Annotated in this window: 52 protein-coding genes and 2 tRNA genes (2 of these 54 cut by a window edge); 43 read left to right on the forward strand and 11 right to left on the reverse strand. The window is 69.3% G+C overall.

All coding sequences use genetic code 11. The features are described 5' to 3' along the window. Positions 1-239, forward strand: partial view of a glycosyltransferase family 4 protein gene (locus E4M00_RS13055; RefSeq protein WP_135120934.1) — the 3' end only. 814 nt of this gene lie to the left of the window's left edge; only the last 239 of its 1,053 coding nucleotides appear in the window; the start codon falls outside the window, past its left edge; it ends in the stop codon at positions 237-239. Here E4M00_RS13055 and E4M00_RS13060 read toward each other — a convergent pair. The 3 genes from E4M00_RS13060 to E4M00_RS13070 all read right to left on the reverse strand — a co-directional run bounded on the left by E4M00_RS13060 (position 188) and on the right by E4M00_RS13070 (position 4,085). Beyond that, positions 188-1,672: a hypothetical protein gene (locus tag E4M00_RS13060; protein ID WP_135120935.1), complete on the reverse strand. Its 1,485-nt coding sequence runs from the start codon at positions 1,670-1,672 to the stop codon at positions 188-190. The two genes, E4M00_RS13055 and E4M00_RS13060, sit on opposite strands and share 52 nt — an antisense overlap. Positions 1,673-1,763: 91 nt before the next feature. After that, positions 1,764-3,089: a tyrosine-protein kinase domain-containing protein gene (locus E4M00_RS13065; RefSeq protein ID WP_135120936.1), complete on the reverse strand. Its 1,326-nt coding sequence runs from the start codon at positions 3,087-3,089 to the stop codon at positions 1,764-1,766. Between the two features lie 57 nt (positions 3,090-3,146). After that, positions 3,147-4,085, reverse strand: a complete 939-nt coding sequence (locus E4M00_RS13070; RefSeq protein ID WP_135120937.1) for an alpha/beta hydrolase — start codon at positions 4,083-4,085, stop codon at positions 3,147-3,149. A 259-nt stretch (positions 4,086-4,344) separates the two neighbouring features. Between E4M00_RS13070 and E4M00_RS13075 the strand changes: the two genes are divergently transcribed. Both E4M00_RS13075 and E4M00_RS17875 read left to right on the forward strand, forming a co-directional pair. Next, positions 4,345-5,778: a sugar transferase gene (locus E4M00_RS13075; protein ID WP_240037097.1), complete on the forward strand. Its 1,434-nt coding sequence runs from the start codon at positions 4,345-4,347 to the stop codon at positions 5,776-5,778. Between the two features lie 153 nt (positions 5,779-5,931). Next, a complete protein-coding gene (locus tag E4M00_RS17875) occupies positions 5,932-6,108 on the forward strand; it encodes a hypothetical protein (protein ID WP_167756893.1) in 177 nt (58 codons plus the stop codon). Between the two features lie 63 nt (positions 6,109-6,171). Here the strand turns inward: E4M00_RS17875 and E4M00_RS13080 are convergent. The 3 genes from E4M00_RS13080 to E4M00_RS13090 form a co-directional block, all read right to left on the reverse strand. Next, a tRNA-Pro gene (locus E4M00_RS13080) sits at positions 6,172-6,245 on the reverse strand. 74 nt (positions 6,246-6,319) lie between these two features. Further along, positions 6,320-7,306 (reverse strand): metallophosphoesterase, encoded by a 987-nt coding sequence (locus E4M00_RS13085; protein WP_240037100.1) that lies wholly within the window; start codon positions 7,304-7,306, stop codon positions 6,320-6,322. A 2-nt stretch (positions 7,307-7,308) separates the two neighbouring features. Further along, positions 7,309-9,900, reverse strand: coding sequence for a transglycosylase domain-containing protein (locus tag E4M00_RS13090; RefSeq protein WP_240037102.1), 2,592 nt, complete (start codon positions 9,898-9,900; stop codon positions 7,309-7,311). A gap of 123 nt (positions 9,901-10,023) precedes the next feature. On the opposite strand from E4M00_RS13090, the gene sp36 reads away from it, so the two are divergent. Together sp36 and E4M00_RS13100 are read left to right on the forward strand one after the other, a co-directional pair. Beyond that, the gene (sp36, locus tag E4M00_RS13095) at positions 10,024-10,251 is read left to right on the forward strand and encodes a Sp36 family protein (RefSeq protein WP_135120939.1); all 228 of its coding nucleotides are present in this window, start codon (positions 10,024-10,026) and stop codon (positions 10,249-10,251) included. Then, positions 10,251-10,721: a RidA family protein gene (locus E4M00_RS13100; protein WP_135120940.1), complete on the forward strand. Its 471-nt coding sequence runs from the start codon at positions 10,251-10,253 to the stop codon at positions 10,719-10,721. The genes sp36 and E4M00_RS13100 overlap by 1 nt, the downstream gene beginning before the upstream one ends. Positions 10,722-10,790: 69 nt before the next feature. Here the strand turns inward: E4M00_RS13100 and acs are convergent, their stop codons facing one another. Beyond that, positions 10,791-12,737, reverse strand: a complete 1,947-nt coding sequence (gene acs, locus E4M00_RS13105) for an acetate--CoA ligase (protein WP_135120941.1) — start codon at positions 12,735-12,737, stop codon at positions 10,791-10,793. Between the two features lie 459 nt (positions 12,738-13,196). Here acs and E4M00_RS13110 point away from each other — a divergent pair, with 459 nt between their 5' ends. The 5 genes from E4M00_RS13110 to E4M00_RS13130 all read left to right on the forward strand — a co-directional run bounded on the left by E4M00_RS13110 (position 13,197) and on the right by E4M00_RS13130 (position 16,240). Then, positions 13,197-14,264, forward strand: coding sequence for a TadA family conjugal transfer-associated ATPase (locus E4M00_RS13110; protein WP_135120942.1), 1,068 nt, complete (start codon positions 13,197-13,199; stop codon positions 14,262-14,264). Continuing rightward, positions 14,261-15,211 carry a type II secretion system F family protein gene (locus E4M00_RS13115; protein ID WP_135120943.1) on the forward strand — a complete coding sequence of 317 codons (951 nt, stop codon included), beginning with the start codon at positions 14,261-14,263 and terminating at the stop codon, positions 15,209-15,211. Before E4M00_RS13110 ends, E4M00_RS13115 begins: the two co-directional genes overlap by 4 nt. 105 nt (positions 15,212-15,316) lie before the next feature. Next, the gene (locus tag E4M00_RS13120) at positions 15,317-15,508 is read left to right on the forward strand and encodes a DUF4244 domain-containing protein (RefSeq protein WP_135120944.1); all 192 of its coding nucleotides are present in this window, start codon (positions 15,317-15,319) and stop codon (positions 15,506-15,508) included. Positions 15,509-15,560: 52 nt separating this feature from the next. After that, on the forward strand, positions 15,561-15,875 hold the full coding sequence (locus E4M00_RS13125; protein ID WP_240037104.1) for a TadE family type IV pilus minor pilin: 315 nt from the start codon (positions 15,561-15,563) through the stop codon (positions 15,873-15,875). Then, positions 15,872-16,240, forward strand: a complete 369-nt coding sequence (locus tag E4M00_RS13130) for an Rv3654c family TadE-like protein (RefSeq protein WP_167756894.1) — start codon at positions 15,872-15,874, stop codon at positions 16,238-16,240. Before E4M00_RS13125 ends, E4M00_RS13130 begins: the two co-directional genes overlap by 4 nt. Positions 16,241-16,260: 20 nt before the next feature. Here E4M00_RS13130 and E4M00_RS13135 read toward each other — a convergent pair whose 3' ends face one another. Next, positions 16,261-16,485 (reverse strand): hypothetical protein, encoded by a 225-nt coding sequence (locus E4M00_RS13135; protein ID WP_055825273.1) that lies wholly within the window; start codon positions 16,483-16,485, stop codon positions 16,261-16,263. 183 nt (positions 16,486-16,668) lie between these two features. Here E4M00_RS13135 and topA point away from each other — a divergent pair, with 183 nt between their 5' ends. From topA to E4M00_RS13185, 10 genes are all read left to right on the forward strand, one after another. After that, on the forward strand, positions 16,669-19,443 hold the full coding sequence (gene topA, locus E4M00_RS13140; RefSeq protein ID WP_420813448.1) for a type I DNA topoisomerase: 2,775 nt from the start codon (positions 16,669-16,671) through the stop codon (positions 19,441-19,443). Then, complete coding sequence (tmk, locus tag E4M00_RS13145; protein ID WP_135120948.1) at positions 19,440-20,099, forward strand: dTMP kinase; 660 nt, start codon at positions 19,440-19,442, stop codon at positions 20,097-20,099. The genes topA and tmk overlap by 4 nt, the downstream gene beginning before the upstream one ends. A 30-nt stretch (positions 20,100-20,129) precedes the next feature. Further along, entirely contained in the window at positions 20,130-21,305 is a 1,176-nt protein-coding gene (locus E4M00_RS13150; RefSeq protein ID WP_135120949.1) for a DNA polymerase III subunit delta', read from the forward strand. A gap of 11 nt (positions 21,306-21,316) precedes the next feature. Continuing rightward, positions 21,317-22,885, forward strand: a complete 1,569-nt coding sequence (locus tag E4M00_RS13155; RefSeq protein ID WP_135120950.1) for an alpha/beta hydrolase — start codon at positions 21,317-21,319, stop codon at positions 22,883-22,885. Between the two features lie 112 nt (positions 22,886-22,997). After that, positions 22,998-23,073 (forward strand) — tRNA-Thr (locus E4M00_RS13160). Between the two features lie 63 nt (positions 23,074-23,136). Beyond that, the gene (locus E4M00_RS13165) at positions 23,137-24,120 is read left to right on the forward strand and encodes a Gfo/Idh/MocA family protein (RefSeq protein ID WP_135120951.1); all 984 of its coding nucleotides are present in this window, start codon (positions 23,137-23,139) and stop codon (positions 24,118-24,120) included. Between the two features lie 51 nt (positions 24,121-24,171). Next, positions 24,172-25,629: a D-alanyl-D-alanine carboxypeptidase/D-alanyl-D-alanine endopeptidase gene (dacB, locus tag E4M00_RS13170; protein ID WP_135120952.1), complete on the forward strand. Its 1,458-nt coding sequence runs from the start codon at positions 24,172-24,174 to the stop codon at positions 25,627-25,629. Between the two features lie 26 nt (positions 25,630-25,655). Continuing rightward, positions 25,656-26,834, forward strand: a complete 1,179-nt coding sequence (locus E4M00_RS13175; protein ID WP_135120953.1) for a M20/M25/M40 family metallo-hydrolase — start codon at positions 25,656-25,658, stop codon at positions 26,832-26,834. A gap of 70 nt (positions 26,835-26,904) precedes the next feature. After that, complete coding sequence (locus E4M00_RS13180; RefSeq protein WP_135120954.1) at positions 26,905-27,528, forward strand: isochorismatase family protein; 624 nt, start codon at positions 26,905-26,907, stop codon at positions 27,526-27,528. Beyond that, the gene (locus E4M00_RS13185; RefSeq protein WP_204773009.1) at positions 27,525-28,295 is read left to right on the forward strand and encodes an alpha/beta fold hydrolase; all 771 of its coding nucleotides are present in this window, start codon (positions 27,525-27,527) and stop codon (positions 28,293-28,295) included. Before E4M00_RS13180 ends, E4M00_RS13185 begins: the two co-directional genes overlap by 4 nt. Positions 28,296-28,359: 64 nt before the next feature. Here the strand turns inward: E4M00_RS13185 and E4M00_RS13190 are convergent, their stop codons facing one another. Next, positions 28,360-28,968: a class I SAM-dependent methyltransferase gene (locus tag E4M00_RS13190; RefSeq protein ID WP_135120955.1), complete on the reverse strand. Its 609-nt coding sequence runs from the start codon at positions 28,966-28,968 to the stop codon at positions 28,360-28,362. Positions 28,969-29,029: 61 nt separating this feature from the next. Between E4M00_RS13190 and hflX the strand changes: the two genes are divergently transcribed. The 3 genes from hflX to metE all read left to right on the forward strand — a co-directional run bounded on the left by hflX (position 29,030) and on the right by metE (position 34,085). Beyond that, entirely contained in the window at positions 29,030-30,595 is a 1,566-nt protein-coding gene (gene hflX, locus E4M00_RS13195) for a GTPase HflX (RefSeq protein ID WP_135120956.1), read from the forward strand. A 182-nt stretch (positions 30,596-30,777) separates the two neighbouring features. Then, positions 30,778-31,752, forward strand: coding sequence for a methylenetetrahydrofolate reductase (locus tag E4M00_RS13200; RefSeq protein WP_135120957.1), 975 nt, complete (start codon positions 30,778-30,780; stop codon positions 31,750-31,752). Further along, positions 31,749-34,085: a 5-methyltetrahydropteroyltriglutamate--homocysteine S-methyltransferase gene (metE, locus tag E4M00_RS13205; RefSeq protein ID WP_135120958.1), complete on the forward strand. Its 2,337-nt coding sequence runs from the start codon at positions 31,749-31,751 to the stop codon at positions 34,083-34,085. The genes E4M00_RS13200 and metE overlap by 4 nt, the downstream gene beginning before the upstream one ends. An 86-nt stretch (positions 34,086-34,171) precedes the next feature. On the opposite strand, the gene lexA is transcribed toward metE, so the two are convergent. Further along, complete coding sequence (lexA, locus tag E4M00_RS13210) at positions 34,172-34,885, reverse strand: transcriptional repressor LexA (RefSeq protein ID WP_240037106.1); 714 nt, start codon at positions 34,883-34,885, stop codon at positions 34,172-34,174. Positions 34,886-35,149: 264 nt separating this feature from the next. On the opposite strand from lexA, the gene E4M00_RS13215 reads away from it, so the two are divergent. From E4M00_RS13215 to E4M00_RS13250, 8 genes are all read left to right on the forward strand, one after another. Continuing rightward, positions 35,150-35,506 (forward strand): LysM peptidoglycan-binding domain-containing protein, encoded by a 357-nt coding sequence (locus E4M00_RS13215; protein WP_135120960.1) that lies wholly within the window; start codon positions 35,150-35,152, stop codon positions 35,504-35,506. 134 nt (positions 35,507-35,640) lie between these two features. Continuing rightward, the gene (locus tag E4M00_RS13220) at positions 35,641-36,726 is read left to right on the forward strand and encodes a histidinol-phosphate transaminase (protein ID WP_135120961.1); all 1,086 of its coding nucleotides are present in this window, start codon (positions 35,641-35,643) and stop codon (positions 36,724-36,726) included. A gap of 2 nt (positions 36,727-36,728) precedes the next feature. Next, on the forward strand, positions 36,729-37,340 hold the full coding sequence (gene hisB / locus E4M00_RS13225; protein WP_135120962.1) for an imidazoleglycerol-phosphate dehydratase HisB: 612 nt from the start codon (positions 36,729-36,731) through the stop codon (positions 37,338-37,340). Continuing rightward, a complete protein-coding gene (gene hisH, locus E4M00_RS13230; RefSeq protein WP_056168068.1) occupies positions 37,337-37,969 on the forward strand; it encodes an imidazole glycerol phosphate synthase subunit HisH in 633 nt (210 codons plus the stop codon). Before hisB ends, hisH begins: the two co-directional genes overlap by 4 nt. A gap of 78 nt (positions 37,970-38,047) precedes the next feature. Next, a complete protein-coding gene (priA, locus tag E4M00_RS13235) occupies positions 38,048-38,794 on the forward strand; it encodes a bifunctional 1-(5-phosphoribosyl)-5-((5-phosphoribosylamino)methylideneamino)imidazole-4-carboxamide isomerase/phosphoribosylanthranilate isomerase PriA (RefSeq protein WP_135120963.1) in 747 nt (248 codons plus the stop codon). Then, positions 38,778-39,602 carry an SseB family protein gene (locus tag E4M00_RS13240; RefSeq protein WP_135120964.1) on the forward strand — a complete coding sequence of 275 codons (825 nt, stop codon included), beginning with the start codon at positions 38,778-38,780 and terminating at the stop codon, positions 39,600-39,602. Before priA ends, E4M00_RS13240 begins: the two co-directional genes overlap by 17 nt. A 116-nt stretch (positions 39,603-39,718) precedes the next feature. Then, positions 39,719-44,266, forward strand: coding sequence for an ATP-dependent helicase (locus tag E4M00_RS13245; RefSeq protein WP_135120965.1), 4,548 nt, complete (start codon positions 39,719-39,721; stop codon positions 44,264-44,266). A 16-nt stretch (positions 44,267-44,282) separates the two neighbouring features. Further along, the gene (locus E4M00_RS13250) at positions 44,283-45,071 is read left to right on the forward strand and encodes a DNA-formamidopyrimidine glycosylase family protein (RefSeq protein WP_135120966.1); all 789 of its coding nucleotides are present in this window, start codon (positions 44,283-44,285) and stop codon (positions 45,069-45,071) included. Positions 45,072-45,165: 94 nt separating this feature from the next. Here the strand turns inward: E4M00_RS13250 and E4M00_RS13255 are convergent, their stop codons facing one another. Continuing rightward, positions 45,166-45,540 carry a DUF1844 domain-containing protein gene (locus E4M00_RS13255; protein ID WP_135120967.1) on the reverse strand — a complete coding sequence of 125 codons (375 nt, stop codon included), beginning with the start codon at positions 45,538-45,540 and terminating at the stop codon, positions 45,166-45,168. A gap of 207 nt (positions 45,541-45,747) precedes the next feature. Between E4M00_RS13255 and infC the strand changes: the two genes are divergently transcribed. The 12 genes from infC to argJ all read left to right on the forward strand — a co-directional run. Then, on the forward strand, positions 45,748-46,392 hold the full coding sequence (gene infC, locus E4M00_RS13260) for a translation initiation factor IF-3 (RefSeq protein ID WP_082468220.1): 645 nt from the start codon (positions 45,748-45,750) through the stop codon (positions 46,390-46,392). Continuing rightward, a complete protein-coding gene (rpmI, locus tag E4M00_RS13265; RefSeq protein WP_055825339.1) occupies positions 46,385-46,579 on the forward strand; it encodes a 50S ribosomal protein L35 in 195 nt (64 codons plus the stop codon). The genes infC and rpmI overlap by 8 nt, the downstream gene beginning before the upstream one ends. A gap of 29 nt (positions 46,580-46,608) precedes the next feature. Continuing rightward, on the forward strand, positions 46,609-46,992 hold the full coding sequence (gene rplT / locus E4M00_RS13270) for a 50S ribosomal protein L20 (RefSeq protein ID WP_055825341.1): 384 nt from the start codon (positions 46,609-46,611) through the stop codon (positions 46,990-46,992). Between the two features lie 87 nt (positions 46,993-47,079). After that, the gene (locus tag E4M00_RS13275; protein ID WP_135120968.1) at positions 47,080-47,880 is read left to right on the forward strand and encodes a TrmH family RNA methyltransferase; all 801 of its coding nucleotides are present in this window, start codon (positions 47,080-47,082) and stop codon (positions 47,878-47,880) included. Between the two features lie 83 nt (positions 47,881-47,963). Then, a complete protein-coding gene (locus E4M00_RS13280) occupies positions 47,964-48,752 on the forward strand; it encodes an amino acid ABC transporter ATP-binding protein (RefSeq protein ID WP_056168045.1) in 789 nt (262 codons plus the stop codon). A 66-nt stretch (positions 48,753-48,818) separates the two neighbouring features. Continuing rightward, entirely contained in the window at positions 48,819-49,685 is an 867-nt protein-coding gene (locus E4M00_RS13285) for a glutamate ABC transporter substrate-binding protein (protein ID WP_135120969.1), read from the forward strand. A 74-nt stretch (positions 49,686-49,759) separates the two neighbouring features. Continuing rightward, positions 49,760-50,407: an amino acid ABC transporter permease gene (locus E4M00_RS13290; protein ID WP_135120970.1), complete on the forward strand. Its 648-nt coding sequence runs from the start codon at positions 49,760-49,762 to the stop codon at positions 50,405-50,407. Next, complete coding sequence (locus tag E4M00_RS13295) at positions 50,404-51,327, forward strand: amino acid ABC transporter permease (protein ID WP_135120971.1); 924 nt, start codon at positions 50,404-50,406, stop codon at positions 51,325-51,327. The genes E4M00_RS13290 and E4M00_RS13295 overlap by 4 nt, the downstream gene beginning before the upstream one ends. A 57-nt stretch (positions 51,328-51,384) precedes the next feature. Continuing rightward, on the forward strand, positions 51,385-52,425 hold the full coding sequence (gene pheS / locus E4M00_RS13300; protein WP_056168036.1) for a phenylalanine--tRNA ligase subunit alpha: 1,041 nt from the start codon (positions 51,385-51,387) through the stop codon (positions 52,423-52,425). A gap of 2 nt (positions 52,426-52,427) precedes the next feature. Further along, entirely contained in the window at positions 52,428-54,947 is a 2,520-nt protein-coding gene (pheT, locus tag E4M00_RS13305; RefSeq protein WP_135120972.1) for a phenylalanine--tRNA ligase subunit beta, read from the forward strand. Between the two features lie 352 nt (positions 54,948-55,299). After that, positions 55,300-56,343, forward strand: a complete 1,044-nt coding sequence (gene argC, locus E4M00_RS13310; RefSeq protein ID WP_135120973.1) for an N-acetyl-gamma-glutamyl-phosphate reductase — start codon at positions 55,300-55,302, stop codon at positions 56,341-56,343. After that, positions 56,340-57,346, forward strand: partial view of a bifunctional glutamate N-acetyltransferase/amino-acid acetyltransferase ArgJ gene (argJ, locus tag E4M00_RS13315; RefSeq protein WP_135120974.1) — the 5' portion only. Its footprint extends 145 nt past the window's final position; the window shows 1,007 of its 1,152 coding nt (coding positions 1-1,007); the start codon lies at positions 56,340-56,342; its stop codon lies off the right edge, out of view. Before argC ends, argJ begins: the two co-directional genes overlap by 4 nt.

The raw sequence follows: 57,346 nt of genomic DNA on the forward strand, positions 1-57,346 counted from the left end.
TCGTCGCGACCCGTGTCGGTGGCATCCCCGCCGTGCTCGCCGACGGCGCAGGGTCGCTCGTCGACGCCGGCGATGCGGACGGTCTGGCCGAGGCTCTCGAGCGGTTGATGGTCTCGGATGCCGCCCGCGACGAGCTGCGCGCCGCCGGAACCGCCAGGTTCCAGCGCGACTACTCAGCCGCCGCCGTCTATCCGATGGTGGCGGCCCGCTGGCGGGCCGTGCTCCGCGGGAGCCGCTGAGGAGCGAGAACCCGAGGGGGCACCAGCCCCGTCGCGAGCTGCTCGTCGCGGGCTGCGGATCGCAGCGACGCGACGATGCCCGCCACGGCGAACACGAACGGGAACGACGGCGCCGAGACGAACACCGGGGCGGCCGCCGACTCGATCACGAGGAGCACCAGCCATCCGACGCCGGTGATGCGCACCCAGTGCGCGAGCACCGACTCGGTCGGCGAGCTGCGACGTAGCAGGCTGACGAGAACGCAGAGGATGCCGACGGCGAAGGCGGCGGCTCCGAGCCATCCGCTCTCGCCGATGATGGCCGGCCACTGCGTGTCGTTCAGGAACATGCCCTTCTCGCCGGGCCCCAGGCCGTACACGTGGTCGAAGCCGAGGTTGTAGTACTCGGGGCTGTAGTTCACGCCGGCCGGGAAGCTGCCGAAGCGGCCGAAGCCGGCGCCGAACGGGAAGTACGCCGTGGCGACGGCCAGTGATCCCCAGGTCATCGTCGAGCGCGCCGAGTCCTCGATGATGTACATCTGGACGGCATCGCCGACCAGGGCGATGAGCGGCGGCACGATCAGCGCGATGGCGAACGGGCCGAAGCACAGAGCGACGACGATGAGGATCGGACGACCGTAGCGGAGCGTGAGGATGCCGAGCGCGGCGAGGAGGCCGACGATCGACTTCACCTCGAGCGTCAGCGTGGTGAGCACCACTGTGACGCCGAGGAGGATGGCGTTGCCGAGCGAGGTGCGCACCACGCAGGCATAGGCGAGGGCGGCCACGGCGAGCACCGCAGTGAAGCGGCCGAAGGCTGCCGGATGCTGGAACAGACCCTGCAGCGCCGTGACGCCGCCGAGGTGGGTGATGGTGCCGCCGACGATGCCGCGCCACACGTCGGGGAAGGCCAGGTTGGCGAGACCGGTGACCGCGATCACGCCGATGGCGACCACGCCGGCCCAGAGCAGCACCCTGAAGTCGCGGTCGGTCCAGCGCAGCTGCGCGAGCGCGAAGGCGAACAGCAGTCCCTTGGCGATGAGGATGAGCGACTGCAGCATCAGCGAGTACGGCACGTGCAGTGCCACCCCGCTGAGCACCCCGAACACGAAGAACAGCAGGAACCAGATCGTTCCGGGCAGGATCACGATGCGTCGCTCGGTCACCAGCCTGCGGGTCGTGAAGGCGATCACCGCCAGGGCGATGACGGCTTCGTCGATGTTCGACGCCAGGGGCCCGACGACCTGCTGCAGCACGTTCGACAGGATGATCGCCGAGACACCGGTGAGAGCGAAGGCCTTGGGGTGGAAGGCCGCGAGGTACACGAGTACGGCACCGGCGACCACGATGATGAACAGCGCCGGCTGAACGAGGAGAGACGCCACGACGAGCACGATCGCGATGACGGCCCCCGACACCGAGAGCAGCACGTCGGCTCGCAGGCGCGGGCTCACGCGAGACGGCCGCCTCGCCGGCGCTCTCCGAGCGTCCGGCGTGCTCTGCCGTCCCGGCGTGGCCTGCAGTGTCATGTCGCCGACCCGCCGATCAGTCCCTGGCGTCCGCGCCGCGCACCGGCGCCGCTGTCAGGACGACTCCGTAGACCTCGGCGCCGACGTCCTCGAGGGAATCGACAGCCTGACGCAGTTCGTCGGCGCGCGTGCGTCCGGCGCGGGCGACCACGACGTAGCCGTCGGCGACCTCGGAGAGTGCCAGTCCGTCGGAGTTCGCCAGCAGGGGACCGGCGTCGAGGATCACGATGTCGACATCGGCGGCCAGCGCCGTGATGACGGCGTTCGTGCGCTCGGAGGAGAGGACGTCGCTGGTTCCAGCCTCGACGGCGTCGGTCGTGATGACGGTGAGGCCCGTGGCCACCTCGGAGCGGGTGATCGACTCGGGAGCAACGCCGGCGAGCAGGGCGTTCGACAGCCCGGCCTTGGACCTGATGCCGAACAGCCTGGCCGTCGACGGAGAGCGCAGGTCGCCGTCGATGAGGGCGACCTGCAGGCCGCCTTCCGCGAGGGCGACAGCGAGGTTCGCGGCGATGGTGCTCTTGCCGTCACCGAGACCGGGCGAGCTGATGACGACGACGGGAGCCGTGGACGCCGAGATCGAGGCGACGACCTTCGTGCGGATGATGCGGACGGCCTCGGCGAAGCGCCCGGAGGGCGCGGTCAACGAGGGTACGGGCTTGCGGGAGAGCGAGCGCTCCGCCGGTACACGGCCGAGGTAGGCGGCATCCGTCGCCTTCGCGATGTCCCGCCCGTTGCGCACGCGGGTGTTCAACAGCTCGGCCAGCACGACGATGATGAACGCGACGGCGAGACCACCGAAGAGGCCGATCAGGATCGCGAGGATCGTATTGGGCGACGACGGCGAGGCCGGAGCAACGGGCTCCTGCACGACGGAGACGCTGATCGCCGCCGGTGAGGTCGACGATCCCGAACTCTCGATCTGGTCGCTCAAGCTCGCCGCGACGGCATTGCCCAGGTCGACAGCGCCCTCGGGAGTGTCGGCCGTCGCCTCGATCGCGATCAGGGCCGACAGCCCGACGGAGGCGACGCTCACCTTGTCGGCGAGCTTGTCCGCCGTGGTGTCGAGGCCGAGCTCGTCGATGACGGGCTGCAGCACCACCGGGGTCGAGGCGAGCTGGGTGAACGTGCCCACCTGCTGCACGAGCAGGTTGTTGCCCGCGACGAGTTCCTGTGCTGTGCCCGTTCCCCCCGTGGGCTCGAGGAGCAGCTTCGTCTGCGTCGTGTACTGCGCCGGGGCCACCGCGACGTAGGCGATCGCGGCCAGGATTCCGGCCAGGATCGTGACGACGACGGGAATCCATTGGCGTCGGATGACGCGGATTGTCTGCTTGAAGTCCACTGACTTACCTCCGGGGTTGACGGTCGATCGGGCGTGAGCCCACGGATGGGGTGAGGGTCATGAGAGCCGCTCGGTGAAGAACTCGAGCACGCGGGCACGGACGCGGGGGCCGAGCAGCTGGATGCCGTGCTTCGAGCCGTCCTGCACGCTCAGCTGCACCGGGACGTTCGCAGCCTGGAGCGCTGCCGCCATCGACTCGGCCTGCTCGACGGGGACGAGCTCGTCCGAACCGTTCACCAGGATCATCGGGGGATCGGAGGAGTCGACGGAGAGCTGGGCCGATGCCTCGGCCGCCTGCGGGCAGTCGGCGGCCACCACCGTCGGGCAGCCCAGGTAGTTGAGGATCATCGCCGCGGCCTCGTCGGACGGGGTGCCGAGGGTGAGGGCCTCCTCGGTCATCAGCGAGACGCCCGACAGGGAGACGGCGGCCGCGACACGTCCGCCCTCCTGCAGCGAGCCCGTGCCTCGGGTGGCGACGCTCTGCGTGAGGATGGCGCCGGCCGAACTGCCGAACAGACCGACCCGGGCGGGGTCGATGCCGAAGCGCTCGACCTGCTCGGGCTCGCGGATCCAGGTGATCGCCGCTTCGACGTCGTCGACCTGGCTCGGATAGACGAATTCGGGAGCGAGCCTGTAGTCGATCGAGAAGCCCGCGAAGCCGTGGGCCGCGAACAGCTCGCACACCGCCCGCATGCCCCCGCCGGTGCGGTCGCCCTCGGTGAAGCCGCCTCCGTGCAGCAGGACGACGGCGGCGGTGGGCTCCGCGGCATCCGTCGGGATGCAGGCATCGAGCTTGAGGTCGCCGCCCTCCGGAGAGGAGTACACCAGGCCGGGCGTGACCTCGACGGCCGAGGTGGTGGGCTCGGGGTCTGCGGCTGACGGCTCGCTCGCGCAGGAGACCAGCGGGAGCGTGAGGACGGCGCAGACGACGAGGGCCAGACCGCGGCCGGCACGGCGCGACGCTCTGCCGGTACGGCTGATCGACGCTTCTGTCATCGGGGCTCACTGTCCTTGTCTGGTCGGACCCGTCGAGAGTGTGCTCTCGTCGGGGACCGGTGGTTCGCACCCTCGCGTCGTGATTTCCATTCCATAGCGCTCTGTGGACTCAGCGGTGTCGAGGATATGTCGGGTGTGTTAAATCTGACCCCCGTAGATGGCACGTCGTGGCGGCTCGATGCTTAGGTGTAACCAACTCGACGGGGACGGACTTTTGACTCAAGCCATTGAAAACACCATGGCGACGAGCTCGAGGGTGATGAAGCAGACCGACTGGAATCAGAAATACGGTCAGCTTCTCTTCTTCTCGGACCTCGTCGTCATCGCACTCTGCGTCGCCGTGGCGCAGTACGTCGGCGGACTGCCGGCGAAGGTCGCCGGCATCGGCGAGATGATGACGCTGACAGCGCCGACACTGGTCTCGGTGGTCGTCGTGCTGGTCTGGATGTTCGCCCTGACAGCGGCGGGCTCCCGGTCGACCCGGCACATCGGTGCCGGTTCCATCGAGTACCGCCGGGTCATCAATTCGACGCTGATCGTCTTCGGTGCCGGTGGCATGGCCGCCTACTTCCTCGACATCGACGGGCTGCAGCGCTACTTCGCGTTCGCCTTCCTCCTCGGGCTGCCGGGCATCATCCTGGAGCGCTACCTGTGGCGGAACTGGTTGGCCGCTCGCCGGCGCGAGGGGCGGATGTCGCACCGCGTGCTGCTCGTCGGGTCGGAGGCATCCGTCACCGCCATGGCACGTGACTTGGCACGAGCTCCGGAGTCCGGCCTCAAGGTCGTCGGCGCCTGCACTCCGAGCGGCGCCGTGGCCGGTGTGATCGAGGGCACCGAGATCCCCGTGTCCGGATCGCTCTCCAACCTGCTCGAGTCCCTCGACGCCGTCGAGGCCGACACCGTCGTCATCACCAGCGCGAACGAGATGTCGCCGTCCCTGGTGCGGGAGCTCAGCTGGCAGCTCGAGCCGGGGCGCCAGCACCTCGTCGTCGCACCGAGCCTGACCGACATCGGCGGCCCGCGCCTGCACACGCGGCCGGTCGCCGGCCTTCCGCTGATCCACGTGGAGACCCCGCGGTACTACGGCGGCAAGCTGTACATCAAGCGCCTCTTCGACATCCTGGCGTCAGGCGCGCTCATCGTGCTGCTGGCGCCCTTCCTCCTCGCCGTGACCGTCGCCGTGCGCCTCAGCACCCCCGGCTCGGTGATCTTCCGGCAGGAGCGCATCGGGCTGCGGGGCGAGAGATTCGACATGCTCAAGTTCCGATCGATGTACATGGACGCGGAGGAGCGCCTCGCCGAACTCGAGAACGTGGCACGGAGCGAGGGCAACTCGGTCATGTTCAAGATGAAGAACGACCCGCGCGTCACGCCGATCGGCGGATTCCTGCGGCGCTTCAGCCTCGACGAGCTTCCCCAGCTGTTCAACGTGTTCCGCGGCACGATGTCGATCGTCGGGCCGAGGCCGCCGCTCGAGCGTGAGGTCGAGCAGTACGCGCAGCACGTGCACCGTCGCTTCCTCGTGAAGCCGGGCATCACCGGACTGTGGCAGGTCAGTGGCCGCTCGAACCTCAACTGGGACGAGACCGTGCGGCTCGACCTGTACTACGTCGAGAACTGGAACCTCACGGGCGACCTGCTCATCCTCTGGAAGACCGCGCGGGCCGTTCTCGGGAGCGACGGGGCGTACTGACTCTGACAGCCGGCTGCACATCGCATCCGAGTCTGTCCCCCGAATGAGGGGTATCCCGTGTACAGTGTCTGCTCAGAGCAGCGCCGTATCGTAGCGGATGTCCCGGCGAGACCGGGGGAGTGCTCGAGGGATACGACTCGAGGAGGAGTCGAGATGTCGGCAACAATCGTGGTGGGGATCATCGTCGTGTGGACGCTCGTGGCGTCGGCCGTGGCCTTGCTCCTCGGCGCAGTGATCCGGCGCGCCGATCGAGACCGCCGCATCGTGGTGGAACCCGACGGCTCGACCCTCGTCGGCGCCGGGCGCAGTCCTGCACCGCGCGTGCACTGAGCGGCATCCGCGAACGACTCCGGACACAGCAAAGCCCCCTTCCAGTGGAAGGGGGCTCATCTGTCGGGGTGGCGGGATTCGAACCCACGACCTCCTCGTCCCGAACGAGGCGCGCTACCAAGCTGCGCCACACCCCGATGGCCCGAAGGCCTCACTAAGAATAGCCGATAAAAAGCTTCGGGTTGACCAGCGGATGCCGCCGGGCTGCGACTCAGCGCTCGTTCTCAGGCACCAGCGTCAGCAGGGTCGCCTCGGGCGGGCAGGCGAAACGCACGGGGGCGTAGATGGAGGTGCCGAGGCCGGCCGAGACGTTGAGGTAGGCGTTGCGCATGCCGTGCCACCAGAGGCTCAGCCCCTTGACCTGCTTGCGCGGGACGTCGCAGTTGGTCACCAGTGCGCCGAATCCGGGCACGCAGACCTGGCCGCCGTGGGTGTGCCCGGCCAGGATGAGCTGGGCCCCGTGGTTCACGAAGGAGTTGAGCACCCGCTGGTACGGCGCGTGCGTGACGCCGACCGAGACCGTCGCCCGGCTGGCCGGGGCATCGCCGCGGTCGGGCCAGGTCTCGTCGCCGAGGGGGTCGTCGGCGCGCAGTTCGTCGATGGCGCGGGCGATGAGCTCCGGCCGGTCGAGCTTCTTGTGCGGGTCGTCGACCCCGAAGAACTCGAAATGGGTGCCGGCGATGTCGGCCGACCCCGCAGCGTTGTTGAGATCGACCCAGCCCAGGCTGTCGAAGAACTCGAGCAGGGCCGCCGTGTCGAGCTTCTCGGCACGGCCGGTGTGCTTCGACGGGCCGGCAAAGTAGCGCAGCGGGTTCTTGACGACGGGCCCGTAGTAGTCGTTCGAGCCGTTGACGAAGACGCCGGGGATGCCGGCGAACCGTTCGAAGGCGTGCCGGATCCCGTCGATGCCGTCGCGATGCCCGAGGTTGTCGCCGGTGTCGACGATCAGGTCGGGCTGCAGGTCGGCGAGCGATCGCACCCACTCCTGCTTGTCACGCTGCCACGGTGCCATGTGGAGATCGGAGAGGTGCAGCACGCGGATCGGTGCTGACCCGACGGGGAGCACCGGAACGCGCACCTCGCGCAGGGTCCACATGGTGCGCTCGATGAGCGTGCCCCATGCCAGTGCGGCAAGAGCCGCCGCTGCCGTCAGAGTGACGGCTGCGGCGGCTCCCGAGCGAGCGGAGGACGATGCCACCGCTAACCCTTACCGGGCTTGTCAGGCTTGTCGGCCTTGAGCTTGCCGATGCTGATGGTGACCTGCGATCCGGGCTTGACTCCGGCTCCGGCACCGGGATCGCTGGACTGCACGATCCCGACCTTGCCCGGGTCCGTCACCTCGACTTCGGTGGTCTTCACCGAGAACTGGCCCTTGAGCTGGTTCTTGGCGTCGCCCTCGGAGAGCCCGACGACGTTGGGCATCAGCACCATCGCACCGTTCGAGGTGTAGGCGGTCACCAGCGACCCACGCGGGGCATCGCCCGAGGGGTCCGTGCCGCTGACCTGGCCTGCGGGCAGCTCGGAGTCCTGGGCGCCGCCGTCGGCGAACCCGAATCCGGCAGCCTCGATGAGCTGCTGGGCCTCCTGGATCGACTTGCCGCGCACGTCGGGAACCGTGGCGTAGACGGTCTTCAGCGACGACGGGTCGGCATCCGGGAATCCGTCTCCGCCGTACTTCGCGTTGGCGGCGGACATGATCGCCGGCCAGATCTGGTGACGGATGACCGCGGCCTGCGTGCCGTTGAAGTAGGTGTCGCGCAGGTTCACGTGGCCGGTGACGTTGAAGACGCCGACGGTCGTGGCGACCTTCGTGCTGGCGCCGCTCATCCAGGTGGCCTCGTTGTTGTCGGTGGTTCCGGTCTTGCCGATCATGGGAACCTGCGGGTCGGTGCGACCGTTGGAGGTCGAACCGGTGCCCTGGCTCATCACGCGCTGCATGGCGTAGGCCATGGCGGCGGTGACCTTGGGGTCGACGCTCTGCGCGCACTCGGCCGAGGGCGGCGTCAGTTCGGTGCCGTCCTGCTTCACGATCTTGTCGATCACGATCGGCTTGCAGACGACGCCGTTGGCGGCGACTCCGGCGAAGGCCTCGGCCATGGTGACCGGTGCGATCTCGTTGGTGCCGAGGATCGAGCTGGCTCCCTGCTGCAGAGGGTCGTTGTTCGCGCGGTGCACCCCGAAGGACTCGGCGGTCTTCCGGATCCCGCACAGGTCGAGCTGCTTGGCCATGGCCACGAAGCCCGTGTTCTCCGAGTTGACCGTGTTGAACAGGGCCGACCACGAGCCGCCGTTGCCGCCCTCGTCGTTGTTGGGTGCGAACCCGCCACCGTAGGACTGCGGTCCGTCGCAGCTGTCGTTGAAGGTTCCCCAGTCGGAGCGCTTGTAGGCGTTCACGTACTCGTTGAGGGAGTGCCCCTCCTTGATCCACTCGGCCAGAGTGAAGATCTTGTACGTGGAGCCGGGCTGGAAGCCGCTGGATCCGCCGTAGTCGAGGTCGGTGTTGTAGTTCACCGCGGTGTAGTTGTTGCCCTTGGCCAGTTCGTCGGCGTCGTTGGAGAACGACTTGTTCTGGGACATCGCGAGAACACGGCCGGTGCCCGGCTGAACCGACACGGCGGTGGCGCCGACATCGATGTTCGGGTCGGACTGAGGGACGAACCGGAACATCGCATCCGCTGCCGCGTACTGCAGGTCGACGTCGAGGGTCGTGTAGACGTCGAGGCCGCCCTGGCTGAGCAGCTTCTTGCGCTCGTCCTGGGTCTTGCCGAAGGCCTCGTTGTTGAGGATCGTCCAGTAGACGTAGTCGCAGAAGAAGGCGGCATCCTTGGCGGTGGAGCACCCGGTGCTCGGCTCAGTGATCACCGGAGCGATCGGCGCCTTGATGGCCGCGTCGTGCTGCTCCTGGGTGATCTTCTTGTACTTCAGCATGCTGTCGAGGATGTAGTCGCGACGCTCCTTGGTCGCGGCGTACGGGACGACCTTGCCGTCGACCTCGGTGTTGGCTCCGTTGGTCTCGCTGTCGGGCCGGTCGAGGCGGAACTTCTCGGGGTTGTTCACGATGGCCAGCAGCGCTGCCGCCTGCTCGAGCTTCAGGTCCTTCGCGCTCACGCCGCCGAAGTAGTACTGCGCAGCCGTCTGGATGCCGTAGACCCGACCGCCGTAACCGGCGATGTTGAGGTAGCCCTTGAGGATGTCGTCCTTCGAGTACTTCTTCTCCAGGCCGATCGCGAGCCGCATCTCCTTGAGCTTGCGGTCGGGAGTGGGATCGGTCGCCTCGGCATAGGCGGCCTCCTTCTCCTCCTCGGTCTTCGCCTCGAGCTCGGCCTTCTGCACCAGAACGTTCTTCACGTACTGCTGGGTGATGCTCGATCCACCCTGGGTGTTGCCCTTGAGCACGTAGGTGGTCAGCATCGCGCGGGCCGTGCCCTGCACGTCGATCCCGCCGTGCTCGTAGAACCGGGGGTCCTCACCGGCGACGGCGGCATCCTTCGCGAACTGCGAGATGTTCTCCCAGGTGACCTCTTCCCGGTCCTGGTCGAAGAACGAGGCCAGAAGCTTGGGGGTGCCGTCGCTGTTCGTGGCGTACACGTTCGTCTTCTGGGCGAGCTCGTCGATCTCGAGGTAGCTCGGCAGGTTCTCGAACATGTTGATACCGCTGGTGGCGGCCATACCGCTCACGGCGATGGCGGGGGTCACTGCGGCTGTCACGAGGACGCCGGCCGCGACGCTCATGCCGACGAAGGCCAGAAAGCCTCCGAGCACGCCGCTGGTCGTTCGTTTTTGGGCAGACATATAGTTGAGCTTAAGGGAGCAAGCTGACAAAGTGCTCAGCCGGCGCTGAGCGCCGCCCCCGAGACCACGCGGCTCCAGCGGCTGGTCTCCACCCCCATTCTCCCGCGTCGACGAAGGAGCACCATGCCCACCTGGGAATACATCACCACTCCGCTCATGATCCACAGCACCGCTGCGATCCTCAACAACTGGGGCTCGGAGGGCTGGGAACTCGTGCAGGTCGTCACCGGACCCGAGGGCGGCCTCGTCGCCTACCTCAAGCGTCCCGTCGGCGGGGAGGCCTCCAGTGCTGCCGCTGCCGGCGCCTCGGCATCGGCGTCCGCCGCCTCGGCGTTCGAGGGCGGCAACTGATGTCGCAGGTCGCCGACCGCCTGACCGAGCTCGGAATCACCCTGCCGGCCGTCGCGGCGCCCGTCGCCGCCTACGTCCCCGCGATGATCAGCGGCAACCTGGTCTTCACGTCGGGCCAGCTGCCCTTCACCGACGGCGTCCTCCCGGCCACCGGCAAGGTGGGCGAGGGAGAGGGCCTGGTGTCGGCGACGGATGCGAAGGCCTACGCAGCCACCTGCATCCTGAACGCTCTCGCGGCCGCCGAGTCCGTCATCGGCTCCCTCGACCGCGTCACCCAGGTCGTGAAGGTCACGGGCTTCGTCGCCTCCGACCCCTCGTTCACCGGTCAGCCCGGAGTCATCAATGGGGCATCGGAGCTGCTCGGCGAGATCTTCGGCGACGCCGGGAAGCACGCGCGGTCGGCCGTCGGCGTCGCCGTGCTCCCGCTCGATGCCCCCGTCGAGGTGGAGCTCGTCCTCTCCTTCGCGTAGCAGCCACCACGCGATTCGGCCCACCCTCTCCGTCTGGAGGGGGTGGGCCGAACTGCGTCGTGCGTGAGGTCAGCGCACCTGGTCGGTGATCGACTGCATCACGGCGGTGTCCGCCAGTGTCGTCGTGTCGCCGATCTCGCGTCCCTCGGCGAGGTCGCGCAGCAGGCGCCGCATGATCTTGCCCGAGCGGGTCTTCGGCAGCTCGTTGACGATGAACACCTGGCGGGGGCGCGCGATCGCGCCGATCTGCCGGGCGACGTGGGCGCGCAACTGCTCGCTCGCCTCCTCGTTCGTCAACGTGACGGTCTGGCGCTCCTTGAGGATCACGAACGCGACGACGGCCTGCCCCGTGGTCTCGTCGGCGGCTCCCACCACGGCGGCCTCGGCCGTCATGTCGTGGGCGACCAGCGACGATTCGATCTCGGCCGTCGATAGGCGGTGGCCGGAGACGTTCATCACGTCGTCGACACGGCCGAGCAGCCAGATGTCGCCGTCCTCGTCGCGGCGGGCGCCGTCGCCGGCGAAGTACTTGTCGCCGAACTTGTCCCAGTACGTCTCCTTGAAACGTTCGGGGTCGCCCCAGATGCCGCGCAGCATCGCGGGCCACGGCTCGGTGATCACGAGCAGGCCGCCATCCGTTCCCGAGACCGGCTCGCCCTCATCCGTCACGATGTCGAGCGAGATGCCGGGAATCGGGATCTGCGCCGATCCGGGCTTGAGGTCCGTGATGCCGGGGAGCGCCGAGATCATGATGCCGCCGGTCTCGGTCTGCCACCACGTGTCGACCACGGGGATGGAGCCGCCGCCGATCACGTGCCGGTACCAGATCCAGGCCTCGGGGTTGATGGGCTCGCCCACCGAACCGAGCACCCGCAGGGAACGCAGGTTGTACTTCTGCGGGATCTGGCGTCCCACCTTCATGAACGACCGGATCGCCGTCGGCGCCGTGTAGAGGATCGACACCTTGTACTTCTCGATGATCTCCCACCAGCGCCCGGGGTGAGGGGTGTCGGGAGTTCCCTCGTAGAGCACCTGGGTCGCGCCGTTGGCGAGTGGGCCGTAGACGACGTAGGAGTGCCCGGTGATCCAGCCGACATCGGCCGTGCACCAGTAGACATCGGACTCCGGATGCAGGTCGAAGACGTTGCGGTGGGTGAAGGCGGCCTGGGTCAGGTAGCCGCCCGAGGTGTGCAGGATGCCCTTGGGCTTGCCCGTCGTGCCCGAGGTGTAGAGGATGAACAGCGGCTGCTCGGCCGGGAAGGCCTTCGCCTCGTGGTCGGCGTCGACCTGCGCGATCTCATCGCCCCACCACAGGTCGCGGCCGTCCTCCCAGGCGACGTCGTTGCCCGTGCGCTTGACGACGAGCACGTGAGCGACGCTTGGCGCGCCCTTGCCCAGAGCGGCGTCGACGGTGTCCTTCAAGCCGAACACGCGGCCCTTGCGGTAGCCGCCGTCCGCGGTGATGACGAGCTTCGCCTCGGCATCGAGGATGCGCGAGTGCAGGCTGTCGGGGCTGAACCCGCCGAAGACGACGGAGTGCACGGCGCCGATGCGCGCGATCGCGAGCATGGCGACGACGGCCTCGGGGATCATCGGCAGGTAGATGGCGACACGGTCGCCGGCCTCGATGCCGAGGCTCGTGAGCAGGTTCGCCGCCCGCTTCACCTCGGCGGTGAGCTCCGCATAGCTGATGTCGCGGGAGTCGCCGGGCTCGCCCTCCCAGTGGATGGCGATGCGATCGCCGTGGCCGGCCAGCACGTGACGATCCAGGCAGTTGTAGGCGACGTTGAGTTCGCCGTCCTCGAACCAGGTCGCGAACGGCGGGTTGGTCCAGTCCAGCGTCTTGGTGAACGGCTTGTGCCAGTGCAGCTCGCGGGCGCGGTCGGCCCAGAATCCGAGTCGATCCTCGGCGGCATCCGTGTAGAGGCTCTGCCGTGCCACGGACTGAGCTGCGAACTCGGGGCTCGGGCGGAACCGGCGGATCTCTTCGAGGTTGTGATCGATCTGCGCGTTCATTACTTCTCTGTCGCTCCTTTGCGAGTGGCCTGGGGGAACCCGCCGGTGCTGCACCGGCTGCGGATTCGCAACGATACCGCGTTCGACGGATGCCCAGCCGCGCGCGCGTCGAACGGTTGGGCGGCGCCGCAAGAGGCTGCTCGGATGAGCATGGGATGAGCTCCGGATGAGAGTTTTCCACCATGTCCACAGAAATGAGGACACGCAGGCTTTGCGCAATGGATTCTGTGCCGTACACTTTCCATGCGCCTGAAAGCTTTTTCGGGTTCGTGGTTCGGAGTGATTCCCCCCAATCCCCGGATCACTGAGGCGGCACCTGTTCCCCCCAATAGGTGCCGCCCCTTCTTTTTAAGTCGCGGACGTGTCCGGTCTCCTCCCCGACCACACGTGTACCCCGATCATTCCTCCGTCGCGATCTGTACCCCGATTCGCGGCGATGAGTCGCCTAGATTCGCTCGGATGGATGAGCCGTTCGTCGCAGTGCCGGTGCTGCAGGCGGCGCGCACAGACGCGGAAGCTGGGGGCGATGTCGTCGACGACGGCGAGCCCGGGCACGGACGCCACCGATTCGTCGAGGGAGAGCATGGTCCCCCACTCGTGCCCGTCGACCGAGGGGCCCTCGGGCCGCTTGCACCGTTCGCGACCGACGAGGTGAGCGACCTCCTCGTGAACGGAGCGGCGGGTCTCTGGATCGACGCAGGCCGGGGCCTGCGACGCGACGATGAGTGGGAACTGGGTGAACGCGAGGTGCGTGATCTCGCCGTTCGTCTCGTCGCGAGCGGCGGACGGCACGTCGACGAGGCGCATCCGTGCGTCGATGTGAGGCTCGGAGGCGGCATCAGGGTGCACGTGGCGCTCCCACCCATCTCGACGACGGGCACCCTGATCTCGGTGCGCATCCCGCGCGGCGACCACGTCGATCTCGCCTCCCTCCGCCGCACGGGCATGATCGACGCCGTCCAGGAACGCGAGTTGGTGGCCGTGGTGCGGCGGCGCGAGAACGTGCTCATCACGGGTGCTGCCGGAGTCGGAAAGACCACGCTGCTGGCGGCGCTGCTGTCGTCGGCACCGCCCCACGAGCGCATCGTGGTCGTCGAGGACGTGGCCGAACTGCGGGTGCGGCATCAGCACGTCGTCGGTCTCGAGGCACGCCAGGCCAACGTCGAGGGTGCCGGTCACGTCGGCCTCGACTCGCTCGTCCGCGAAGCCCTGCGGATGCGGCCGGACAGGTTGATCCTCGGCGAGTGCCGCGGAGCCGAACTCCGCGAGCTCCTGACCGCTCTCAACACCGGCCACGATGGTGGGGCGGGCACGCTGCACGCCAACTCGCTCGCCGACGTTCCCGCCCGCATCGAGGCTCTCGGAGCGCTCGCCGGCATGGACGATCGCGCCGTCGCCCGGCAGACCGTGAGCGCGATCGGCCTCGTGCTGCATCTCGAGCGCTCCGATGGCGTCCGCCGCCTGGCCCAGCTCGGTCGCTTCGCCATCGCCGCCGACGGCCGTCTCACGATAGCCGCGGTCGGATGAGCGCGCCCCGACCCGCGATCGAGGCTGTGGCCACCACGGCCCAGCGGCTGGCCGTGCTGCTCGCGGCCGGGGTGCCGCCGAACGCGTCCTGGCGCTATCTGGCCTCCGTGGGGCGCTCCGGGGTCGCCGGCCGCGTCGTCGACGCCGCCGCCCGCTCGGGCGACGACGGTGCCGACATCGCCCACGCCGTCGCCGAGGCCGGGGGAACCGCAGCCTCCGCCGAGGCGGCACGAGCCTGGCGTGCCCTGGCCGCCGTGTGGTCGTTGGCGATCGAGACCGGCTCCCCGTTGGCGGGCGCACTGCGCGAGATGGCGGAGTCGTTCCGCGCCACAGGCAGGCTCCAGCGCGAGGCGCGCATCGCACTCGCCGGACCCCGCGCGACGTCGAGACTCGTGGCGCTGCTTCCTGCGGTGGCCGTGGCCTTCGGGGCCGTCCTCGGCCTCGACACTCTCGGTGTTCTGTTCACGACGGTTCCGGGGTGGGTCTGTCTGGCCGCCGGCAGCCTGCTGATGCTCGGCGGATCGCGCTGGAGTGCCCGACTCGTGCGTCGCGCCGGAGTCGGCGATCCCTTCCCCGGACTGGTGATCGACCTGATCGCCCTGGCCCTCGCCGGAGGAGCTTCGCTCGACAAGGCTCGCGGCGCCGCTGCCGCCGTCGTGGTGAGGTTGGAGGTCGTGGATGCGGCCACGGCGGCCGAGCAGGCACGTCGTGCCGACTCCGTCATCGCCCTCGCCCGCGATGCGGGGGTGCCGGCGGCGGAGCTCCTGCGAGCCGAAGCCTCCGACCTCAGGCTCGCAGCCCAGACCGACGGTCAGGAGCGCGCGGCGCGGCTGGGCGTCAGCCTCATGATCCCGCTCGCGCTGTGCGTGCTTCCCGCCTTCATGCTGCTCGGCGTGGCCCCGATGATCCTCTCGGTGGTCTCCTCCACATTCGACGTGCTCGGGTGACGAGAACCCGATCCCGCACGCGACCGGTCGCTCCGCGATGCCGGGCCGCATGCTGGACCTGCCCGTGCCGCGATCGCGTCCACTCGACGCCAGAAGGAGATCACCATGAGCACTCTTCGACGATTCCTGCACTCGCGCGCGGCCGGGCTCCGCGCCGAACGTGGTTCGGCCACCGCGGAATACGCCGTGGCCACGATGGCCGCCGTCGGCTTCGCGGGCCTCCTCGTCGTCATCCTGCGAGGCAACGAGGTGCGCGGGATCCTCACCGACCTCGTCCGCGATGCGCTCACGCTCTGAGCGAGCGCAGATCAGGGGCACTCGTGCGGCGACCGGGGGCGAGCGGGGGAGCGTGACGGCCGAGTTCGCCGTCGCTCTTCCCGCGGTCGCCCTCGTGCTCGCCGTCTGCCTCGGCGGGGTGCAGGCCGTCTCGGTCCAGGTCCGGTTGACGGATGCCGCAGCCGACGCCGCGCGCACGCTCGCCCGCGGCGACGGGGTCGATCTGGCGTCGGCGCGACTGTCGGCCGCGGTCCCCGGGGCGGGCCTCTCGGTCGACGGAGCAGGAGATCTGGTCTGCGTCACCGCGAGCGCACCGGCAGGCGCCCACACCGTGCTGGCTGCCCTCACGGTCTCCGCTCGATCGTGCGCTCTCGGCGGTGGCCTGTGACGACGAGTGGGAGTACGGCGGCTCGCTCGCTCGGCGATGCCCGAGGCTCCGGCACCGTCCTGGCGATCGCGCTCATCGGCGCCGTCGTCGCGCTCGCCCTGGTGGCGGCATCGGTGCTCGGCGGCCTCGTGGTGCGCCAGCAGGTCTCGGCGGCGGCGGATGCTGCCGCCCTCGCCGGGGCGGACGTGGCCATGGGCGCCGTCGCCGGCGTCGTCTGCGACGCCGCGGCGCGAGCGGCCGAGGCCAACGCCGCTGCCATGAACGGCTGCTCCGTCGATGGCGAGACCGTCACCGTCGAGGTGTCATCGATGTGGATGGGCATGCCCGTGCGGGCTCGCTCGAGGGCGGGGCCGGCGCCGGGATGAGCCGCGGCGCCCCAGCGGGCTCAGGCGAAGACGGCCTCGAGGTAGCGGTACTCCACGGCGGTGGGGCGCTGCGTCCCGTCACCGTCGAACTCCAGACCGCTGCCGCGCACGTACAGGTAGTGCTTGCCGGCACCGGGGATCTCGAGCCGGGGACGTGGGTCGCCGCCCTCGAGGAATTCGGTCGTGATCGTGCGGCCCTCGAGAGGACCGTCGGTGAGTTTCGCGGTGTACGTCGTTGTATCCATGCCTCTCATTTTCCTCCGCCTCCGACGAGTTTCAAGCTCCCGAAGGGGTGATGTCGATGAATGCTCAGTTTCGGGCGCGTCGAGCGATCACTCGTTCGAAGTGTGTATGGTGTGCCGTTGAGGGTGCCGCTCTCACACGAGTGATCGAGCAGCGCCGTATTCACCTCTATATAAAGGAGTCTGGTGCCAGGCAAGAAGCTGGTCATCGTCGAGTCGCCCACGAAGATGAAGTCGATCGCCGCCTATCTCGGCGATGGATACGAAGTCCTCTCGAGCGTCGGTCACATCCGTGACCTCATCGAGCCCAAGTACCTTCCCGCCGAGCTGAAGAAGGGCTCTCTCGGCAAGTTCTCCGTCGACGTCGACAACGGATTCGAGCCCTACTACGTCGTCTCGACCGCGAAGAAGAAGACCGTCGCCGAGCTCAAGCGTGCTCTCAAAGACGCCGACGAACTCCTGCTCGCCACTGATGAGGACCGCGAGGGTGAGGCCATCGCGTGGCACCTCCTGCAGGAACTCAAGCCCAAGGTCCCCGTCAAGCGCATGGTCTTCCACGAGATCACCAAAGACGCCATCCTCGAGGCCACCAAGAAGACCCGCGATCTCGACACCGCTCTCGTCGACGCCCAGGAGACCCGCCGCATCCTCGACCGCCTCTACGGCTACGAGGTGTCGCCGGTGCTGTGGCGCAAGGTCGGCCCCGGTCTCTCGGCAGGACGTGTGCAGTCCGCGGCGACCAGGCTCGTGGTCGACCGCGAGCGCGAGCGCCTCGCCTTCACGGCGGCGTCCTACTGGGACCTCGCCGCTCGTCTGAGCCCGACTCTGGGAACGGATGCCGCAGCCGCCGACGCGTTCAGTGCCCGCCTCGTGCGAGTCGGCGGTGAGCGCATCGCCTCGGGCCGCGACTTCGACGACACGGGCTCGCTGACCTCCAAGGCGACAGTGCTGTCCGAGGATTCGGCTCGTGCCCTGGCCGCCGCCCTCGAGGCCGGCGTCGACGTCACCGTCACCAAGGTGGAGTCCCGCCCGTACTCCCGCAAGCCGGCGGCGCCGTTCACGACGTCGACCCTGCAGCAGGAGGCCGCGCGGAAGCTCCGCTTCTCCGCCCGCCAGACCATGAGCGTCGCCCAGTCGCTCTACGAGAACGGCTACATCACCTATATGCGAACCGACTCCGTGTCGCTCTCGCAGCAGGCGATCACGGCGGCCCGTCGTCAGGCCACCGACCTCTACGGCGCAGACAGCATCCCCGAGAAGCCGCGCGTCTACACCGGCAAGTCCAAGAACGCGCAGGAGGCCCACGAGGCCATCCGCCCGTCCGGCGAGAACTTCCGCACTCCGTCGTCGCTGGCCTCGAGCCTGCACGGCAACGACTTCAAGCTCTACGACCTCATCTGGAAGCGCACCGTCGCCTCGCAGATGGCGGATGCGAAGGGTGTCACGGCATCCGTCACCATCGCAGCCGGACCCACGGGCGAGGCAGCTCACCCGCAGGCCACGAAGACCATCGCCGAGTTCTCGGCCAGTGGCACCGTGATCACCTTCCGCGGCTTCCTGAACGCCTACGAGGAGAGTCGTGACGAGGAGCGCAACGCCTCGGCCGAGCCTGCCGAGTCGAAGCTCCCCCCGCTGACCGAGGGGCAGAAGCTCGCCTTCGTCGAGATCGAGGCCAGCGGCCACGAGACCACGCCGCCTCCGCGCTACACCGAGGCGAGCCTCGTGAAGGAGCTCGAGGCCAAGGGGATCGGGCGTCCGTCGACCTTCGCGTCGATCATCGACACCATCTCCAACCGCGGCTACGTCGAGCACCGCGGGCAGTCCCTGGTGCCCAGCTGGATCGCCTTCTCGGTGGTGCGCCTGCTCGAGGAGCACTTCGCCGAACTCGTGGAGTACGACTTCACGGCGGAGATGGAGAACGACCTCGACGAGATCGCCAACGGCGACGCCGATCGCGTGGGCTGGCTCACCCAGTTCTACTTCGGCGACGAGCGCCAGCGCGGGCTCCGCCAGGTCATCGACAACCTCGGCGACATCGATGCCAAGGAGATCAACTCCATCCGCATCGCCGACGGCATCACGCTGCGGATCGGCAAGTTCGGGCCCTACCTCGAGGTTCCCGATCCGGATGCCGGTCCTGACGCCACCCCGCGACGCATCAACATCCCGCCGCAGCTGGCCCCCGACGAGTTGACGCCCGAGAAGGCTCGCGAGCTCATCGACGCGCCCATCGTCACCGACCGCGTCATCGGCATCAACCCCGACAACGGCAAGCAGATCGTCGCGAAGGACGGCCGGTTCGGCCCCTACGTGACCGAGCTCGACCCGCCGGCACCCGAGGCTCCGGCGCCAGAGCCCATCGTCGACGCCGCGACCGGCGAGGTCGTCGAGCCGAAGAAGAAGCGGGCAGCCAGGAAGCCCGTGGTCGAGAAGCCGCGCACCGCTTCCATCTTCAAGACGATGGACCTCGCGACCGTCGACCTCGACACCGCGCTCAAGCTGCTCTCGCTTCCGCGCGTGGTCGGGCTCGACCCCGAGGCCGGCGTCGAGATCACCGCGCAGAACGGCAAGTTCGGCCCCTACCTCAAGAAGGGGACGGATTCCCGCTCGCTCACGAGCGAGGACCAGATCTTCGAGGTCGACCTTCCCGCGGCGCTGGAGCTGTTCGCCCAGCCGAAGTACGGAGCCCGTCGCGCGCCGAGCGCCCTCAAGGAGTTCGAGGCCGACCCCGTCAGCGGCAAGCCGATCAAGCTGAAGGACGGCCGGTTCGGGCCCTACGTGACCGACGGCGAGACGAACGCGACCATCCCCAAGAGCGAGTCGGTCGACGACATCGAGTTCGCCCGTGCCGTCGAGCTGCTCGCCGAGAAGCGTGCCAAGGGGCCGGCGAAGCCGCGCACCACTGCACGCTCCACCGCCAAGAAGCCCGCAGCGCGCAAGGCCGCGCCGAAGAAGAAGTGAGCGCGGGCAGCGCCGCCGTCGCCCCGCCGAGTGCGGGGCGCGGCCTCTTCATCACGCTCGAGGGCGGCGACGGATCGGGCAAGTCGACACAGGCGCGACTGCTCGAGGAGTGGCTCGTCGAACACGGGCGCTCCGTCCTGCGCACGCGAGAGCCCGGCGGCACCGAGGTCGGCGTCGAGATCCGCGAGATCGTGCTGCACCACCGCGGAGACATCGCGCCTCGGGCCGAGGCCCTGCTCTATGCCGCGGATCGCGCCCACCACATCGCGACGAAGGTGCGCCCCGCACTCGAGCGTGGCGACGTCGTCATCCAGGATCGCTATCTCGACTCGTCCGTCGCCTACCAGGGCGCCGGTCGGGTGCTCGGAGGAACAGAGGTGCGCGACCTCTCGCTGTGGGCCGCGCAGGGACTGCTTCCCGATCTCACCATCCTGCTCGACCTCGACGAGACCGTTGCGCGCGGTCGGCTCGACGCGGCGCAGAAGCGCTTCGACAGGCTGGAGGCCGAGGCCGGGGAGTTCCACGCCCGCGTGCGCCACGCCTTCCTCGAGCTCGCCGCGGCGGAGCCCGAGCGGTTCCTCGTCGTCGACGCGACAGGCTCGGTCGACGAGATCGCGGCCTCGGTGCGCGAACGGGTCGAGGCCCTGCTGGGCTAGCGCGTCGGCGGCATCGCCTACTGTTGGAGCATGACGGTGTGGGACGAGCTGACGGGCCAGGCCGACGCCATCGCGGTGTTCCGAGCTGCAGCGGCAGCGGCATCCGCCACACCCACCGAGGGTGCAGCAGAGCAGGCCATGTCGCACGCCTGGCTGATCACGGGTCCGCCCGGATCGGGCCGGTCGAACCTCGCCTACGCCTTCGCGACGGCGCTCATCTCGGGTCACCCCGACGGCGACGACGCGACGGTCGCTCAGGTCGCGGCGCGCAGTCACCCCGACCTCACCGTCCTCAGCACCGAGGGGGTGTCGATCAAGGTCGACGACGTGCGCGCCATCGTGCGGTCGTCGTCGTACTCTCCGTCGGTCGGGCGGCATCGCGTGCTCGTGATCGAGGATGCCGACCGCATGCCCGAGCGCACCTCGAACGTGCTGCTCAAGGCGCTGGAGGAACCGCCCGAGCGCACAGTGTGGATCCTCTGCGCCCCCAGCGAGGCCGACCTCATCCCCACCATCCGCTCCCGCGTCCGCTCCGTGCGCCTCCGGGTTCCGAGCATCGACGACGTGGCCGCGCTGCTCGTCGCACGCGATGGCGTCAGCCCCGAGGTCGCCGAGCGGGCCGCCCGTGAGGCCCAGAGCCACATCGGCATGGCGCGGCGGCTCGCCACGTCGAGTGAGGCCCGCGAACGTCGGGAGGCCACGCTGGTGTCAGCCCTCGGCATCCGCACGGTCTCGGATGCCGTCGCTGCGGCCGCCCGCATGATCGAGATCGCCGGCGACGACGCCAAGGCGATCACGCTCGAGCGCGATGCCGATGAACGCGAGAAAGCCCTCCGCTCTCTCGGCGTCGCCCCGGGCCAGACGCTGCCTCCTGCGCTGCGCGGCCAGATCAAGGCGCTCGAAGACGACCAGAAGCGCCGCGCCACCCGCAGCCTCCGAGACGGCATCGACCGCATTCTCGTCGACTTCTCCTCCCTGCACCGCGACGTGCTGATGCTGCAGCTGAACGGCGACTCCGCCATCATCAATCGCGAGCTGCTGTCCAGGATCGAACGCGCGGCATCCGTGGGCAGTGCTGCCGAGACCCTGCGTTCGCTCGATGCCATCGCCGTCGCCCGCAAGCGCATCGAGGCCAACGTCGCCCCGCTCCTGGCCCTCGAAGCCATGCTCATGACCTTCCGCCGATCCGAGAGAGCCGCCGCGTGATCCGACGACCGATGACCACGACAGCACGACCAGCGCGAACACTGCGAGAGGGGCGCAGCGGCCGCGGCAGGGCCGCCGTCGTCGGCGCCGCGGTCCTCGCGCTCGTTCTGACCGGCTGCGTGCCCTGGGCCGGAGGCGGAGCCGGAACGCACACCTCCACGCCGACCGGGGAGACGGCGCCCGCCGGTCTCGAGTCGTTCTACGGCCAGCAGCTGGAGTGGGAGGACTGCGGCGACGGATTCCAGTGCACGACGGCCGCGGCGCCGCTCGACTACCGGGCGCCGGGCGATGACAGCATCGACCTGGCCCTGGTGCGGCACCCGGCGACCGGAGACCGCCTCGGCTCGCTGCTAGTGAACCCGGGAGGCCCCGGGGGATCCGGCTACGACCTCGTGAAGGACTCCCTCGACTTCGCCGTCAGCGCCGACCTCCAGAAGCACTACGACATCATCGGCTTCGACCCCCGAGGGGTGAGCCGCTCGACGCCGGTGACCTGCTACGGACCCGAGCAGATGGACGCGTACCTCTACGACATCACCCCCGGCGAACGGGGCAGCGATGACTGGCTCGCCGGGAGGACCGCCCGGGGGACGGCCTTCGCCGAGGCCTGCGACTCGAACACGGGAGCCCTCCTCGACAACGTCGACACCGAGAGCGCTGCCCGCGACCTCGACGTGCTGCGCGCGGCACTCGGCGACACCACCCTGAACTACCTCGGTTACTCCTACGGCACCTATCTCGGCGCCGTCTACGCCGGCCTGTTCCCGACGAAGGCCGGCCGCCTCGTGCTCGACGGCGCCATCGATCCGGCTGCCACCAACCTCGACGTGAACATCGAGCAGGCGAAGGGATTCGAGAGCGCCCTGCGGGCCTACCTCACCGACTGCCTCGGCGGAGCCGACTGCCCGTTCGAGGGCACCGTCGACGACGCCATGGGCACGGTCAAGGCGTTGCTCGACTCGGTGGACGCAACTCCCATCCGGGCATCCGATGGCCGCATGCTCGGCGGCGACACCCTCGTCACCGCGATCATCTACCCGCTCTACTCGCAGCAGGGTTGGCCGGCGCTCAGCACCATGTTCGACTCCGTTCTGAGCGGATCCGCCGATCAGGCCATGTCGTTCGCCGACCAGTACAACGGGCGTGACGCATCAGGAACCTACAGCGACAACTCCTCCGAGGCCTTCTATGCCGTCAACTGCATGGATTACGAGTACGTGACGGATGCCGCCACCATGCGCGAACAGGAGCAGGAACTGGATGCCGCAGCCCCGGTCATCGGCGCCTACTTCGGGTTCGGCGACATCACGTGCACGACCTGGCCGTACACCTCGCGTGCGGAACGAGCGACGATTAGCGCCGAGGGCTCGCCGCCCATCGTCGTCATCGGCACGACGAACGACCCGGCGACGCCCTACGTCTGGGCGCAGTCGCTGGCCTCTCAACTCGACGATGGTCGCCTCATCACCTTCAACGGCGAGGGCCACACGGCGTACAACAAGTCGAACTCCTGCGTGAACGACGCAGTCGACACCTTCCTCATCGAGGGAACCGCCCCCACCAGCGACCCCGACTGCTGAGTCATCGGCGCCGGTGGGGCCGCCGTCGTGTTCGTGAACGCCCGCCGGAGACGGTATGCTTTCCTACTGTGCCAAGCGGCATCGTCCCCAGAGGATGATCGCCGAGTGCCACGCCGCCTTAGCTCAGTCGGCAGAGCGTCTCACTCGTAATGAGAAGGTCGTGGGTTCGATTCCCACAGGCGGCCCCATCACAGCCCTCGCATCGCATCCCTCGGATTCGCCGACGCGTCGTCATGCCCTAGCCTCGAAGCATGACTGATGCACTGCGCTGGGGAATCCTCGCCACGGGCGGAATCGCCCACGCCATGGCCAACGACCTCGTCCTGAACGGCTTCACCGTGCAGGCCGTCGGGTCACGCTCGCAGGAGTCGGCGGATGCCTTCGCCGCCGAGTTCGGCATTCCCAACGCCCACCCCAGCTACGCAGCTCTGGTGGCCGACCCCGAGGTCGACGTCATCTACGTGTCGACGCCGCATCCGTTCCACGCCGAGCATGCAACGCTCGCCCTCGAGGCCGGCAAGCACGTGCTCGTGGAGAAGCCGTTCACGCTGAACGCCGCCGAGGCGCGCCAGGTCGTCGACCTCGCCACCGAGAAGGGTCTCGTCGTACTCGAGGCCATGTGGACCCGCTGGCTGCCGCACATGGTCCGCGTGCGCGAGATCATCGCAGCGGGCACCCTCGGAGAGGTGCACACCCTCATCGCCGACCACACCCAGGACCTCCCCGACGACCCCGGCCACCGCCTCAACGCCCTCGAGCTCGGCGGCGGCGCCCTGCTCGACCTCGGCATCTACCCGATCTCCTTCGCGTCCGACCTGTTCGGCACCCCCGAGACGATCCAGGCGTCAGCCACGTTCAAGGACACGGGGGCCGATGCCCAGGTCGCCACGATCTTCCGCTACGCCGGCGGCCAGATCGCCACGACCCTCTCGGCCAGTGACACCCGGGGGCGCAACATCGCCACGATCCTCGGAACCGACGGCCGCATCGACATCGACTCCGTCTGGTACTCGCCGACCTCGTTCCGCGCCTACGACGCCGACGGCGCCGAGATCGAGTCGTTCTCGTCCGATGTGACCGGCCGCGGCATGCAGTTCCAGGCCGCCGAGCTCGAGCGTCTCGTCGCCGCGGGAGCGACCTCCGGCGACATCCTGTCGACCGAGGAGACCGTGGCGGTGCTCGAGACCCTCGACGCGATCCGGGCCCAGATCGGCCTTCGCTACCCGGGCGAGTGATCGGCGCCGTCTTGCGGATTCTCTCAGGCGCGACCGCGTAGGCTGCCGCGAATGACTGAAACGGATGCCCCGAGCACGCCGGCCGCTCCGGCCAGGGGTGGGCTCTTCCGAGCGCACCGCCGCGGCTGGACCATCGCCGGCGGCGCCGTCGCCGTGGCGCTGCTCGCCGGTGCCGCCCTCGCCTCCGGCGCTGCAGCCGGCAGCCCGGCGCCAGCGGCCACCCAGAAGGCAGCGGCATCCGCGACCCCGACGGCCACGCCGACCCCGACTCCCGACCCGCGGGCCACTCCGGCGGCTGCGGTACCCGCGAGCCGGCTGCGCACCTGCTCCGTGACCGATCTGGCCTCCGACGGCCGCCTCGCCTCGATGCAGGCCCAGGTGCTGAACGCCGCGACGGGCGAGGTGCTCTTCGACCGCGGCGGCACCACGCCCTCGCGCGCCGCGAGCGTCATGAAGGTGCTCACCACCGCTGCTGCGCTCAAGGTGCTCGGCCCCGACTACCGGGCGACGACGACAGTGGTGAAGGGCTCGGAGCCGGGCTCCGCCGTGCTGGTCGGCGGCGGTGACCTCACCCTCTCGCGCCTGCCCTCGGGGGAGACGTCGGCGTACGAGGGTGCCGCGCACCTCGACGACCTCGCGAACCAGGTGCGCACCGCATGGGCCGCCGATCCGTCGAACCCGCCCCTGACGAAGCTCATCCTCGACTCCTCTCTGTTCACCGGCCCCGACTGGCAGCCGAGCTGGAACTCCAAGGAGCAGTACGACGGCTACATGTCGCGCGTGACCGCCCTGCAGGTCGACGGCGACCGCGATGACCCGTACAGCAACACCTCGGCTCGCAGCGACGACCCCGTCGGACGCGCCGGACAGGCGTTCGCCGACCAGCTCGGCGGCATCCAGGCCATCGAACTCGGAACGGCGCCGGCCGGCGCTGCTGCGCTCGGCAGCGTGCAGTCGGCCCCGGTGTCGACGCTGGTGCAGCAGTCGCTCATCGTCTCCGACAACACCATCGCCGAGATGCTCGCCCGTCTCACGGCCGTCACCGCGGGAACCGGAAGCGACTTCTCGGCCATTCAGCCGGCCGTCATCGCGGCCCTCGACAGCTATGGCGTCGACACCGCCGGAATCGTCGTCGTCGACGGCTCGGGCCTGTCCGACGACAACGCCATCTCGCCGTCGTACCTCACCCGGCTGTTCGTAAAGATCAATGCGCGGGAAGCGAACCTGGGCGTCATCGCCGACGGACTTCCCGTCGCCGGACGCTCCGGTTCGCTGTCGTACACCGACAGGTTCACCGGCGACGCATCGGTCGCCGACGGCTCGGTGTTCGCCAAGACCGGGTGGATCGACACCGGGTACACCCTCTCCGGCATCATCGCCGCCTCGGACGGGACCCCGCTGACGTTCGCCGTCTACGCCCTCGGCGACGTGAGCGAAGACGCCAAGACCGCCATCGACCTGCTCACGGCGGGCTTCTACAGCTGCGGCGACAACCTCTCCAACAACTGACCGCGTCGAACGATCGGGGCTGATCCGTGGGCGATGACGAACTGATCGACCTCGTGCGGGAGCTCGTCGCGATCCCGTCGGTCAACCCCTCGCTCGGCGACGGAGGCGAAGGCGAAGGCAGCGGCGGTGGCACCGGAGAGGCCGCCGTCGCCCGGTTCGCCGCCGGCTGGCTGGCCGCCCGCGGATTCGAGGTGTGGCTGGCCGGCCGTGACGCGAATCGTCCGAGCGTCCTGGCCGTTGCACCGGGCAGCGGCGACGGGCGCACCCTGCTCATCAACGGACATCTCGACACCGTCGGCGTCGACGCCTTCACGGGCGACCCCTTCGACGCGCGGATATCCGGGGGACGGATGTTCGGCCGCGGCGTGTACGACATGAAGAGCGGCGCAGCGGCGGCGATGATCGCCGCGAGCCGAGCCACTGCGTCGGGGCTGCGAGGCGACGTCGTGCTCACCCTCGTGGCCGACGAGGAGTTCGCGTCGGCGGGCACCGAGGACTCCCTCCTCGCCCTCGCCGAGCGCGGCATCCGTGCCGACGGGGCCATCGTCGGGGAGCCGACGGGCTCCCGACTCACCGTGGCGCACCGCGGCTTCGCGTGGTTCACGCTGGCGATCACCGGCGTTCCCGCCCATGGCTCCCAGCCCGAACTGGGCGTCGACGCCATCGACTACGCCACCGACGTGCTCCTCGCGCTGCGTGCCCTCGACGTCGAGCTCGACGCTCGACCGGCGCATCCGATGCTTCCCCGATCCACAGTGCGCGTCGCGAGGATCGACGCCGGAACCGACGCCGCGACTGTCGCCGCCCGGGCGAGCCTGACCATCGAACGTCGCACCCTTCCCGGCGAGACCCCGGCCGAGGTGCGCCGCGAGCTCGAGGCCGCGATCGCGTCCGTCGCCGCGGCCGACGGCATCCGGTGGGAACTGACCGAGCTGGTGTCTCGGGCGGCGTTCGAGACGCCCACGGATGCCGCGATCCAGCGGGTCGTGAGCGATGCCGTGGCGCACGTGACGGGGTCGCCCGTCGAGCTGCAGGGCGATCCGTGGTGGACTGATGCCGGGCTCCTCGCCGAAGCGGGCATCCCCACGGTGCTGTTCGGCGTCGACGGCAGCGGAGCCCACGCGCCCGATGAATGGGTCGACCTGGCCTCCGTGCAGCGGCTCGCTGCAGTGCTGGAGCGCTCGATCGCCGACTTCTGCTCCTGAGTCGACCGCCCGACGGTGCCTCTCGTCGGCTGTCGCGCGATAATCGAGGGACGAACATCGGGAGGCTGACGTGACACGGGCACTGTTCATCATCGACGTGCAGAACGACTTCACCGAGGGTGGCGCCCTGGGCGTCGAGGGGGGTGCTGCCGTCGCGGCCGGAGTGAGTGCGCTGCTGGAGCGGCATCCCGACGCCTACGACGTCGTGTTCGCCTCACGCGACTGGCACGACGGCGGAAACGACAACGGCGGACATTTCGCGACGGATGCCGCTCCGGATTTCGTCGACACCTGGCCGTCGCACTGCGTCTCGGGAACGGCCGGAGCCGAGTACCACCCCGACCTCGCCACCGACGGAATCGACGTTCACGTGCGCAAGGGGCAGGGCGTTCCCGCGTATTCGATCTTCGAGGGCACGACGGAGCAGGGGGAGACGGTCTCGGAACTGCTGACGGCACGCGGTGTGACCGCCGTCGACGTCGTCGGAATCGCCACGGACTACTGCGTGCGGGCCAGTGCGCTCGACGCCGTCGAGCACGGCCAGCACGTGCGCGTGCTCACAGACCTCGTGGCCGGTGTCGCTCCCGACTCCAGTGCGGCGGCCCTCGCCGAGCTGGCGCACGCCGGCGTCGAGATCACGGCGTCGGAGGCCGCGGTGGGGGAGACGGGCGCACAGGACGCACCCGAGGAGTGACACGCTTCTCCGTGTCGGCTGACGGCACCCGCATCGCCTACGACGTTCATGGTGCGAGCGGTGGCACCGGGATCGCCGCGGTCGCCGGCTCCGGGCAGCCGCCGATCCTCCTGGTGCACGGCTTCGCCTCCGACCCACGCGTCACCTGGGAGGCCACAGGGTGGGTGCGCTTCCTTCAGCGCGCCGGCCGCGAGGTCATCACCGTCGACCTGCGCGGTCACGGACGCAGCGACAGCCCTGCCGACGCCGCCCGCTACACCCCGAACGCGCAGGCCGCCGACCTGCGCGCCGTGCTCGACGCGGCTCACGTCGACCTGGTGGACGTCGTCGCCTACTCGATGGGCACCAGGATCGCCTCGGCGTTCGCCCAGCTCGAGCCGTCCGGCATCCGTCGCCTCGTGCTCGGCGGTACGGGCCCCCTCGAGGTCTTCGCGACCTGGCGGGGTGACGACGTCGAACGGATGCTGCGCACGGCCGACTTCGCCGGCAACCCGATCGCGCAGGCCGTCGTCGGGCCCGCGCTGGCGGCGGGAGCCGACCCCGCCGTGCTGCTGGCCTGCATCCGGGGCATGACCGGTGCCCCGCTCCTGCGACCCGGGGAGATCCCCGTGATGATCGTCGTGGGCGAGCTCGACCCCGTCGGAGCCGGAGCCGCGGAGCTCGCGGCCGAGTGGGGTGCATCGTTCGCATCGATCCCGGGCCGGGATCACATCAACGTCCTCACCGCCCGGGCCTTCAAGGACGCCGCGCTGGCATTCCTCGACTGACCTCACGCCCGCTCGCTGAGGACCGAGCGAGGCGACCGCCCGAAGCGCGCGCGGGGCGAATCGTTCAGCGGTTGTGCGTCGCCTTCAGCACCCTGTATCCCATGCCGACGGCCTCGCGGGCGATGTCCAGGTCGGGGAACTCCTCGGTCATCCACCGGTGCAGCGAGTCGGCTCCGAGGTTCTTCTGCACCACGAGCCAGGCCTCGGAGTCCGCAGCGAGTCGCGGCATCCAGGTCTGGAGCAGGGCATGAAGCTCGGCCTTGCCGATGCGGATGGGCGGGTTTGACCAGATGGTCGAGAACGTCAGCCCGGCGGGAACATCCTCGGGCCGCACGGCGTTGATGTTGGTGACGCCGACGGCAGCGGCGTTCCGACGCACCAGTTCCAGGGCACGATCGTTCACGTCGACAGCCCAGACCGTGGCATCCGGAGCCTCGAGGGCCATCGTCAGCGCGATGGGTCCCCAGCCCGAGCCGATGTCGAGCAGATCACCGTTCTGCGGGGGAGTCGGAACGTTGTCGAGAAGCACGGAAGTGCCATCGTCGATGTGATCGGGGCTGAACACTCCGCCAGCCGTCGTGAGAGTGAACTCCCGCCCGCTCAGCTGCACCGTGATCTGCCTCGGCTTCAGTTCGGTCGACGGGTCATTCGTGAAGTAATGCTCTGAAGCCATGAGAGGGAAACTACCCGACCGGGCTGAGTGAGACCAATGGGGCAACGATAGGATTGACGCAATGACTGAACCCGATACCACGACGCCGGACGACGATGTCGTCGCCCGCGTCCTCGCCAGCGCCGAGCAGCGCGCCGGCTACACCATCTTCGGCGGCTCCGCACAGGCGCTGCAGGACGACGAGGGTCGCGCCCACCGCGTCGACTCAGACGGCGACCAGTTCGACCGTGAAGACCGCCAGGCGCTGCGTCGTGTGGCCGGTCTCTCGACGGAACTCGAAGACGTCACCGAGGTCGAGTACCGCCAGCTGCGCCTCGAGAACGTCGTGCTCATCGGCGTCTACTCGCAGGGCTCGCAGACCGACGCCGAGAACTCCATCCGCGAACTCGCGGCGCTCGCCGAGACCGCCGGCGCGACAGTGCTCGACGGCCTGCTCCAGCGTCGGCCGCACCCCGACCCCAGCACCTACCTCGGCAGCGGCAAGGCCCGCGAGCTAGCCGGCATCGTCGCATCGCTCGGCGCAGACACCGTCATCGCCGACACCGAGCTCGCGCCCAGCCAGCGTCGTGCGCTCGAAGACGTGGTGAAGGTCAAGGTCATCGACCGCACGGCCGTCATCCTCGACATCTTCAGCCAGCACGCCACCAGCCGTGAGGGCAAGGCCCAGGTCGAGCTCGCGCAGCTCGAGTACCTCCTCCCGCGCCTGCGCGGCTGGGGTGAGTCGATGTCCCGCCAGGCTGGTGGCCAGGTCGGTGGCGCCGGAGCCGGCATGGGCTCGCGTGGTCCCGGTGAGACGAAGATCGAGCTCGATCGTCGCCGCATCCACACCCGCATGGCGAAGCTCCGCAAGTCGATCATCGCGATGAAGCCCGCACGCGAGGCCAAGCGGGCGAACCGCAAGCGCAACACGGTGCCATCCGTCGCCATCGCGGGCTACACGAACGCCGGCAAGTCCAGCCTCGTCAACCGCGTCACCAAGGCCGGGCTCCTGGTCGAGAACGCGCTGTTCGCGACCCTCGACGCCACCGTGCGCAGGAACACCACGGAGGACGGTCGGCTCTACACGATCGCCGACACCGTCGGGTTCGTGCGCAACCTGCCGCATCAGCTCGTCGAGGCGTTCCGGTCCACGCTCGAGGAGGTCGCGGACTCCGACCTCATCCTGCACGTGGTCGACGCCTCCCACCCCGACCCGGCCGGCCAGATCCAGACCGTGCGCGACGTCATCGGCGAGGTGGACGCGCGCCACATCCCCGAGCTCGTGGTCTTCAACAAGTCCGACCTGGTGAGCGACGACGACCGCCTCGTCCTGCGCGGCCTCGAGCCCAACGCCGTCTTCGTGTCGGCGCGATCGGGCGAGGGCATCGACGAACTCCTCGTGAAGATCGCCGAGCTGCTGCCCGACCCGAGTGTCGAGGTGGAGCTGCTCATCCCCTATGCGCGCGGCGAGCTGGTGTCCAGCCTGCACGTGCGTGGTCGGGTCCTCGCCACAGAGCACACCGAGCACGGAACGGCCGTGCGCGCCCTCGTGCACCCCGAGTTCGCCGCCCAGCTGGAGGAGTTCCGCGTGCCGGCCGGAGCTCTCACGTCCGAGGCACTCACCTCCGAGGCCCTGCCCGCCGTCTGACGTCACCGCACGTCACACTCTTCCCAGCTGCAACAGCCGCGGCTAGGCTCGCTGCAAACGTGACGCTCGCCTAGGAGAGCGCTGCGAGGAGCGACAGCCGAGCCCGGCACCCGCCCGCGACAGATCCGATTCACCTTCGATGCGCATCCGCTCGCCGAAGGAAGATCCCTTCGTGAGGCAGCATGGCTATCGAACTTCCCCCCACCGACGGCGCGACGCGTCTGCCGGTCTCGTTCGAGCTGTATCCGCCGCGAACGGATGCCGCGGCCATCGCCCTCGGCCGTACGATCGACAGGCTCACCGAGGTCGACCCGGCGTTCATCTCGGTGACCTTCGGCGCCGGTGGGTCGACCCGCGACCGCTCGCTCACAGTGCTCAGCTACATCCTCGAGAACACGAGCGTGCAGCCGATGGCACACCTCACCTGCGTCGGATCCTCGGCCGCCGAGGCCAACAGGCTGGTGCGGCAGTTCCTCGACGCCGGCATCACGAGCTTCCTGGCCCTCCGCGGCGATCCTCCTCTCGACGGCACCCCGCTCTCCGTCGGCGATCTGCAGAGCGCCGCCGAGCTCGTGCAGCTCATCCACCGGGTGCAGCAGGAACGCGAACCCTTCGCCCAGGAGGCCGTGCGCGGGACCCCGGGCGGCACCCGGCTGCGCGCCCGCCCCCGCCCCGAGCGGGTCGCCGTCGCAGCCTTCCCCAACGGTCACGCGACCTCACGCGGTCCGCAGCAGGAGATCGACGCGCTGCTGGCCAAGCAGGCGTCGGGGGCGAACCTCGCCATCACGCAGTTGTTCTACCGGGCGGACGACTACCTCGCCTTCGTCGAGCGCGCCAGGGCGGGCGGCGTGAGCATCGACATCCTTCCCGGGATCATGCCGGCGTCGAGCGCTCCGCGCCTGCGGCGCATCGCCCAGCTCACCGAGGAGGACGCGCCCGACGAGCTGCTCATCGCCCTCGAGATCGAGCCGACCGAGGAGGGGCGCAGCGAGATCGCGACCACCTTCTTCTCGGAGCTCGCGGCGGAGGTCATCGCGGAGGGTGCGCCCGGTCTTCACCTGTACACCCACAACAAGCACACCCCGGTGCTCGACGTCCTCGAGCGCCTCGACCGCCTTCCGCGCGCAGCACACGGACCCATCAAGGAGAACGCATGACGACGCCAGCCTTCCCGACCGGCACCATCCTCGGCTACCCGCGCATCGGTCGCCGTCGCGAGCTCAAGAAGGCCGTCGAGGCGTTCTGGGCCGGGCGCATCGACGCCGTTGAGCTCGAGGCCGCCGCAGCAGCCCTGCGCTCGGCCACGCGTGAGCGACTCGCTCAGCTCGGGCTCGGACGCGCCGACTCGGCCATCCCCGAGTCGTTCTCGTTCTACGACCAGGTTCTGGATGCCGCCGTGGCCGTCGGCGCCATCCCCACGCGCTTCTCCGACCTCGTCGATGCCGACGGTGCCATCGACCTCGCCGGCTACTTCACGCTCGCCCGGGGCGAGGGAGACCGCGCCCCGCTCGAGATGACGAAGTGGTTCGACACCAACTACCACTACCTCGTGCCCGAGATCGGCCCCGATACGGCCTTCTCGCTCGCGAGCGAGAGCATCGTGCGCCAGTTCATCGAGGCGAGGGACGCCGGTTTCATCACCCGCCCCGTCCTCGTCGGCCCCGTCACCTTCCTGCTGCTGTCGAAGGCGGCCACGGAAGCTCCGGCCGGCTTCCAGCCGATCAGCCGGCTGGCCGACCTGCTCCCCGTCTATGGCGAACTCCTGCAGCGGCTGGCGGCCGCCGGAGCGGACTGGGTGCAGCTCGATGAGCCTGGGCTGGTCAACGAGTCCATTCCCGTGGCGCGCGCGACACAGCTCGACGCTCTCGCGCGGGCCTACGAGGTGCTCGGAGCACAGACGTCGCGGCCGGCCATCTTCGTCGCAGCACCGTACGGCAGCCTCGGTGACGCCGTCGACGTGCTGGCGACATCCGCCGTCGAGGCGATCGGATTCGACCTCGTGCGCGGGTCGCTGCCGACCGGACTGACGGATGCCACTCGCACCGGGCTCGCGGGCAAGACCATCGTCGCGGGCGTGGTCGACGGCCACAACATCTGGCGCGGCGACCTCGCCGGCGCTTTCGAGAGTGCTGCGGCGGCCCTCGAACTCTCGCCGTCCGTGGCGGTGTCGACGTCCACCTCGCTGCAGCACGTTCCCCACGACGTCGACGACGAGACGAAGCTCGGCCACCTCCGCGGGTGGCTCGCCTTCGCCGACCAGAAGGTCGAGCAGGTCGCCACGCTGGCCGCCGGCCTGGTCGACGGCCGCCCCGCCATAGCGGACGCGCTGGATGCGGCATCCGTCGCCCTCGCCCAACGCCTCTCCGCTCCCGGGGTGCGTGATGGCGCCGTGCGCGCTCGCGCCGCAGTGCTGTCCGACGCCGACTTCGCACGTGACGACTACGAGGTGCGGGTCGCCGCGCAGCAGGAGGCCCTCGACCTGCCCCCGCTGCCGACGACGACGATCGGTTCGTTCCCGCAGACCGGCGAGATCCGCCGAGCCCGGGCCGCGCTCGGCCGCGGCGAGCTGAGCGAGGCCGACTACGTGGCCGAGATGCGCGGCGAGATCGCCCGCGTCGTCGCGGTGCAGGAGGAGATCGGGCTCGACGTGCTCGTGCACGGCGAGCCGGAGCGCAACGACATGGTGCAGTACTTCGCCGAGAACCTCGACGGCTTCGACGTCACCGAGCACGGCTGGGTGCAGTCCTACGGTTCGCGCTGCACCCGCCCGTCGATCCTCTGGGGCGACGTCTCCCGGCCGAAGCCCATCACGGTCGAGTGGTCGGCCTACACGCAGTCGCTCACGCCGAAGCCGGTGAAGGGGATGCTCACCGGCCCCGTCACGATCCTGGCGTGGTCGTTCGTTCGAGACGACCAGCCGCTGGGCGACACAGCCCGCCAGGTGGCCCTCGCCCTCCGCGACGAGATCGCCGATCTCGAGGCAGCGGGCATCGCCATCGTCCAGGTCGACGAACCTGCCCTGCGCGAACTGCTGCCGCTCGAGCGGGACCGCCAGGCCGACTACCTCGACTGGTCCGTCGGGTCGTTCAGGCTCGCGACCGCCGGCGTCGGCGCCGCCACGCAGATCCACACCCACCTCTGCTACTCGGAGTTCGGGGCGATCATCGACGCCATCCGCGGTCTCGACGCCGACGTGACCAGCATCGAAGCCGCGCGCAGCCGCATGGAGGTGGTCGTCGACCTCGAGGCGAGCGGCTTCGACCACGGCATTGGACCGGGGGTGTACGACATCCACTCTCCCCGGGTTCCGAGCGTCACCGAGCTGACGGAGCTCATCGAGCGCGCACTCGACGGCATCCCGGAGCGCCAGCTCTGGATCAACCCCGACTGCGGGCTCAAGACGCGCGGCTACGACGAGACCGTGGCGTCGCTCCGCAACATGCTCGAGGCCACTCGCGGCGTGCGGGCATCCGTCGTCAGTCCCGTCTAGCGAACGGATGCGACAGGCCCACCTCCCGCGGGAGGTGGGCCTGTGCCGTTCGTTGAGGGACGGACGAAGTCCGCGTCGGAAACGCCCTACACCGAGCGGAGAACCGCCACGACCTTGCCGAGCACCTCGGCGTGATCGCCGACGATGGGCTCGTAGGCGGAGTTGCGCGGCAGCAGCCAGGTGTGTCCGTCGCGCTGGCGGAAGACCTTGACCGTCGCCTCGCTGTCGAGCATGGCCGCCACGATCTCACCGTTCTCGGCCGTGTTCTGCTGACGCACGACCACCCAGTCGCCGTCGCAGATGGCGGCCTCGATCATGGAGTCTCCGACGACCTTGAGGATGAACAGCTCGCCCTTTCCGACCAGCTGGCGGGGGAGCGGGAACACCTCCTCGATCTGCTGCTCGGCCGTGATGGGGATGCCGGCGGCGATGCGCCCGACCATGGGAACCATGGCGGCGTCGCCCATCGGGGCGGGAGAAGCGTACCCGTCGTCGGGTGCCGGGTTCGACTCCGTCGACGGCACCTCGATGAGCACCTCGAGCGCACGGGGGCGGTTCGGGTCGCGCCGGAGGTATCCGCTGAGCTCGAGCTGGTTGAGCTGGTGCGTGACGCTCGACAGTGACGACAGGCCGACGGCGTCGCCGATCTCGCGCATGCTCGGCGGGTAGCCCCGCTGGCTCACCGACCGCTGGATGACCTCGAGGATCGAGAGCTGCTTGGCGCTGAGACTCTTGCGCCGGCGGGTTCCACCGCGCTCCGATGCCCCGCGGTCCTTCGACGACTCTGTGTCGTTGGCCACTGCGCTCACCTTCTTCTCTTCACGGATCGAACCTCCGGCCGACGAGTGTCGGTGGGTGCTGATTGCCTTACAACCAGCCATTCGAACTGTATCCGGGTGGATGGCCTGCGACAAACATCTGTTCGAGTGTGTCGAGAAAGAAATTCTCTCCACATACGAAGACAATGCTTGAGTATTCGAAGACTCGAAGATATATTCGGAACACAGCTTCGCATCTGGCCCTCCCGGCCGAGGGCCAGATGCGAAAACCATCTGGAGGACTCCATGAGCACGTACGCCTACACCACCGCCGCTCCCGCCGCGCTGCCTGTCGTCCGCACCCGGTTGCACCTCACCCGCCGTGGCCGCGCCGTTCTCACCACTCTCGCGGCCCTGCCGATCGTGGTCGGCGCCTTCGTGTTCGCGCTCAATGGCGGCATCGCCGCCGCCGGTGGCGAGCAGGCCGGGCAGTCCTTCGCCTACGTCACGGTCGAGTCCGGGCAGTCGCTCTGGCAGCTCGCCGAGACCCTGGCGCCCACGGCCGATCCCCGCGACGTCATCGCCGACATCGTCAGTCTCAACCAGCTCGACAGCACCGAGATCGAGCCCGGACAGCGCCTCGCCATCCCCGCCCAGTACTGAGCGAAGCACCGATATCGAGAGGCGTTGAGACGAGCCCAGCTTCGCCATCATCGCCCAGTACTGATTCCCCGCCCAGTCCTGACCGCGGGCGCCGACTTCGTAACACTGCCGACGCCGCCGGTACGATTGTTGGAGTGACGACTCTCGATGAGCTCCCCCTCCGCGACGACCTGAGAGGGCGCACCCCGTACGGCGCCCCGCAGAAGGTCGTGCCGGTCGCCCTCAACGTCAACGAGAACACGCATCCCATTCCGGATGCCGTGGCCACCGACATCCTCGCGGCCATCGGCGAGGTCATCCCGGGCGTCAACCGCTATCCCGATCGCGAGTTCACCGCTCTTCGCGACGCTCTCGCCGGCTACCTCGGCCACGGGCTGACCCGCGACGAGATCTGGGCGGCGAACGGCTCGAACGAGGTGCTGCAGCACGTCCTGCAGGCCTTCGGTGGTCCGGGACGCACGTTGCTCGGCTTCGTCCCCACCTACTCGATGTACCCGTTGCTCGCCTCCGGCACCGGCACCGCCTGGATCGGCGCGACGCGGGACGCCGACTTCGAGCTCTCGCCCGAGAGCGCCGCTGCTGCGGTACGGAAGTACGAGCCCGACATCGTCTTCCTCTGCTCGCCCAACAACCCGACGGGCACCCCGCTCTCGCTCGAGACCATCGCGGCCGTGTACGACGCCACCGACGGCATCGTGCTCGTCGACGAGGCCTACGCCGAATTCGCGCACGACGGTGAGGACAGCGCCCTCACCCTGCTCGAGGGCCGGCCGCGCCTGCTCGTCTCGCGCACCATGAGCAAGGCGTTCGCCTACGCGGGGGTGCGGTTGGGATATCTCGCCGCCGATCCCGCTGTGACGGATGCACTCCGCCTGGTGCGGCTCCCGTACCACCTGTCCGCGCTCACGCAGGCAGCGGCGTCGGCCGCCGTTGCGCACGCCCCGGAGCTGCTGGCCATGGTCGACGACATCCGGGTCCAACGCGACCGCATCGTCGTCAGGCTCGGCGAACTCGGCTTCCAGGCCTTCCGCAGTTCGAGCAACTTCGTGCTGTTCGGCGGGGTCGACGACCCGAACGCCGTTTTCGAGGCGCTGCTGGCCCGCGGCATCCTCGTGCGCGATGTCGGCATCCCGCACACCCTGCGGGTGAGCGCAGGCACAGAGGCCGAGACCACGACCTTCCTCGAGGCCATCGCCGACCACGCGCCGAATAGGATCTGAGCATGAGTGAGACCACCCCCCGCACGGCCCGTGTCGAGCGCGCGACGAGCGAATCGAGAATCGACCTGTCCGTGAACCTCGACGGAACGGGCACGAGCGACATCGAGACGACGGTTCCGTTCTTCAACCACATGCTCACGGCCTTCGCCAAGCACTCGCTCACCGACATCACCGTGCGCGCCAGCGGCGACACCGACATCGACGTGCACCACACCGTCGAGGACACGGGGATCGTGCTCGGCCAGGCCATCCGGGAAGCCCTCGGAGACAAGCGGGGAATCGCCCGCTACGGCGACGCCCTCGTTCCCCTCGACGAGTCGCTCGCGCAGGCCGTCGTCGACATCTCGGGCCGCCCGTACCTCGTGCACGTCGGCGAGCCGGCGGGCTTCGAGTTCCACCTCATCGGCGGGCACTTCACCGGATCGATGGTGCGCCACTTCTTCGAGGCGATCACCTTCGCCGCGGGCCTCACCGTCCACCTCGAACTGGTGCGCGGCCGCGACCCGCACCACATCGCCGAGGCGGAGTTCAAGGCGTTCGCGCGCGCCTTCCGCCAGGCCAAGGCCTTCGATGCCGGTGTCGTCGGCATCCCATCCACCAAGGGAGCCCTGTGACGAAGGTCGTCGTCCTCGACTACGGCTCGGGCAATGTGCACTCGGCCGCGAAGGCCGTGGAGCTCGCCGGGGCCGAGGTCGAGATCACCCACGATCGCCGGGCCGTGATGGATGCCGACGGCCTCCTCGTTCCCGGTGTCGGTGCGTACTCGGCCGTGATGGATGCCCTGAAAGCCGTGCGCGGTGACGAACTCATCGATCGCCGGCTCGCCGGCGGTCGCAAGGTGCTCGGCATCTGCGTCGGCATGCAGGTGCTGTTCGAACGCGGTATCGAGCGCGGTGTCGATCGCGAGGGGCTGGGGGAGTGGCCCGGCGTCGTCACCCAGCTCGACGCCCCCGTGCTGCCGCACATGGGTTGGAACACGGTCGACGCCGCCGAGGGGTCGGTGCTGTTCGACGGCATCCGCGACGAGAGGTTCTACTTCGTGCACTCCTACGCAGCTCAGGCCTGGACGCTCGACGTGATCCCCCCGTTCCCGCAGCCGCAGGTCACCTGGGCCGAACACGGCGGCCGCTTCCTCGCAGCGGTCGAGAACGGCCCGCTAGCCGCCACCCAGTTCCACCCCGAGAAGTCGGGCGAGGCCGGCATCCGTCTGCTCCGCAACTGGATCGGGTCGCTTCGCGACTGAGCTCCGCCCGCCGACCCCTTCGCCCACCCGGGCGTACTATCAACGCGCGGCCGTACGCCGCAAGGAACCGAGGATCACATGAGCGACTTCCACTCCACGCCCGGCTTGGTGCTGCTTCCCGCCGTCGACGTCGCCGATGGCAAGGCCGTCCGCCTGACCCAGGGCGAGGCCGGCACCGAGACCAACTACGGCGACCCCGTGCAGGCCGCCGAGGACTGGGTGTCGCAGGGAGCCGAGTGGATCCACCTCGTCGACCTCGACGCAGCCTTCGGCCGGGGCGACAACCTCGACGTGCTGCGCCGCGTGATGAAGCAGATGCACGGCATCAACGTCGAGCTCTCGGGCGGCATCCGCGACGATCGTTCCCTCGAGGCAGCCCTCGACAGCGGCGCCAAGCGCATCAATCTCGGCACGGCCGCCCTCGAGAACCCCGAGTGGGCGGCGAACGTCATCTCGAAGTACGGCGAGGCCATCGCCGTGGGTCTCGACGTGCGCGGCACCACTCTGGCCGCCCGCGGCTGGACCCGCGAGGGCGGCGACCTCTGGGAGGTGCTGGACCGCCTCGAGGAGGCCGGCTGCGCGCGGTACGTCGTGACCGACGTCACCAAGGACGGCACCCTGCAGGGTCCGAACATCGAACTGCTCAAGCTCGTGATGGAGAAGACCGAGCGACCCGTCGTCGCGTCCGGCGGGATCTCCAGCCTCGACGACATCCAGGCCCTGCGCGATCTGGTGCCGCTCGGACTCGAGGGAGCCATCGTGGGCAAGGCCCTGTACGCCGGCGCGTTCACCCTGGCCGAGGCGCTGGATGTCGCAGCCGACTGACCGGCCCGAGGAGCGGCATCCGTCGCTCCCCGAGTCCGCCGCGTCGCTTCCCGCCCACATCGCCGACTCCGCAGGCCAGCCGTGGGCCGGTCGTTCGTTCGAGCCGAACACGAGCTCGGCCGATGACGGCAGTGCGCCGCCGCGCCTGATCGAGGCGCTACGACGGTTCCGGGCCCGCGAGCTCGGGCAGGCCGAGGTGATCGACGCCGTGCGGGACTCCCGTCTGCTCATCCCGCTCGTCGCCCAGCTCGGGGAGGCCGGGGTGAACGAGCACGGTCACACCGTCGACAAGAGCCAGGAGCTGGCCATCGTCACCGTTGCGGGGCCCGACGGCCGCAACGTGCTCCCCGTGTTCAGCTCGGTGACCGCCATGGCCGCGTGGAACCCCTCGGCGCGTCCGGTGCCGGCCGACGGCGTGCGCGTCGCCCTCGCTGCCGCCAGCGAGGACACCGAGCTCGTCGTTCTCGACCCGACGTCGGAGACCGAGTTCGCCATCCGTCGCCCGGCTCTCTGGGCCGTCGCGCAGAGCCAGCCGTGGACGCCGAGCTTCGAGTCGCCCCTGGTGGCCGCGGCGTTCGAGCGCACGATCGGGAGCGAGCTCGCGGTCCTCGGGATCAGGCTCGCCTCGGGCGACCCGCACTCCCGCCTGGCCGGGCCGGAGCTCGTCGTCGAACTCGAACTCGTCGACGGGCTCGACAGTGGCGAGCTCGACACGATCCTCGGCCGACTCGCGCAGCGCTGGGCAGCCGACGACCACATCGCGACGGCCGTCGACTCCCTGAAGGTCCGGTTGGTCGCATCGCGCTGACCCGCAGCGCTGACCCGTATTGCCGGCCCGCAGCGCTGACGGGCCGCACGATACCCTGAGCGCCCCGCGATGGCGAGGCCATCCGATGTGTCGGTGGGTCACGGCAGGATAGGACCATGGGTTCCGCCCTCGACAGGTTCTCGCCCGCCACGCGTACGTGGTTCGACGAGGCCTTCAGTGCGCCCACCCTCGCTCAGTCCGGCGCCTGGGACGCGATCGGTCGCGGCTCCCATGCCCTGGTCGTCGCGCCGACGGGTTCCGGCAAGACCCTCGCCGCCTTCCTGTCATCGCTCGACGCCCTGCACGCGAAGGCGGCCGACGACGAGCCGGGCACGCGCGTGCTCTACATCTCTCCGCTCAAGGCGCTCGGCGTCGACGTCGAACGCAACCTGCGGGCACCTCTGGTCGGCATCGCCCGTGTCGCCGACAGGCTGGGCATCGAGCCACCGCACGTCAGCGTCGGCGTGCGCTCGGGTGACACCCCGGCATCCGATCGCCGCACCCTGCAGAAGTCGCCGCCAGACATCCTCATCACCACGCCGGAATCGCTGTTCCTCATGCTCACCTCGGCCGCGCGCGACACCCTGCGCACCGTCGAGACCGTCATCGTCGACGAGATCCACGCCGTCGCCGGAACCAAGCGCGGCGCTCACCTGGCGGTCTCGCTCGAGAGGCTCGACGAGCTCCTCGAGAAGCCGGCTCAGCGCATCGGGCTCTCCGCCACAGTGCGGCCGCCCGAGGAGGTGGCCCGGTTCCTCTGTGCGAGCGCGCCCGTCGAGATCGTCGCTCCGGCATCGGAGAAGCGCTTCGACCTGCGCGTCGTCGTCCCCGTCGACGACATGGCCGACCTGCCGCCGGCCCCCGAGCGCGAGGGCGCGACCTCGAGCGCCACTCCGCAGACGGGGTCCATCTGGCCGCACGTCGAAGAGGCGATCGTCGACCGTGTGCTCGAGAACCGCTCGTCGATCGTCTTCGCGAACTCGCGTCGCCTGGCCGAGCGGCTCACGGCTCGGCTCAATGAGATCTACGCCGAGCGCACGGGTGAATCCGCGTCGACGGATGCCGCCCCTCCAGCAGCCCTCATGGGCCAGGCCGGACAGATGCAGGGCGCAGAGCCGCTGCTCGCGCGGGCGCACCACGGCTCGGTGAGCAAGGAGCAGCGCGCCGAGATCGAGGACGACCTGAAGTCGGGTCGCCTGCGCTGCGTCGTCGCCACCTCGAGCCTCGAGCTCGGCATCGACATGGGCGCCGTCGACCTCGTCGTGCAGGTCGAGTCGCCGCCGTCGGTCGCGAGCGGCCTGCAACGCGTCGGTCGCGCCGGACACCAGGTGGGAGAGGTCTCTCGCGGCGTCATCTTCCCCAAGCACCGCGCCGACCTCGTGCACGCCGCCGTCACGGCCGAGCGCATGCTCGCCGGCGCCATCGAGACGCTGCACATCCCGGCCAATCCGCTCGACATCCTCGCCCAGCAGACCGTGGCCGCCGTCGCCCTCGACCAGTTGGGCGTCGACGGCTGGTTCGACATCGTGCGCCGCAGTGCGCCGTTCTCGGCGCTGCCGCGGTCCGCCTACGAGGCCACCCTCGACCTCCTCGCCGGGCGCTACCCGTCCGACCAGTTCGCCGAACTGCGGCCGCGCATCGTCTGGGACCGCGAGGCGGGCGTGCTCACGGGGCGTCCCGGCGCCCAGCGCCTCGCCGTCACGAGCGGCGGCACCATCCCCGACCGCGGCATGTTCGGCGTCTTCCTCGTCGGCGGCGATGAGCTCACGGGCCGTCGCGTCGGCGAACTCGACGAGGAGATGGTCTACGAGTCGCGCGTCGGCGACGTGTTCGCGCTCGGCGCCACCAGCTGGCGCATCCAGGAGATCACCCACGACCGCGTGAACGTCACGCCGGCATTCGGTCAGCCGGGGCGGCTCCCGTTCTGGAAGGGCGACTCGCTGGGCCGACCCGCCGAGCTGGGGCGGGCCCTCGGCGAGTTCATGCGCGACGTCTCCTCTGCGACGGATGCCGACGCCAGAAGCCGCATCCGTGCGGGCGGACTCGACGATCGGGCCGCGACCAACCTCATCGCTTTCCTCACCGACCAGCGTGCGGCCACGGGCCAGGTGCCGACCGACCGCACCCTGGTCGTCGAGCGCGTGCGCGACGAGCTCGGCGACTGGCGCGTCATCCTGCATTCCCCGTACGGCATGAACGTGCACGCCCCGTGGGCTCTCGCCGTGAGCGCACGGGTGCGCGAGCGTCACGGCATCGACGGCGCCTCCATCGCCAGCGACGACGGCATCATCGTGCGCATTCCCGACACCGGGGTTGAACCACCCGGAGCGGAGCTCTTCGTCTTCGAGGCCGACGAGCTCGAGCAGCTCGTCACCGACGAGGTCGGCGGATCGGCGCTGTTCGCCTCCCGCTTCCGCGAGTGCGCTGCCCGCGCGCTGCTCCTGCCGCACTACAGGCCCGGCACGCGGTCGCCGCTCTGGCAGCAGCGCCAGAAGTCAGCGCAGCTGCTCGACGTCGCACGCACCTTCCCGACGTTCCCGATCATCCTCGAGACGCTGCGCGAGTGCCTCCAAGACGTGTACGACCTGCCGTCGCTGCTGTCGCTCGCGCGCGAGATCGGCTCGCGTGGCATCCGTCTGGTCGAGACGACGACCGATTCCCCGAGCCCGTTCGCGAGCACCCTGCTGTTCGGCTACGTCGGCGCGTTCATGTACGAGGGCGACAGCCCGCTCGCCGAGCGGCGGGCGGCGGCGCTCGCCATCGACTCGACCCTGCTGGCGGAACTCCTCGGCCGGGTCGAACTGCGCGAGCTCCTCGATCCGGCCGTCATCGACGACACCGAGCGTGAGCTCCAGCGCCTCGCTCCCGATCGTCGGGCCAAGGGCCTCGAGGGCATCGCCGATCTGCTGCGCGGGCTCGGGGCGCTGTCGGTCGAGGAGATCAGTGCGCGCGTCACGGCGGAGACCCTGCCCGATGTGGCCGAGCACGTCGACGAGCTGCTCCGCGCCAAGCGCATCATCCGCACGGCGGTGGCCGGCACCGATCGGCTCGCCGCCATCGAAGACGTCGGCCGGCTGCGCGATGCACTGGGCGTCCCCATCCAGGTCGGGGTGCCCGAGGCCTACCTCGAGGCCGTCGCCGATCCCCTCGGCGACCTGATCAGCCGCTACGCGCGCACGCACGGACCATTCGCCACCGAGGAGGTGGCCGAGCGGCTCGGAATCGGCACGGCCGTCGCGCGCTCTGCGCTCCGCCGGCTGGTCGAGGCGCGCCGCCTGGTCGAGGGGGAGTTCCGCCCCAACGGAACGTCCGCGGAATGGTGCGATGCCGAGGTGCTGCGCCGACTCCGCCGTCGCTCGCTCGCCGCCCTCCGGCACGAGATCGAGCCCGTCGAGCAGCGTGCTCTCGCCCGGTTCCTCCCGGTCTGGCAGCACGTCGGCGGAAGGCTCCGCGGACTCGACGGAGTGGCATCCGTCATCGAACAGCTCGAGGGCGCCCGCCTGCCGGCCTCGGCATGGGAATCGCTCGTGCTCCCGGCCCGCGTGTCCGACTACAGTCCGGCCATGCTCGACGAGCTCATGGCGACGGGCGAGGTGGTCTGGTGCGGCTCCGGCGCGCTCGCCGGCGATGACGGCTGGATCAGCCTCCACCTCGCCGACACCGCTGCCCTCACCCTGCCCATCTCGCTCGAGGCCGAGACGACGCCCCTGCAGCGGGAGGTCCTCGCCAGTCTCGGCTCCGGGGGAGCGTTCTTCTTCCGCCAGCTCTCCGATGCCGTGGGCTCCGAAGACGACTCGGCCCTCGTCGACGCACTCTGGGACCTCGCCTGGTCGGGTCTCGTGACCAACGACACCTTCGCCCCCGTGCGCGCCCTCGTGGCCGGCGGTCACAGCGCCCACAAGCCGCAACGGGCGGCCCCCCGCGCTCGGATGCACCGCGGTCGCGCGTTGCCGCGCGCGAAGATGCCGAGCCGGGGAGGTCCGCCCACCGTCGCCGGGCGCTGGTCGATCCTGCCGCTGCCCGACAGCTCGGCCACCCGCCGGGCGCACGCGCTCGGCGAGACCCTGCTCGAGCGCTACGGCGTCGTCACCCGAGGCGCGGCCGTCGCCGAGGGCGTCATCGGCGGATTCGCCCTGGTCTATCGCACCCTGCGCGAGTTCGAGGAGTCCGGGCGCAGTCGCCGCGGCTATTTCGTCGACAAGCTGGGGGCCGCGCAGTTCGCGGCTCCCGGGGCGGTCGACCGGCTCCGCAGCCATGTCGATCGCGATGACGGCTCGACACCTTCGGCTCCCGTCGCCTTCACCCTCGCCGCGACAGACCCGGCCAACCCGTTCGGCGCTGCCCTGGCCTGGCCGGCCCTGCCCGAGGGAACGACTCACCGCCCGGCCAGGAAGGCCGGTGCCCTCGTCGTCCTCGTCGACGGCACCATCGCCCTCTACGTCGAGCGCGGGGGCAAGACCATGCTGGCCTTCACCGACGACGAGGCCGTGCTGGCCGCCGCCGCGGCCTCGCTCGCCGCCGCCGTGTCACGCGGAGGGATGCGCAAGCTCGCCGTCGAGACGGTCAACGGCCTCTTCGTACTCGGCGCCCCGGCCGGGCTCGCCCTGCGCGGCGCCGGCTTCAGCGAGACTCCGCGCGGGCTCCGCCTCAGCGCGCGGGTCTGAGCGGCGGTCGGCGAGCATGCCCGAGGGTGACACCGTCTTCCGCACGGCCCGGTCCCTGAACGCGGCGCTCGCCGGCGAGATCATCACCGTGAGCGACATCCGGGTGCCGGCCTTCGCCACCGTCGACCTCACCGGTCGCACTGTCGACGACGTCGTCGCCCGCGGCAAGCACCTGCTGCTGCACGCCGGCGACCTCACGGTGCACTCGCACCTCAAGATGGAGGGTGCCTGGCACCTCTACCGGCACGGAACGCCGTGGCAGCGTCCGGCGTTCCAGGCCCGCATCATCCTCGAGACAGCCGAGTGGGTGGCCGTGGGATTCGAGCTCGGCGTTCTCGAGGTCGTTCCCACCGTCGAGGAGCACACGGTGGTCGGCCACCTCGGGCCCGACCTGCTCGGCCCCGACTGGAACGCCGAGGCAGCCGAGGCCGCCGTCGCCAACCTCGTGGCGAAGCCCGACGTTCCTCTCGCCGTCGCGCTCGCCGACCAACGCAACCTGGCGGGACTGGGCAACGTGTTCGTGAACGAGCTGTGCTTCCTGCGCGGCATCCGCCCCCAGCGACCGATGAACGAGGTTCCGGATGCCGCAGGCATCGTCGCGCTCGCCCATCGCCTCATCACGGCCAACGCCGAGAGAACCGCGCGCACGACCACGGGGGTCGACCGCAACGGCCAGCGCCTCTGGGTGTACGGGCGCGGCGGCAAGCCGTGCCGGCGCTGCGGGACCCGCATCCAGCACGGTCAGCTCGGTCGTACAGAGCTCGAGCAGCGCGAGACCTGGTGGTGCCCCCGCTGTCAGAGTTAGCCGTTCGCTGAGGCTTCACTCCGCTGGTCGAGTAGCGCCTGAGCGCAGCGAAGACGCGTACCGAGACCCGCGAGCCCGGCGAAGACGTCGCGTACTAGTTGACCGGCCCGGTCCACTTCTCGCCGGGGCCCTTGCCGATGGGGTCGGGGATGCTCGACGCCTCACGGAAGGCGAGCTGGAGCGAGCGCAGTCCGTCGCGGAGGCTCCGTGCGTGCATGTCGCTGATCTCGGGGGCGCCCGCCGTGATGAGGCCGGCGAGGGCCGTGATGAGCTTGCGTGCCTCGTCGAGGTCCATCTGCGACTCGGGATCGTCGGCCAGGCCGCACTTGACGGCGGCCGCACTCATCAGGTGCACCGCGGCTGTCGTGATGACCTCGACGGCCGGCACCTCCGCGATATCGCGGGTGGCGCCGATGGAGGCGTCCTCGGCGTCGTCGTAGGGGCTGACGTGCTCTGAACTGTGACTCACTGAAATCCTCTGCTAGACTGATGCAGGCTTCCGGCCATTTCTGGTCGGAAACGAAAGTGGAGATTCTCCCACCCGCGCTTGACCGCTTCACTAGGTTACCGGGTTGATTGCACTCCGCTTCCTCGTCTCACGATGGGGAAGTAGGCAGGGTGCCGTAGTACTGCGTGTTGTGAAATCACGCGAGGACTATGTGGATTTCCCCTCTCGATGCCGTGCGGCATCCCGTCGCGCGACAGCGTTGAAGCACGATTAGAGGAGACTCGCATCACCGATCCCCGTACAAACGACCGCATCCGCGTTCCCGAGGTCCGCCTCGTGGGACCAGCTGGTGAGCAGGTCGGCATCGTCAAGATCGAGGCAGCACTGCGTCTTGCGCAGGAAGCCGACCTCGATCTCGTGGAGGTTGCTCCCAACTCCAAGCCGCCTGTCGCCAAGATCATGGACTACGGCAAGTTCAAGTACGAAGCGGCGCAGAAGGCCAAAGAGGCCCGACGCAATCAGGCGAACACGATCCTCAAAGAGGTTCGTTTCCGTCTGAAGATCGACAAGCACGACTACGAAACCAAGATGAAGCGCGCAGTGGGCTTCCTCAAGGCCGGCGACAAGGTCAAAGCCATGATCCTGTTCCGCGGCCGTGAGCAGTCCCGTCCCGACCAGGGCGTGCGTCTTCTCCAGAGATTCGCCGAAGATGTGGCGGAGTTCGGTTCTGTCGAATCGACCCCGATGATCGACGGTCGCAACATGGTCATGGTCATCGGCCCTCTGAAGAACAAGTCAGAGGCAAAGGCCGAGGCCAACGCACACAAGGCCGCCACCAAGGCGGCATCCAAGCAGGAGGAAAACAATGCCTAAGCAGAAGACCCACTCCGGGTCCAAGAAGCGCTTCAAGGTGACCGGCAGCGGCAAGATCATGAAGCAGCAGGCCGGCATGCGTCACAACCTCGAGGTGAAGGCCTCGAAGCGCAAGGGCCGCCTCAACCAGGACCAGGTGCTGGCCCCGGCCGACGCCAAGGTCATCAAGAAGCTTCTCGGCCGCTGAGCCGCGCAACACGTTAGGAAGACAGAGAAATGGCAAGAGTAAAGCGGGCGGTCAACGCCCACAAGAAGCGTCGGGTCATCCTCGAGCGCGCCCAGGGTTACCGCGGCCAGCGTTCGCGCCTGTACCGCAAGGCCAAGGAGCAGGTCACCCACTCGCTCGTCTACAGCTACGCCGACCGTCGCGCCCGCAAGGGTGACTTCCGTCGCCTGTGGATCCAGCGCATCAACGCGGCTTCGCGTGCGAACGGCCTCACGTACAACCGTCTCATCCAGGGCCTCGGCCTCGCGGGTGTCGGTGTCGACCGTCGCATCCTCGCGGACCTCGCCGTGAACGAGCCCGCCACCTTCGCCGCTCTGGTCGAGACCGCCCGCAAGGCTCTCCCCGCCGACGTCAACGCGCCGGTCGCGCGCTAGTCGCCAGCAGCTCAGCGTTTCCTCGAACGGCCCCGTCACCTCGTCCGGTGACGGGGCCGTTCGCATCCCATCGGTAGACTCGGTCCCATGCTTGAGAACCCGCGCTCGCCCCGTGTCCGCGCTGTCGCCAAGCTCGCCAAGAAGCCCGCGCGCGTCGACAGCGGGCTCTTCCTCCTCGAGGGTCCGCAGGCCGTCGCCGAGGCCCTCACGTTCAAGCCCGAGCTCGTGGTCGATCTCTTCGCCACGCCGACCGCCCTCGAGCGCTACGACGACATCGCGCAGGCCGCTGAAGACGCCGACATCGAGGTCGAGTACGTGACCGAGCAGGTGCTCGAGGCCATGAGCGACACCGTCACCCCGCAGGGCTTCATCGCCGTCTGCCGCCAGTTCCCCACCTCCGTGAAGGACATCTTCGCGTCGGAGCCGCGTCTCATCGCCATCCTCGAGGAGGTGCGCGATCCGGGCAACGCCGGAACGATCGTGCGGGCAGCGGATGCCGCGGGTGCCGATGCCGTCATCTTCACGGGGCGCAGCGTCGACCTCTACAACCCCAAGGTCGTGCGTTCGTCGACAGGGTCGATCTTCCACCTGCCGATCGCCGTCGACGTCGAGTTCGAGGACGTGCGCGACCGCGCTCGAGCCGCCGGCCTCCAGATCCTCGCGGCCGACATCAAGGGTGACGACCTGCTGGCCGCTCGCAACGAGGGCCTCCTCGACGCTCCGACGGCCTGGTTGTTCGGCAACGAGGCGCGGGGACTGCCCGACGACAAGCTGGCCCTGGCCGATCGGGCCGTCTCGGTTCCCATCTACGGCAGTGCCGAGTCGATGAATCTCGCGACCGCCGCATCCGTCTGCCTCTACGAATCCGCCTTCGCTCACCGGTCCTGACGCGTCACGCCCCGGTTACGATCACGTAACCGACCGGCGCTTTCGTTCATGCCCCCCATGGCCCGCCCCCTAAAGTGGGGTACATGGCGGACAACGAAGCGGCACCGGCCACATCGAACATCAGTGTGCGTCGAGGTGAGCCACTCGTCGTCGTCTCAGACGTCGACAAGCACTTCGGCGATCTGCACGTGCTGAAGAACATCAACACGACGGTCAACCGCGGCGAGGTCGTCGTGGTCATCGGCCCCAGCGGGTCCGGGAAATCCACCCTGTGCCGAGCCATCAACCGACTCGAGACCATCGACAGCGGAACCATCTCGATCGACGGTGTGAAGCTGCCGGAAGAGGGAGCGGATCTGGCTCGTCTCCGGGCCGACGTCGGCATGGTGTTCCAGTCGTTCAACCTCTTCGCCCACAAGTCCGTGCTCGAGAACGTCACCCTCGCACCGATCAAGGTCAAGAAGGTCCCGAAGCGCCAGGCGATCGAGAAGGCGATGGAGCTGCTCGAACGCGTGGGAGTGGCCAACCAGGCACAGAAGATGCCGGCACAACTCTCCGGGGGACAGCAGCAGCGCGTCGCCATCGCCAGGTCGCTGGCCATGAACCCCAAGCTCATCCTGCTCGACGAGCCGACGAGCGCGCTCGATCCCGAGATGATCAACGAGGTCCTCGACGTGATGGTCGGCCTCGCGAAAGACGGCATGACCATGATCGTCGTCACCCACGAGATGGGCTTCGCGCGCAAAGCGGCCGACCGCGTGCTGTTCATGGCCGACGGCGAGATCGTCGAAGAGGCGACGCCCGAGCAGTTCTTCACCAATCCGACGTCGGAGCGGGCCCAGGACTTCCTCTCGAAGATCCTGGAGCACTGAAGCGGCACGATGCCCACCGACACCCCCCGATCGAACGCAGATCACAGCACAGAGAAGAGGATGAAGATGAGAATCACAAGACGACTGTCGCTCGTCGCGATTGCCGCAGCGAGTGCACTGGCCCTCGCCGGATGCGCCGGAGGCGGCGGATCCGAGGCCGAAGTCACGCCGGAGGCGGCACCGACCTTCGCGGCCGGATCCACCATGGAGAAGCTGTCGGAGGCCGGCACCATCACCATCGGCACCAAGTTCGACCAGCCGCTGTTCGGCCTCGTCGGCCCCGACGGAACGCCCGAGGGCTTCGACGTCGAGATCGGCAAGATCATCGCCGCCAAGCTCGGAATCGCGCCGGACAAGATCAAGTGGACCGAGACCGTCTCGGCCAACCGCGAGCCGTTCATCGAGAACGGCCAGGTCGACCTCGTCGTGGCGACGTACACGATCAACGACAAGCGCAAGGAGGTCATCTCCTTCGCCGGGCCCTACTACCTGGCCGGTCAGTCCATCCTGACTCTCGCCGACAATGACGACATCAAGAGCGAGGACGACCTCGTGGGCCAGCCCGTCTGCTCTGTGACCGGGTCGACCCCGGCGGCGAAGCTCGCCGAGATCGGCGCCGAGCCGGTGCTCACCGACACGTACACCAACTGCCTCGAGCCGCTCCGCTCCGGCAAGGTCGTGGCCGTCTCCACCGACAACGTCATCCTCGCGGGCCTCGCAGCCCAGAACGAGGGCGAGTTCAAGGTGGTCGGCGAGCCGTTCACCGAGGAGCCGTACGGCATCGGCCTCGCCAAGGACGACACGGACTTCCGGAACTTCATCAACGACACGTTGGAGGAGTCCTATGAGGACGGCACCTATGAGGCGGCGTGGGAGTCCACCGCCGGGACGGTGCTTCCGTTCGTCGACCCGCCTGCAGTCGACCGCTACTGAGTGAATCCCGCGCGCGGGTGGGCCGGTGACCGGTCCACCCGCGCGACACTGAACGAAAGGAGGGAGGCCCCGACATGGACGTCGTCATCGAGAACCTGCCGCGATACCTCGCCGGCTTCCGACTCACCCTCCTGTTGCTGGCGGTCTCGGGCATCGCGGCCCTGATCATCGGAACGATCATCGCTGCGATGCGCATCTCGCCCATCACCACGCTCCGCGGCTTCGCGACCGTGTACACCGAGCTCGTGCGCAACACCCCGCTCACTCTGGTGCTGTTCTTCTGCGCGATCATCCTCCCGTACCTCGGTGCCGACTTCTCCTACCTCGTGTTCGCGGCGATCGGACTCAGCGTCTACACCTCCCCTTTCGTCGCGGAGGCGCTGCGGTCGGGCATCAACGGTGTGCCGATCGGGCAGGCCGAAGCCGCGCGCAGCCTCGGCCTCAACTTCGGACAGAGCGTCGGTCTCGTCATCCTCCCTCAGGCTTTCCGCATGACGATCCCGCCGCTCATCAACGTCTTCATCGCTCTCACCAAGAACACCTCCGTGGCCGGCGGCTTCTTCGTGGCCGAGCTCTTCACCGTCGGCAAGGAGTTGGCCAACGGCAACGGCGACAGGGTCATCGCCGTGCTCCTGGGCGTCGCGACCTTCTACCTGATCATCACCATCCCGTTGGGCATCCTCGCCGCCCACGTCGAGCGCAGGGTCATGGTGCAGCGATGAGCGGATCGAACGTACTCTTCGACGCCCAAGGTCCCCGAGGGCGCCGGGTGTCCCTGATCCTGTCGATCATCGGCGGCCTCGTCCTTCTGGCGGCCGTCGCGTGGGTGGTCAGCATCCTCGCCGCTCCCCGGGAGTCCGGCGGCATCACGGTTCCCGGCATGTTCGACCCGAGTCGCTGGGACATCTACTCGGATCCCCAGCTGTGGGGTGCGATCTGGCGTGGCACGCTCGCCACCCTGCAGGCTGCAGGGGTGGCCGCTGTCGGCGCCGTCGCCCTCGGCGTCGTCTTCGCCCTGCTCCGGAGCGCGGCCACAGCCTGGATACGCATCCCGACGACGATCGTGCTGGAGTTCTTCCGCGGCATGCCCGTGCTGCTGATGATGCTCTTCATCCTGTTGGTGGCTTCGACCGGCGCCTTCTGGGCCGTCGTCATCGCGCTCATCCTCTACAACGGCGCGCTCATAGGCGAGGCGTTGCGCGCCGGCCTCGCGTCCCTGCCGCGTGGTCAGCGCGAGGCGGGCCTCAGCCTGGGCATGCGGCCGCTTCAATCGCGCATGCTGGTCGAGTTCCCGCAGGCCTTCCGACAGATGCTGCCGATCATCGTGGCCCAGCTCGTCGTCCTGCTGAAGGACACCTCGCTCGGCTACATCGTCGGCTACAACGAGCTCATCCGCACGACGATGAACAACCTCGCCAGCTTCTACGGCAACAGGTACCTGTTCTCGCTCTTCGCCGTCACGCTCGTGATCTACCTGATCATGAACCTGAGCCTGTCGTGGTTCGCCCGCTGGCTGTCACGACGGACGGCGAGCGGGGGTACCCGCAGAGGCAAGCGCGCTGGGCCGCCGCCGGACCTCGATCAGGCCGTGCTGATGGCTCAAGCCAGCGCACTGGCCCGAACATCCGAACGACCTCAATAGCGGGCGGATGCCGCCGCGTTCCCCGCACCCCGCGTCGCGCCGGTAAACTTGTGCCTCGTGTCTGAACCCACCGAAATCACCGAGGCGAGCGTCGGCGCCGCCGTCGAGGCGGCTCTCGCGGCCATCGCGGCAGCATCCGACTCCGCAGCCCTCAAGACAGTCCGCACCGAGCACACGGGGGAGTCCTCCCCGCTCGCGCGCCTGAACGGCCTGCTGCGGAGCGTTCCCAACGACCAGAAGGCCGCCCTCGGCAAGCTCGTCGGTCAGGCCCGCGGCCGCGTGAACCAGGCCTTCGCCGCTCGCGAGTCCGCCATCGTCGAGGCCGAGGCCGCTGCGCGCCTCGAGGCCGAACGTGTCGACGTGACCGCCGCCGCGGTGCGCCAGTCCGCAGGTGCGCGGCATCCGCTCTCCCTCCTGCAGGACCAGGTCATCGACGTCTTCGTCGGGATGGGCTGGGAGATCGCCGAGGGGCCGGAGCTCGAGAGCGAGTGGTTCAACTTCGACGCCCTCAACTTCGACGCAGACCACCCGGCGCGTGCGATGCAGGACACCTTCTTCATCGACCCGCCCGAGGCGCACCTCGTGCTGCGCACCCACACCAGTCCCGTGCAGGTGCGCACCATGCTCGAGCGCGAGGTTCCGATCTACGTGCTCGCCCCGGGTCGCGTGTTCCGCACCGACGAGCTCGACGCGACGCACACCCCGGTGTTCACGCAGTTCGAGGGCCTCGCCGTCGACAAGGGCCTCACCATGGCTCACCTGCGCGGCACCCTCGAGCACTTCGCCCGCACGCTGTTCGGTGACGGCGCCAAGATCCGCCTGCGTCCGAACTACTTCCCGTTCACCGAGCCGTCGGCCGAGCTCGACGTCTGGCACCCCACCTTCGTCGGCGGAGCCCGATGGATCGAGTGGGGCGGCTGCGGAATGATCAACCCCAATGTGCTGAAGGCCGCGGGCATCGACCCCGAGGTCTACTCGGGCTTCGCGTTCGGCATGGGCATCGAGCGCGCGCTCATGTTCCGCAACGACGTCGAGGACATGCGCGACATCGTCGAGGGCGATGTGCGGTTCAGCCAGCAGTTCGGAATGGTGGTCTAGTCGTGAGAGTTCCCCTGAGCTGGTTGGCGGAGTACGTCGACCTCGTTCCCGGTACGACGACAGGGTCGTTGCACGAGGCTCTCGTGCGCGTCGGCTTCGAAGAGGAGGACGTGCACGACTTCGAGCTGAGCGGTCCCATCGTCGTGGGCGAGGTGCTCGAGTTCGTCGAGGAACCGCAGTCCAATGGCAAGACCATCCGCTGGTGCCAGGTGCGCGTCGCCCCCGACGGCGAGACCGCGGCGGACGGCGGAGACGCCGTGCACGGCATCGTCTGCGGTGCGGGCAACTTCTTCGTCGGCGACAAGGTCGTCGTGACGCTGCCCGGTTCCGTGCTGCCCGGACCGTTCCCCATCGCCGCCCGCAAGACCTACGGCCACGTCTCCGACGGCATGATCGCCTCGGCGCGCGAACTCGGCCTCGGCGAGGAGCACGACGGCATCCTGCGACTGGCCGAACTCGATCTCGATCCCGCAGTGGGAACGGATGCGATCAGCCTGCTGTCCCTGGATGATGCGGCCGTGGAGATCAACGTCACCCCCGACCGCGGCTACGCCTTCTCCATCCGCGGCGTCGCCCGCGAGTACGCCCACGCCACCGGCGCCGCCTTCCGCGACCCGGCGCTCGCCGGAGCCGGCAGCGGATCGAGCGCCTTCCCCGTCACCATCGCCGACGACGCTCCCGTGCGCGGTCGCATCGGTGCGTCGATCTTCGTCACCCGCGTCGTGCGCGGCGTCGACCCGACCCGCCGCACTCCGGCGTGGATGATCGCGCGGCTGAAGCTCGCCGGCATCCGTTCCATCTCCCTCGTCGTCGACATCACCAACTACGTGATGCTCGAACTCGGCCAGCCGCTGCACGGCTACGACCTCGACACCCTCGTCGACGGCATCGTCGTGCGCCGCGCCCGTGCCGGGGAGAGCATCGTGACCCTCGACGAGAAGGAGCGCACGCTCTCCGTCGAGGACCTGCTCATCACCGACGGAGCCGGACCCATCGGCCTGGCCGGCGTCATGGGAGGAGCCCGCACCGAGATCGGCAGCGACACGGTGAACGTGCTCATCGAGGCCGCGAACTTCGACCCCGTGTCGATCGCCCGCAGTGCTCGACGCCACAAGCTGCCGAGCGAGGCGTCCAAGCGCTTCGAGCGCGGAGTCGACCCGGCGGTCGCCGAGGCCGCAGCGGCGCGTGCAGCCCAGCTCCTCGCCGAGCTGGCCGGCGGCACCGTCGAGGATGCAGCGACCAGCACGGGCCAGGCGGAGCCTCGCCCGTCGGTGTTCCTGCCCGACGGATTCGTCTCCGGCCTCATCGGTGTCGACTACACCGACGACGAGATCCGCTCGGTGCTCATCGAGATCGGAGCGCAGGTCGAGCAGGCCGACGGCGGACTCGCCGTCACGCCGCCGAGCTGGCGCCCCGACATCGTGGGCAAGGCCGACCTCGCCGAGGAGGTCGCCCGTATCAACGGGTACGATCGCATCCCCGCCGTGCTTCCCGTCGCTCCTCCCGGCCGGGGTCTCACCCGCGCCCAGCGCCTGCGTCGCATCACCACGAACGTGCTCGCGGGCAGCGGCCTCACCGAGGTCCTGGCCTACCCGTTCGTCAGCCCGACGGATGCGGCCGCCTTCTCGGGCCTCGAGGGCGAGGTCGCCCAGCCCGTCCGTGTGGCGAACCCGCTCGACGGGGCTCGGCCGCTGCTGCGCACCTCGCTCCTGCCGGGCCTCGCGGAGATCGCGCACCGCAACCTGTCGCGCGGCATCACCGACCTCGCGATCTTCGAGACCGGGCTGGTCACCCTGCCGACGGCATCCGGCACCTTCGGCAGTGCCACTCTGCCCGTCGGCAACGCCCGGCCCGATGCGGCTGTCCTCGCCGACCTCGATGCGGGCATCCCGCGCCAGCCGCGGAACGTCGCAGCCCTCCTTCTCGGCAACGCCATCGTGCGCCAGCCCGGCCAGGCTCCCGTCGCCTGGGACTGGCAGGACGCGATCGGCGTCGCGCAGCGTCTCGGCACGGCCCTCGACGTCGAGCTCGTCGTCGAGCAGGGCGCCCACCCGGCGTTCCATCCCGGCCGTACCGCGCGCATCGCCGCGGCCGGTGAGACCGTCGGCTTCGCGGGTGAACTGCTGCCCGACCTCGCGGCATCCGCAGACCTTCCCCGCACAGTCGCGGCGGTCGAGCTCGACCTCGACGCGCTCATCCGCCTCGGCAGGTCCGAGATCCTCGCCCGCCCCGTGCCGACCAAGCCCGCGGCGACGCAGGACCTCTCGCTCGTGGTGGCGACCGACGTCGCGGCGGGCGCGGTGCGCGCCGCCATCGTCGAAGGCGCTGGGGAACTCCTCGAAGACGTCAGACTCGTCGACGACTACCGCGGAGCCGGGCTGCCCGACGGCACGAAGAGCCTCACGTTCGCGCTGCGTTTCCGCGCCGCCGACCGCACGCTCACGGCGGCCGAGGCCTCGGAAGCCAAGCTCGCCGGTGCGGCTCGCGCGACCGAACTGCACGGAGCGCACCTCCGCGACTGATCCTGCTCCCGCGCTGTAGGAACTGCGCCGCGCTCCCGAGATTCTGGAGGCGCGGCGCAGTTTCCGTAGCGCAGGACTGGCAGGCGAGAAGACGAGGCATCGCGCGTTCAGTCGTCTCAGTCGGGCATGTGCGCCATTATCTTGCGTCATTTGCAGGATTGTGTCGGCGACCGATAGGGTCACTCCATGCCCACCGCACAGCCCACAGTCTCGCGCATCGCGCGCGTGGGTTCCGTGCTGCCCCGACGCCGGGTCGAGCGCCGACTCTAGGCGACCTTGCACCGACGGTTCAGCCGTTCGTCGTGAGCGTCGCCGCATCAGCCTCGACAGCTCTCGACCCTAAGGTGGAATCATGACGTTCTCGGTCGCCGTCTCCGGCGCATCCGGCTATGCAGGTGGCGAACTGCTGCGCCTGCTCGCCTCGCATCCCGACCTCGAGGTGCGCACTGTCACCGCGCACCAGAACGCCGGCCAGAAGCTGGTCTCCGCCCAGCCGCATCTGCGCAGCTACGGCGATCTGGTGCTGCAGCCGACGACCGCGGAGGTCCTCGCCGGACACGACGTCGTGTTCCTCGCCCTCCCGCACGGCAAGTCCGGCGAGGTGACGGAGCGGCTCTCACCCCAGACTCTCGTCATCGACTGCGGCGCCGATCACAGGCTCGAGAGTGCGACCGACTGGGCCGCGTTCTACGGCGGCGACCACTACGGCGCTTGGACCTACGGCGTCCCCGAGCTCCCGCGCGCGACGGGCGACCAGCGCGCAGACCTCGCCTCCTCCCGGCGCATCGCAGCGCCGGGCTGCAACGCCAGCACCGTCGCGCTCTCGCTGGCCCCGGGCATCCTCGCCGGAGTCATCGAGGAGCAGGACCTGGTCTCGGTGCTCGCCGTCGGCCCGTCGGGCGCCGGCAAGAGCCTCAAGGTGAACCTCCTCGCGAGCGAGATCCTCGGGTCGGCCAGCCCCTACGCCGTCGGGGGAAGCCACCGGCACATCCCCGAGATCCAGCAGGCTCTCCGGGCCGCCGGGGCGACGGCCCCCACCATCTCCTTCACCCCGGTCCTGGTGCCGATGTCCCGGGGAATCCTCGCCGTCAGCACGGCGCGCATCATTCCGGGCACGGATGCCGCCGGCATCCGTCGCGCCTGGGAGACGGCCTACGCCGGAGAGTCCTTCGTGCAGCTCCTGCCCGAGGGCGAGCAGCCGCGCACGGCCGACGTGCAGGGCGCGAACACGGCCCTCATCGGCCTGGAGATCGACGAGGCCGCGCGCCGCGTGGTCGTCACGACCGCCGTCGACAACCTCGTCAAGGGCACCGCCGGTGCCGCCATCCAGTCGGCGAACATCGCCCTCGGCCTTCCGGAGACCACTGGTCTCCCCGTGAACGGAGTCGCACCGTGACAGTCACAGCCCCCCTCGGCTTCGAGGCATCCGGAATCGCTGCAGGCATCAAGACCTCCGGTGCCCCCGACCTCGCCCTGATCGTCAACCGCGGGCCGTCGCAGCAGGCGGCCGTCGTGTTCACCAGCAACCGCGCGAAGGCCAATCCCATCCTCTGGTCGCAGCAGGTCATCGTCGACGGCGTCGCGAGCGCCATCGTGCTGAACTCGGGCGGCGCCAACTGCTTCACGGGTCCGCAGGGCTTCCAGGTCACGCACCGCACGGCCGAGGCCGTGGCCGAGGCTCTCGACGTCTCGGCCGGCGACGTGCTCGTCTGCTCCACGGGTCTCATCGGCGACCAGCTCGACGGCGAGCTCCTGGCGGCCGGCGTGATGACGGCCGCCTCGGCGCTGAGCGTCGACGGGGGAGCCGACGCGGCGCGGGCCATCATGACGACGGACTCCCACCCCAAGGCCACGGTCGTGCAGCGCGACGGCTGGAGCCTCGGCGGCATCGCCAAGGGTGCCGGCATGCTCGCGCCGGGCCTCGCCACGATGCTCGTCGTCATCACGACGGATGCCGACCTCACGGCATCCGCCCTCGACGCGTCGCTCCGCTCCGCCACCCGCGTGACGTTCGATCGCCTCGACTCCGACGGCTGCATGTCGACCAACGACCAGGTGTCGCTGCTCGCCTCGGGTGCTTCGGGCATCACGCCCGACGTCGAGGAGTTCACCGCAGCGCTCACCGAGGTCTGCCGCGATCTCGCCCTGCAGTTGCAGTCGGATGCCGAGGGCGCGAGCCACGACATCGCCATCGAGGTCGTCGGGGCCGTGAGTGAACTCGACGCCGTCGAGGTGGGGCGTTCCGTCGCACGCAACAACCTGTTCAAGGCGGCGATCTTCGGCAACGATCCCAACTGGGGCCGCGTGCTGGCCGCCATCGGAACCACGAGCGCCACCTTCGACCCCTACAACGTCGACGTCTCGATGAACGGCGTCCGCGTCTGCTCCGAGGGACGGCC

This window comes from Orlajensenia leifsoniae (genome assembly GCF_004570845.1).
Classification (GTDB): domain Bacteria; phylum Actinomycetota; class Actinomycetes; order Actinomycetales; family Microbacteriaceae; genus Orlajensenia; species Orlajensenia leifsoniae.

Excerpts from the sequence above, each read along its gene's own strand:
- E4M00_RS13070 (WP_135120937.1), bottom strand. The coding sequence starts at position 4,085 with ATGACAGAAGCGTCGATCAGCCGTACCGGCAGAGCGTCGCGCCGTGCC.
- E4M00_RS13075 (WP_240037097.1), top strand. The coding sequence starts at position 4,345 with ATGAAGCAGACCGACTGGAATCAGAAATACGGTCAGCTTCTCTTCTTC.
- E4M00_RS17875 (WP_167756893.1), top strand. The coding sequence starts at position 5,932 with ATGTCGGCAACAATCGTGGTGGGGATCATCGTCGTGTGGACGCTCGTG.
- E4M00_RS13090 (WP_240037102.1), bottom strand. The coding sequence starts at position 9,900 with ATGTCTGCCCAAAAACGAACGACCAGCGGCGTGCTCGGAGGCTTTCTG.
- sp36 (WP_135120939.1), top strand. The coding sequence starts at position 10,024 with ATGCCCACCTGGGAATACATCACCACTCCGCTCATGATCCACAGCACC.
- E4M00_RS13100 (WP_135120940.1), top strand. The coding sequence starts at position 10,251 with ATGTCGCAGGTCGCCGACCGCCTGACCGAGCTCGGAATCACCCTGCCG.
- acs (WP_135120941.1), bottom strand. The coding sequence starts at position 12,737 with ATGAACGCGCAGATCGATCACAACCTCGAAGAGATCCGCCGGTTCCGC.
- E4M00_RS13110 (WP_135120942.1), top strand. The coding sequence starts at position 13,197 with ATGGATGAGCCGTTCGTCGCAGTGCCGGTGCTGCAGGCGGCGCGCACA.
- E4M00_RS13115 (WP_135120943.1), top strand. The coding sequence starts at position 14,261 with ATGAGCGCGCCCCGACCCGCGATCGAGGCTGTGGCCACCACGGCCCAG.
- E4M00_RS13120 (WP_135120944.1), top strand. The coding sequence starts at position 15,317 with ATGAGCACTCTTCGACGATTCCTGCACTCGCGCGCGGCCGGGCTCCGC.
- E4M00_RS13135 (WP_055825273.1), bottom strand. The coding sequence starts at position 16,485 with ATGGATACAACGACGTACACCGCGAAACTCACCGACGGTCCTCTCGAG.
- E4M00_RS13150 (WP_135120949.1), top strand. The coding sequence starts at position 20,130 with ATGACGGTGTGGGACGAGCTGACGGGCCAGGCCGACGCCATCGCGGTG.
- E4M00_RS13155 (WP_135120950.1), top strand. The coding sequence starts at position 21,317 with ATGACCACGACAGCACGACCAGCGCGAACACTGCGAGAGGGGCGCAGC.
- E4M00_RS13165 (WP_135120951.1), top strand. The coding sequence starts at position 23,137 with ATGACTGATGCACTGCGCTGGGGAATCCTCGCCACGGGCGGAATCGCC.
- dacB (WP_135120952.1), top strand. The coding sequence starts at position 24,172 with ATGACTGAAACGGATGCCCCGAGCACGCCGGCCGCTCCGGCCAGGGGT.
- E4M00_RS13190 (WP_135120955.1), bottom strand. The coding sequence starts at position 28,968 with ATGGCTTCAGAGCATTACTTCACGAATGACCCGTCGACCGAACTGAAG.
- hflX (WP_135120956.1), top strand. The coding sequence starts at position 29,030 with ATGACTGAACCCGATACCACGACGCCGGACGACGATGTCGTCGCCCGC.
- E4M00_RS13200 (WP_135120957.1), top strand. The coding sequence starts at position 30,778 with ATGGCTATCGAACTTCCCCCCACCGACGGCGCGACGCGTCTGCCGGTC.
- metE (WP_135120958.1), top strand. The coding sequence starts at position 31,749 with ATGACGACGCCAGCCTTCCCGACCGGCACCATCCTCGGCTACCCGCGC.
- E4M00_RS13215 (WP_135120960.1), top strand. The coding sequence starts at position 35,150 with ATGAGCACGTACGCCTACACCACCGCCGCTCCCGCCGCGCTGCCTGTC.
- hisB (WP_135120962.1), top strand. The coding sequence starts at position 36,729 with ATGAGTGAGACCACCCCCCGCACGGCCCGTGTCGAGCGCGCGACGAGC.
- priA (WP_135120963.1), top strand. The coding sequence starts at position 38,048 with ATGAGCGACTTCCACTCCACGCCCGGCTTGGTGCTGCTTCCCGCCGTC.
- E4M00_RS13240 (WP_135120964.1), top strand. The coding sequence starts at position 38,778 with ATGTCGCAGCCGACTGACCGGCCCGAGGAGCGGCATCCGTCGCTCCCC.
- E4M00_RS13245 (WP_135120965.1), top strand. The coding sequence starts at position 39,719 with ATGGGTTCCGCCCTCGACAGGTTCTCGCCCGCCACGCGTACGTGGTTC.
- E4M00_RS13250 (WP_135120966.1), top strand. The coding sequence starts at position 44,283 with ATGCCCGAGGGTGACACCGTCTTCCGCACGGCCCGGTCCCTGAACGCG.
- infC (WP_082468220.1), top strand. The coding sequence starts at position 45,748 with ATGCCGTGCGGCATCCCGTCGCGCGACAGCGTTGAAGCACGATTAGAG.
- rpmI (WP_055825339.1), top strand. The coding sequence starts at position 46,385 with ATGCCTAAGCAGAAGACCCACTCCGGGTCCAAGAAGCGCTTCAAGGTG.
- rplT (WP_055825341.1), top strand. The coding sequence starts at position 46,609 with ATGGCAAGAGTAAAGCGGGCGGTCAACGCCCACAAGAAGCGTCGGGTC.
- E4M00_RS13275 (WP_135120968.1), top strand. The coding sequence starts at position 47,080 with ATGCTTGAGAACCCGCGCTCGCCCCGTGTCCGCGCTGTCGCCAAGCTC.
- E4M00_RS13280 (WP_056168045.1), top strand. The coding sequence starts at position 47,964 with ATGGCGGACAACGAAGCGGCACCGGCCACATCGAACATCAGTGTGCGT.
- E4M00_RS13285 (WP_135120969.1), top strand. The coding sequence starts at position 48,819 with ATGAGAATCACAAGACGACTGTCGCTCGTCGCGATTGCCGCAGCGAGT.
- E4M00_RS13290 (WP_135120970.1), top strand. The coding sequence starts at position 49,760 with ATGGACGTCGTCATCGAGAACCTGCCGCGATACCTCGCCGGCTTCCGA.
- E4M00_RS13295 (WP_135120971.1), top strand. The coding sequence starts at position 50,404 with ATGAGCGGATCGAACGTACTCTTCGACGCCCAAGGTCCCCGAGGGCGC.
- argC (WP_135120973.1), top strand. The coding sequence starts at position 55,300 with ATGACGTTCTCGGTCGCCGTCTCCGGCGCATCCGGCTATGCAGGTGGC.